This window comes from Rothia mucilaginosa ATCC 25296 (assembly GCF_000175615.1).
In the GTDB taxonomy this organism is placed as follows: Bacteria; Actinomycetota; Actinomycetes; order Actinomycetales; family Micrococcaceae; genus Rothia; species Rothia mucilaginosa.
The window spans coordinates 57,672-100,743 of the sequence record NZ_ACVO01000003.1; the positions used below are offsets into that span (position 1 = coordinate 57,672).

Annotated in this window: 28 protein-coding genes, 1 tRNA gene and 1 CRISPR repeat array; of the genes, 16 read left to right on the forward strand and 13 right to left on the reverse strand. The window is 56.5% G+C overall.

Annotation, left to right across the window (positions count from 1 at the left end; genetic code table 11):
- Window positions 1–176 precede the first annotated feature (176 nt).
- The 3 genes from ROTMU0001_RS00485 to ROTMU0001_RS00495 all read left to right on the forward strand — a co-directional run bounded on the left by ROTMU0001_RS00485 (window position 177) and on the right by ROTMU0001_RS00495 (window position 5,560).
- Window positions 177–1,745, forward strand: a complete 1,569-nt coding sequence (locus ROTMU0001_RS00485) for an S-layer homology domain-containing protein (RefSeq protein ID WP_005507512.1) — start codon at window positions 177–179, stop codon at window positions 1,743–1,745.
- A gap of 275 nt (window positions 1,746–2,020) precedes the next feature.
- Complete coding sequence (locus ROTMU0001_RS00490) at window positions 2,021–3,592, forward strand: hypothetical protein (protein ID WP_005507513.1); 1,572 nt, start codon at window positions 2,021–2,023, stop codon at window positions 3,590–3,592.
- A 339-nt stretch (window positions 3,593–3,931) separates the two neighbouring features.
- Window positions 3,932–5,560: an S-layer homology domain-containing protein gene (locus ROTMU0001_RS00495; protein WP_005507516.1), complete on the forward strand. Its 1,629-nt coding sequence runs from the start codon at window positions 3,932–3,934 to the stop codon at window positions 5,558–5,560.
- Between the two features lie 120 nt (window positions 5,561–5,680).
- Here ROTMU0001_RS00495 and ROTMU0001_RS00500 read toward each other — a convergent pair whose 3' ends face one another.
- Complete coding sequence (locus ROTMU0001_RS00500) at window positions 5,681–6,613, reverse strand: Nif3-like dinuclear metal center hexameric protein (protein WP_005507517.1); 933 nt, start codon at window positions 6,611–6,613, stop codon at window positions 5,681–5,683.
- A 129-nt stretch (window positions 6,614–6,742) separates the two neighbouring features.
- On the opposite strand from ROTMU0001_RS00500, the gene msrA reads away from it, so the two are divergent.
- The 12 genes from msrA to ROTMU0001_RS00555 all read left to right on the forward strand — a co-directional run bounded on the left by msrA (window position 6,743) and on the right by ROTMU0001_RS00555 (window position 16,789).
- Entirely contained in the window at window positions 6,743–7,264 is a 522-nt protein-coding gene (msrA, locus tag ROTMU0001_RS00505; RefSeq protein ID WP_005507518.1) for a peptide-methionine (S)-S-oxide reductase MsrA, read from the forward strand.
- Window positions 7,265–7,466: 202 nt separating this feature from the next.
- On the forward strand, window positions 7,467–8,231 hold the full coding sequence (locus ROTMU0001_RS00510) for a DUF6318 family protein (protein WP_044141713.1): 765 nt from the start codon (window positions 7,467–7,469) through the stop codon (window positions 8,229–8,231).
- Window positions 8,232–8,372: 141 nt separating this feature from the next.
- Window positions 8,373–9,173: a DUF6318 family protein gene (locus tag ROTMU0001_RS00515; RefSeq protein ID WP_005507520.1), complete on the forward strand. Its 801-nt coding sequence runs from the start codon at window positions 8,373–8,375 to the stop codon at window positions 9,171–9,173.
- Window positions 9,174–9,452: 279 nt separating this feature from the next.
- The gene (locus ROTMU0001_RS00520; RefSeq protein ID WP_005507522.1) at window positions 9,453–10,103 is read left to right on the forward strand and encodes a DUF6318 family protein; all 651 of its coding nucleotides are present in this window, start codon (window positions 9,453–9,455) and stop codon (window positions 10,101–10,103) included.
- Window positions 10,075–10,236: a hypothetical protein gene (locus ROTMU0001_RS09170; protein ID WP_245534264.1), complete on the forward strand. Its 162-nt coding sequence runs from the start codon at window positions 10,075–10,077 to the stop codon at window positions 10,234–10,236. The genes ROTMU0001_RS00520 and ROTMU0001_RS09170 overlap by 29 nt, the downstream gene beginning before the upstream one ends.
- Window positions 10,237–10,542: 306 nt before the next feature.
- The gene (locus ROTMU0001_RS00525) at window positions 10,543–11,295 is read left to right on the forward strand and encodes a DUF6318 family protein (protein ID WP_005507524.1); all 753 of its coding nucleotides are present in this window, start codon (window positions 10,543–10,545) and stop codon (window positions 11,293–11,295) included.
- A gap of 250 nt (window positions 11,296–11,545) precedes the next feature.
- Window positions 11,546–12,274 carry a DUF6318 family protein gene (locus ROTMU0001_RS00530; protein ID WP_005507526.1) on the forward strand — a complete coding sequence of 243 codons (729 nt, stop codon included), beginning with the start codon at window positions 11,546–11,548 and terminating at the stop codon, window positions 12,272–12,274.
- 39 nt (window positions 12,275–12,313) lie between these two features.
- Window positions 12,314–13,114: a DUF6318 family protein gene (locus ROTMU0001_RS00535; RefSeq protein WP_005507527.1), complete on the forward strand. Its 801-nt coding sequence runs from the start codon at window positions 12,314–12,316 to the stop codon at window positions 13,112–13,114.
- A 106-nt stretch (window positions 13,115–13,220) separates the two neighbouring features.
- Window positions 13,221–13,988 carry a DUF6318 family protein gene (locus ROTMU0001_RS00540; RefSeq protein ID WP_005507528.1) on the forward strand — a complete coding sequence of 256 codons (768 nt, stop codon included), beginning with the start codon at window positions 13,221–13,223 and terminating at the stop codon, window positions 13,986–13,988.
- 192 nt (window positions 13,989–14,180) lie between these two features.
- Entirely contained in the window at window positions 14,181–14,891 is a 711-nt protein-coding gene (locus ROTMU0001_RS00545; RefSeq protein ID WP_005507529.1) for a DUF6318 family protein, read from the forward strand.
- Between the two features lie 174 nt (window positions 14,892–15,065).
- Entirely contained in the window at window positions 15,066–15,770 is a 705-nt protein-coding gene (locus ROTMU0001_RS00550) for a DUF6318 family protein (RefSeq protein WP_005507530.1), read from the forward strand.
- A gap of 173 nt (window positions 15,771–15,943) precedes the next feature.
- Window positions 15,944–16,789, forward strand: coding sequence for a DUF6318 family protein (locus ROTMU0001_RS00555; RefSeq protein WP_005507531.1), 846 nt, complete (start codon window positions 15,944–15,946; stop codon window positions 16,787–16,789).
- A gap of 166 nt (window positions 16,790–16,955) precedes the next feature.
- On the opposite strand, the gene ROTMU0001_RS00560 is transcribed toward ROTMU0001_RS00555, so the two are convergent.
- The 4 genes from ROTMU0001_RS00560 to ROTMU0001_RS00575 form a co-directional block, all read right to left on the reverse strand.
- Window positions 16,956–17,028 (reverse strand) — tRNA-Glu (locus ROTMU0001_RS00560).
- A gap of 313 nt (window positions 17,029–17,341) precedes the next feature.
- Entirely contained in the window at window positions 17,342–19,534 is a 2,193-nt protein-coding gene (locus ROTMU0001_RS00565) for an LPXTG cell wall anchor domain-containing protein (protein WP_005507532.1), read from the reverse strand.
- 578 nt (window positions 19,535–20,112) lie between these two features.
- The gene (locus ROTMU0001_RS00570) at window positions 20,113–23,190 is read right to left on the reverse strand and encodes a DUF5074 domain-containing protein (RefSeq protein ID WP_005507533.1); all 3,078 of its coding nucleotides are present in this window, start codon (window positions 23,188–23,190) and stop codon (window positions 20,113–20,115) included.
- Window positions 23,191–23,556: 366 nt separating this feature from the next.
- Entirely contained in the window at window positions 23,557–24,636 is a 1,080-nt protein-coding gene (locus ROTMU0001_RS00575; protein ID WP_005507534.1) for an S-layer homology domain-containing protein, read from the reverse strand.
- Window positions 24,637–25,123: 487 nt separating this feature from the next.
- On the opposite strand from ROTMU0001_RS00575, the gene ROTMU0001_RS00580 reads away from it, so the two are divergent.
- Window positions 25,124–25,879, forward strand: coding sequence for a nicotinamide mononucleotide transporter (locus ROTMU0001_RS00580; RefSeq protein WP_005507535.1), 756 nt, complete (start codon window positions 25,124–25,126; stop codon window positions 25,877–25,879).
- 154 nt (window positions 25,880–26,033) lie between these two features.
- Here the strand turns inward: ROTMU0001_RS00580 and ROTMU0001_RS00585 are convergent, their stop codons facing one another.
- From ROTMU0001_RS00585 to zapE, 8 genes are all read right to left on the reverse strand, one after another.
- Window positions 26,034–27,098, reverse strand: coding sequence for a hypothetical protein (locus ROTMU0001_RS00585; RefSeq protein WP_005507536.1), 1,065 nt, complete (start codon window positions 27,096–27,098; stop codon window positions 26,034–26,036).
- On the reverse strand, window positions 27,098–29,971 hold the full coding sequence (cas3g, locus tag ROTMU0001_RS00590) for a type I-G CRISPR-associated helicase/endonuclease Cas3g (protein WP_005507537.1): 2,874 nt from the start codon (window positions 29,969–29,971) through the stop codon (window positions 27,098–27,100). The genes ROTMU0001_RS00585 and cas3g overlap by 1 nt, the downstream gene beginning before the upstream one ends.
- Window positions 29,964–31,553 (reverse strand): type I-G CRISPR-associated protein Csb2, encoded by a 1,590-nt coding sequence (gene csb2 / locus ROTMU0001_RS00595; RefSeq protein ID WP_044141697.1) that lies wholly within the window; start codon window positions 31,551–31,553, stop codon window positions 29,964–29,966. The genes cas3g and csb2 overlap by 8 nt, the downstream gene beginning before the upstream one ends.
- Window position 31,554: 1 nt before the next feature.
- Complete coding sequence (gene cas7g / locus ROTMU0001_RS00600) at window positions 31,555–32,844, reverse strand: type I-G CRISPR-associated RAMP protein Csb1/Cas7g (RefSeq protein ID WP_005507540.1); 1,290 nt, start codon at window positions 32,842–32,844, stop codon at window positions 31,555–31,557.
- Between the two features lie 410 nt (window positions 32,845–33,254).
- Window positions 33,255–33,608, reverse strand: a complete 354-nt coding sequence (locus ROTMU0001_RS00605; protein WP_044141699.1) for a hypothetical protein — start codon at window positions 33,606–33,608, stop codon at window positions 33,255–33,257.
- 472 nt (window positions 33,609–34,080) lie between these two features.
- Window positions 34,081–34,380: a CRISPR-associated endonuclease Cas2 gene (cas2, locus tag ROTMU0001_RS00610; RefSeq protein WP_044141701.1), complete on the reverse strand. Its 300-nt coding sequence runs from the start codon at window positions 34,378–34,380 to the stop codon at window positions 34,081–34,083.
- Complete coding sequence (locus ROTMU0001_RS00615; RefSeq protein ID WP_005507542.1) at window positions 34,380–35,990, reverse strand: CRISPR-associated endonuclease Cas4/Cas1; 1,611 nt, start codon at window positions 35,988–35,990, stop codon at window positions 34,380–34,382. The genes cas2 and ROTMU0001_RS00615 overlap by 1 nt, the downstream gene beginning before the upstream one ends.
- Before the next feature lie 1,934 nt (window positions 35,991–37,924).
- A CRISPR array of direct repeats spans window positions 37,925–40,842; the repeat unit is 36 nt; unit sequence CCCTCAATGAAAGTCCCTCCGAAAAGGAAGGGAAAT.
- A 376-nt stretch (window positions 40,843–41,218) separates the two neighbouring features.
- Window positions 41,219–42,274, reverse strand: a complete 1,056-nt coding sequence (zapE, locus tag ROTMU0001_RS00620; protein ID WP_005507543.1) for a cell division protein ZapE — start codon at window positions 42,272–42,274, stop codon at window positions 41,219–41,221.
- Between the last annotated feature and the right edge of the window lie 798 nt (window positions 42,275–43,072).

Below are 43,072 nucleotides of genomic sequence, written 5' to 3' on the forward strand. Positions count from 1 at the left end.
GAGATTTCTTGCGACTTCTCATTAAGGGTTTGATATGCTGAGGCTACCCCCAAAACCGACGGGGATAATCAACGACTTTCTTATTGGGTCAGCGCAACTTCGACGGTGAAGAATCGGCCGGAAATCATCCTGCAGGAATTGCAAACATCCAATGGGACGTACCCTAAGGATGCTTTATGTCCTCACTTCCGAGTTCTAAGTCTTCATTCCGCCGTGCAACGCAGGGTTGTTGCGCGCTCATGTTGGCTGGCGCGATGGTTCTGCCGATGACTCCGGCGCTGGCTCAGGATACAGTACCGGTCACTAACAATTCTGTCGCTAACGCGCCGGTTGCCAATACCGCTTCCCCGGTTTCTCAGGACGTCACGGATGGCCCGTCTTTCACCATTGATTATGGGGAGGGTGCGGCTTTGTACACCGATAAGTACAACGAAATTACGGTGAGGGGCACCGGCCTCACCAAGGAATGGCGTGAGCAGCACGGCAAGGCAGTCCTTTACATTGCCGCCACAAAAGATCGTCCCGGCAACACTGAGCCTTCAACGTCGGTGCTTTTCTTTAAAGAAGGTTGGCGTTTCCCTATTGCCGATGACGGCACTTTTGAGGCCACCCTGACTATCAAATATGGCGACTTGGCTACTTTCTACGACCCCATCCGTTATGATGCCCCGAATTTCCGCTGGGAAGAGGTGCGTTATGAGATTGGCATCCTTACCGTGGGCGAGGATCAGCCGTGGCCGACCATTGAGGATATTTGGGCTCGTAAGAATGTAGCTATCCACCAGCCGATATATGCCCGTCGCCATCCTAAAATTATCGGGACCCATTGGAGGTACGATGCCCTGAAGGACACCGCGAAAGATCAGGAGGTGATGATTGAGGGTGAGGGTTTCAGCGCGAATGAACTCCCCGGCCGTGAGGGTGTCATGTACACGATTCGAGAGAAGGGCACCGGCACCCCCGTCCTGCTCATGAGCGAGATGGAGCGCTACTACGATCGTGGCAATGGCACACTTCAGCTGTGGGGAAATGCTGTTTACAAAACCATCAAAATTCCCGCGAACACTCTGGATCCGTCTAAGCAGTACGTCCTTGAAGCATGGAGCGACTATGGCTATGTCAGCCAGACGGATAAGACTCTGATTACACCGCTGGTGGGTTTGGCGCCGGAGCACCGCGGTGTCCTTATGGGCCGTCAGGACCTGAAGTTTGAAGGTCTTAAGGAATTCACGAATGTATCTTTACCCAAGCCCAAGTATAAGCACCTCTTCTCAAAGCTTAGCGATGAGGAACAGCAGCAGCGCGCTACTCGCGGTGAGCTAGCTGCGGCACTGTACCTTCAAGCTGGCGCCCCCAAGGTGAACCTCCCTGCAGTCTCCCCGTGGCCGGATGTAAAGACAGACGACCCGAACTACGCTGCGTACATTTGGGTTCGTGAGAAGGGCATCAGCTTCGGCTGGTCTGATGGTAAGTTCCATGCGGATGCAGGTATTTCACGCGCTACTGTTGCGGCGTTCACCTACCGTGCAGCAGGTTCCCCAGCTGTTTCCGGTGTTTCTTCGTTTACGGATGTGAATCCGAGTTCCGCCTTCTACCGTGAGATTTTGTGGTCTGCTCAGCATGGTGTCATTAACCCGCAGAGGGGTATTTTTGAGGCGACCACGATGGTAAATCGTGGTGAGCTGGAGCAGATGATGTTCATTTTTCAGAACCGCACTGACTATGGTGGGCTGGTTCTAGTCTGAGTCATAACCCCGTGCATCCTGAGAGTCTTCTTCTCACCGGGTGCACGGGGTTCAGCTTTTACCGGCTGATTAACCTGTGAAACGCCTCAAAACTTTCAAGCTTCCCTTGAGTGTTCTCTGACATCTACCTGAGGGTTTGATAGGGTGAAAATGTCCCCGCAACCGACGGGGCTTTCAACCACTTTTCTCATAGGGTGTGTGCAGATTCAACGGCGAATTCCCTACCCGCCGTTGAGCCCGCAGAGCCCTGCGAGAAACAACTTTAAGGATGTCTTATGTCCTCGCTTCCGAATTCTAAATATTCTTTCCTCCGCGCCGCTCAGGGTTGCAGCGCGCTGGCGTTGGCTGGTGCTATGGTTCTGCCGTTGGCCCCGGCACTGGCTCAGAATGCAGCTCCTGCCGCTGATGCCGCTGTTGCTGCCGCTACCCCGCAGGTAGCCGACCAGGACGCTGCGGCTACCCCGACCCTTGAGGTTTCCATCCCTGACGGTTACAAGTACGACGGCGTGAACCCCTCCCTCGTCACGACTGAGGGCGGTACCATCCATGTGAAGGGTGCGGGTTACACCAAGGAGTGGCATGCTCAGCACGGTACCGTGGCGCTGTACATTGCCCCCGCGAACTACGCGCCCTCCGGCTACGAGATTCCGACTTCGAAGATGCTGCGCTTCGTGGAGGGTCAGGACTTCACCATTACCGATGACGGCACTTTTGAGGCTGATCTGAAGGTTGAGGCGTACAAGCTTGCTGCCTACTACTTCATCGATGATGACAACTTCCACGACCCGACCGGCGGCACCAAGTACGATGTCCTCTACGAAATTCGCGTGGTTGCTGAACAGAAGGATCAGAAGCCGCTGACCGCTCAGGAGCTGTGGACCAGCAAGAACGTGGTGAGCACCCAGGTGCTGAATACTATGGGCGAGAAGCCGGCGCCGTTCGCACCGCGCCTGGGTTACAACGCTGTGACTGACCCCGCAAAATCACAGGATCTGAACGTTGGTGGCCAGGGGTTTAACGGCGATATTCACTCCGTTAGGGGCGTTCAGCTCGTGGTTCGTGAGAAGGGCTCGAACACCCCGGTTCTGGCAACCAGCGACATTATCGAGTTTGACCACCCCACCCAGTCTTCGGCGTACCGTGATGGCAACCTGAACGGTACCGTGAATCTTCCGGCAAACACTCTGAATGCTTCGAAGAAGTACGTGATTGAGGTCTGGGCTAACGACGGTTACGGCAATAACGGTAAGCTGATCGCTCCGGTCGTGGGCAGGTCCACCAAGGGCCGCGGTACCCTACTCGCATGGCAGGACCTGGACCTGAACGGCACGAACGGTTATAGGGATGCTAACCTGCCCAACGCTCAGGACCCCAATGAGAACGATAACCAGAGCCCTGATCCTTCCGACGAGAAGCTGGAGACCCTCGCTACCCGCGGTGAGCTCGCAGCTGCCCTGTACGTTCAGGCGGGCACCCCCGAGGTGAAGCTGCCTGAGACTTCTCCCTGGCCGGATGTGAAGACCACCGACCCGAACTTCCCCGCGTACGTGTGGGCTCGTCAGAAGGGTATTACCTTCGGCTGGTCGGACGGCAAGTTCCATGCTGATGCAGGCATTTCGAACGCTACCGTTGCGGCGTTCACCTACCGTGCGGCTGGTTCGCCCGCGGTTAAGGGCGACTCCCCGTACAGTGATGTGGCTCCCGGTTCGGCGTTCTACCGTGAGATTCTGTGGGCTCAGCAGAACAAGGTGGTGCTGAACGCTAACGGCGCTTTCGATGCTCAGTACATGGTGACTCATGGTGAGTTGGAGACTCTGATTGAGGCGTTCCAGGCTCGCGCTAAGTAAGGTCGTTTAGACCGCCCGCATCCCCTCGGGTTTTACCTTGAGGGCGCGTGCGGCGCGTCGGATAACTCTCTGGTTCCCCGTGCTCCCGAATGGTTTTCTGTTCGGGAGCACGGGGTTCAGCTTTTAACAGCTACCGCTGTGTGAGATTTCTCGAAACCTTAAAGTACTCCTTGAGTGTTTCCTGACAATCGTTCAACGCTTTGATAGGGTGAGAATATCCCCGAAACCGACGGGGCTTTCAACCACTTTTCTCATAGGGTGTGTGCGGATTCAACGGTGAGCTCCCTACCCACTGCTGAGCCCGCAGAGCCCTGCGAGAAACAACTTTAAGGATGTCTTATGTCCTCACTTCCGAACTCTAAGTCTTCATTCCTCCGCGCGGCTCGGAATTATAGCGCGCTCGCACTGGCGGGCGTGATGATCCTGCCGCTGACCCCGACGTTAGCCCGGGACGCAGCGCCCACCGCAAACGCGCCCGTTGCTAACGCACCGACTGCCAATACCCCCGCCCCTGCAACTCAGGATGTCGCGGATGAGCCGTCTTTCACCGTTGTCTATGAGGATTACTACTACCAGGACGGCCGTGACGTCTTCAAGCAAGAGGGCGACGGCCTGTACACCGGTGAGGACAGTAAAATTACGGTTCTGGGCACCGGCTTCACCAAGGAGTGGCGCAAGCAGCACGGCAAGGTAGTCATCTACATCGCGCCCGAGGAGAACGTCCCCTACAACGCCCATCAGGTGACCGATACCCTCTTGCGGTTTGAAGAGGGCAAGGACTTCACCATTGACGATGATGGCACCTTTGTCGCCCCTCTGAATGTTGAGGCTAATACTTTGCCGAGTTACTACACCCTCACGGAGTATTTCCCGGATATGACTCTGGACAAGGTGCGTTACGAGGTTGGCATCCTCGCCGAGCCCGAGGGCCAGCCGCAGTCAACCGTTCAGGATATCTGGGCTCGCAAGAACGTTGTGACGCATCACGGTCTGAGCACCAATGATTATCACTTCGATACCTTCGCACCTAAGTTGAAATACGACGCTTTGAAGGACCCCACGAAGGATCAGGAGCTGCTGATTCAGGGTCAGGGCTTCGTAGGGAATGACATTCCCGGCGCTGAGGGCATGATGTACGTCATTCGTGAGAAGGGCACGGGTTCCCCCGTCCTGGTTATGAGCGAGATGAAGCATTATGTCCACGGTGATGATGAATACGAGACGGGCCTGGAGGGAGGCTTCGCTTTCGTCAATCTCAAGATTCCCGCGAACACGCTGGATCCGTCCAAGCAGTACGTCATTGAGGCGTGGAGCGACTACGGTTACCCCAGCAAGACGGATAAGACTCTCATCACCCCGATGGTGGGTTTTGCCCCGGAGCACCGCGGCGTTCTTTTGGCGCACCAGGATTTGAAGTTTGAGGGTGTCCAGCGGTTCACGAATGCTTACGTACCCGTAGAGGAACGTATGTACTTTTCGACATCGCTGAACGACGAGGAACAGAAGCAGCCTGCCACCCGCGGTGAGCTGGCTTCCGCCCTTTATGAGATGAAGGGCAGCCCCAAGGTGGACCTTCCTGAAGTCTCTCCGTGGCCGGATGTGAAGACGGACAATCCGAACTACGCCGCCTACATTTGGGCTCGTGAAAAGGGCGTTACTTTCGGCGGACCTGACGGAAAGTTCCACGCGGAGGACGGTCTCACGAATGCAACCGTTGCCGCAATGATTTACCGTGCGTCTGGTTCACCGGAAGTATCAGGTGTTTCGTCATTCCCGGATGTTACGCCGGATTCCGCATTCTATCGTGAGATTCTGTGGGCTACCCAGCAGAATGTTATTACTCCCGAGACCGGCATGTTTGAACCGAATCATGCTGTGACCCGCATTGAGTTGGAGTGGATGTTGTTTTATTACCGGCATCGTGTGATGAACCCTATCACTACCGGTCTATATCGCATTGCTAACTAAGTAGGCCAGGTAACTAAGTAGGCCGGCCGGTTCTAGCCCGGGCACCTCGTCACAACGGACGGGGTGCCCGGGCTCTTACGCGCTGAGGGAATCCGCGCGGATTCTTCTAGAATTCTCGCCCTAGAGTTCCCACGCGGGGGCTGCGGCGGTGCTTGCCGAGTGCGCGTCCTGACCGGTTGCCATGCCGGTGGAGACGGTGAAGTCCCACGGGTCACTGTTGAGTGCAGACAGCTTCGTTTCGATGGTGAAACCGCGCTCAGCGAGCAGGGCGCGCAGGCGGTTTGCCGCCGAACGCAACCACAGCGATTCGCTGGCGGCGTGGGAGCAGTCAATCAGGGCGATGTTGCTGCCGTCAACTCGTGCGGTTTCGCGGAATTCGCTGGCGGGGTGGTGGCGCAGGTCGGCGGTAATGTACACCTGCGCGTCGGTGGCGCGCACAGCGTCAAAGAGGGAGTCACCGGCACCACCGCAGAGGGCGACGCGGCGGATCGGCTGGTCGGCGCGTCCGGCGATGCGCAGGCCACCGGCGGTTGCGGGCAGTGCCGTAGCGAGGCGTTCTGCAAGCTCCTTGAGGGTGATTTCTTCGGGCAGGGTGCCGAGGCGGCCGGTGCCTACTGCGTGTTCCTGTTCGTCGAGTACCTGGGTTTGCGCTTCGGTGAGCGGTTCGCGGTCAATCAGACCGATAGCGTCACAGAGTGCTTCGTTCACGCCTTCAACGGCGGCATCTGCGTTGGTGTGCGCGCCGAGCAGGCCACATCCGCCTTCGATAAGGGTGTGCAGCACATTGCCCTTGTAGTCGCTGTCGGGGATGAACTTTGCGCCGCGTAGCAGTAGCGGGTGGTGGGTGATGAGTAGCTGCGCGCCTTCGGCTACGGCTTCTTCGGCGGTGGCGGTGAGGGCGTCTACTGCGAAGAGGACGGTGCTCACTTTGGCGGCGCCACGTCCGGCGACGAGGCCGGAGGCGTCCCATCCGGCGGCGAGCTGCGGCGGGAAGAGTGTGTGGAAGGCGTCGACGACTTCTGCGAGGGTGGGGGTTTCTAGTTTTTCAGTCATATCTCTATTGTGGCAGGTGGCGCGGCGGGGCAGGTGGCGGTTTACGCCAAAGCCTGCAGTAGCGCAGGAATATTATGCGGTCCTACGGTGTTCTTTAGGTAGTGTGGTTTTATAGTTCAAGGAGGAATCATGACTGATGTTGTTCTTGCCGGCGGCTGTTTCTGGTGCCTGGATGCGGTGTACCGCCAGTTCCGCGGGGTTGAGGCGAGCGTCTGCGGCTACACGGGCGGCGAGACTCCCGACCCTGATTATCGTTCGGTGTGTTCGGGTGCGACCGGTCACCAGGAGGCGCTGAAGCTCAGCTTCGACCCGCAGGTCATCGATTTGGATACGGTGTTGGATATTTTCTTCACGAGCCACGACCCGACCAGCTGGGATCGTCAGGGCGCGGATACCGGTTCGCAGTACCGTTCGGTGCTTTTCTACGCGGATGAGCAGCAGCGTGAGGCGTTTGAGCGTGCGGTGGCGCGTGCTCAGCAGCTGTACTCCTCCCCCATTGTTACGGAGATTAAGCCGCTGGGCGTGTTCTATGAGGCTGAGGAGTATCACCAGAACTATTACGCGTTGAATCCGGCGCAGGGTTATTGTGCGTTTGTGGTGAGCCCGAAGGTGGCTCATGCGCGCCGTAATTTTGCGCATCTGCTCCGTTAGTCGGTGCGTCCGGTTCAGTCGAGGCGTATTACGTTGTTCACCCCGTAGCTGTCTTTTGTTGTGTGGCAGCTACGGGGTGTCTTCGTATGCGCCCGGCTATTTGTTGTTCTCCTGTGCTTTACGGTTGCTATAAGGTGCGCCCGGTATGATGGGGGTGTCGACTCACTCCCCCTTGTCCGTTGACCTCACCGAAAGACTGCTGATGACTAGATCTTCTTCTAAGCCCGTCGCCTTGAGCCGCCGCGCCGTGTTGGGTGCGGGCGGTGTTGGTCTTGCCGCTGTGTTGTCTGCGTGTGCGCGTACGGTGCATCCGCCGGTTGATACTGCCGCCTCTGAGTCAGCGAGCGCGAGCGCCTCTGCTTCGCCGACGTTGCCGTCTGCGAATAAGTCGTATAAGGGTAAGGTCACGTTCGATAACTTTGAGAAGAACGGCGAGTACGTTCCTGCCACGGCTGAGAAGAAGGCGCAGAACGTGCCCAAACCGATCATGCCGGAGAAGGTGCAGGAGCTGAGTATTGACGGTATCTATGCGCTGATTGGCTATTGGATTTCTAGCTTTAATTATTTGGCGTTGACGGGTGATATTGAGCCGATGAAGAAGACGGATCTTAGCACTGACTACACCAAGGAGCTTGAGCCGATGATTAAGCTCTATGAGACGGGGCGCGGCTGGATTTATGACACGAGTGAGCCGATGTCTGTGTACCTGCTGACGGATACCCCCACGCAGATTGAGGGTGACCGTATTCTTTATTTCTGGCGTGCTCGTTCTCTGGTTGATCAGAATGCGAAGAGGCATCTGACGGAGGGCGATAACCGCGATAAGGCCCTTACGGGGGCTGAAGATTCTCAGGGTCAGGCGATGAGGATTGTTGTGGAGTATAAGGAGGGTGCTTGGTTTATGAGCACTCAGAAAGATAAGGATGGTGATAAGAGCACGGAATCTGCGAGCCCCTCGGCATCCTAGTCCACTAATTGCAGCTTTTTAGACCTTTCTTCACAAAAGGATGCAAGTGGAAACGTTTGATATCTATTTGCATACTTTAGGGTATGATGGGGTTGTCAACTCACTCTATTTCCTTTGTTGACTTCCTTTGAAAGGCTGATTATGACGAGCCCTTCCCCCATATCTACCCGTGTGAACCGCCGCGTGGCGCTGGGTGCGACCGCCGCTGGTGCACTTGCCGCGTTGACCGCTTGTGCCAGCGATATTCGTCCACTGGCTGATGGCTCGGCGTCTAACTCTACTTCCGGTTCTGCTAGTGCATCCGCGAGCGCTTCAGCTAGTGCCTCACCCAGTGCCTCGGCTAGCGCTTCGCCTTCTGCTTCTTCCGGCAAGCATTATAAGGGCCTCGTGAAGTTCGATAACTTCGAGAAGAACGGCGAGTACGTTCCGGCGACCGCCACTCATAAGGCGCAGAATGTGCCGAAGCCTCTCGTTCCGGCGAACATGAACGAGCAGAACGTTGACGGTATTTACGCGTTCGTTAGTTATTGGTTGGCGAGTTCCAACTATCTGCTAATGACCGGCGATACTGAGCCGCTGCAGAAGATTGAATCTGCGGATGCGCTGGAGAATTACCGGAATTTGACGGTTGCCTATGAAAATAATGCGGGCTGGCTCTACGGTGCGGATACTCCTATTATTCTTGAGTTGCTTTCTGATTCACCGCAGAAAATTTCCGGTAGCCGAATTCGCTATGACTGGTTGGGATACATGAGTTACAGCGCGGACATGAAGATTCACGCTGAAGGTCAGGGCCCTGATGAACCCTTTATGGAGGATAGCTCGCGGGAACTGACGAAGGTTGGTGTGGAGTACAAGGACGGTAAGTGGATTATGCTCACCGGCGATGAGAGCTCTTCTTCGGCGGCTTCCGATTCTTCTTCGAGTTCTTCTTCTGTCTAAGCACCTATCCTATGGGTAAGGTCTAACGGCTTAAGATAGGCTTCTCTCTCTCTCTCTCTCCCCTCCCCCCCCCGCGGTAATGCACCGTGGGCGGGGGTTTCTTTATGCCGGAACTCGGTGATGCTTTGCTGCGGCATTTAGATTGCTTTGCAGCGGTATTAGGTTGCTTTGTCATCGGCACTCGATGACGGCTACTGCCGGGTATCTGCGTGTTTGCCGGTATGATGGAGGTGTCAATTCACTCAATTTCCTTTGCTGACTTCTTTTGAAAGGCTGATAATGATGAGCCCTTCCCCCGTCTCTGCTGGTGTGAGCCGTCGCGTGGCGTTGGGTGCTACCAGTGCCAGCGTGCTGGCGGCATTGACTGCGTGCGCTAGCGATATCCGTCCGCTTGCTGATAGTTCCCCCTCCGGTGAGGCTTCGGCGAGTGCGTCCGAAAGCGCATCCGCGAGCGCTTCGGCATCGGCTTCGTCTTCCTCTTCTGACAAGTCCTATAAGGGCCTTGTGAAGTTCGATAACTTCGAGAAGAAGGGTGAGTACGTTCCTGCCACGGCTGAGAAGAAGGCACAGAACGTGCCCAAACCTCTCGTTCCGGCGAACATGAACGAACAGAGTGTTGATGGCATGTATGCGTTCATTGGCTACTGGCTGGCGAGCTTCAACTATGTGCTGATGACCGGTGATGCTGAGCCGATGAAGAAGGCTGACCCTGCAGATGTGTATGCGAAGAGCCTGCAGGAATTTACGTTGATGTACGAGAGTGATCTGGGCTGGATGTACGGTGCGGATACCCCGGTTACTATGGAGTTGATTAGTAGTGCACCGCAGAAGCCTTCCGGTAGCGGCACCCGTTACTACTGGCCGGGCTACATGAACTACAGCGCAGATGCGAAGATTCATCGTGAGGGTAAGTCTGACCTACCCTTTTAAGACGGCTTCTAGCCCGAACGGCAAGCTGATGAAGGCTGCTGTGGAGTATAAGGACGGTAAGTGGTTTATGCTTACCGGTAATGAGGGCTCTTCTTCGTCGGCTTCCGCTTCTTCTAGCTCTTCTGCTGCCTAGGTCTTCTGTCTAGACCCCACCATAACGGTTCAGGCATAACAGCTTGAGGTAGGCTTCTCCCCCGCCTGCGGTAATGCACCGTGGGCGGGGGCTTCTTTATGTCGAGACTTTGCCGAAACTCTGCCGGAACTCTGTGGAAATACAGGGAATACTCAGGCGAAAACCCCGCGGATGGCCGGGGTCGGCTGAGAGTGCCTCGGGTACGCTTAACGTATATACATTGACGTACTACATATGGTCTTTACCTGCAGGTTTGAGCCTCGTGCTGACGGCTTTGTGGGTGAAGGATCCGACGAAGGACTTCCGATGACTACTTTCTTCACTCGACGTACCGCTCTGGGTGTTGCTGTTGCGGGTGCACTTTCTGCGTTGACGGCGTGCGCTAGCGATATTCGCCCACTGGCTGGCAGTACCGGCTCGGCTTCTCCGTCGGAGGCGGCGACCACCTCCGAATCTGCGTCTGCATCGGCGTCTCCTTCTGCTTCGGCGCCTGCGAGTGCTTCTGTAGCCTCGGGTCTTCCGTCTTCGGGTAAGTCCTATAAGGGTCCAATGAAGTTTGATAGCTATGAGAAGACCGGTGAGTACGTTCCGGCGAGCGCTACGCAGATGGCTCAGAATATGCCGAAGCCTGTTCCTCCAGCGAATATGAAGGAGCACAGCGTTGATGGTGCGTATGCTTTCTTAAGTTTCTGGCTGGCGAGCTTGAATTACCTCATGATGACGGGTAACCCTGGTCCGATTGAGATCGTTTACCATGATGGTTACGGCTGGGAGAAGTATCCCAGCACGATTAAGCTGTATGCGTCGGGTTTGGGTTGGGTGTACGGTACGGAAACTCCGTATATTGTTGAGCTGCTGACGGATGCGCCTCGTGAGGTGCCGGGTAGCAATAATACTCGCTTTATTTGGGAGGGCTATTCCTACATGGATCCCAAGATGATACGGCATTACAATGGTCAGCCGGAGAAGGCGACGAGTGCTGATGAATCGAAGAAGAAGGTGGCGAGGTTCCGACTGGATTACAAGGACGGCAAGTGGGAGTTGTCTAGCGCCGCATAGTTGCCGTATTGCTGAAGGTTCCCTCGCATGCTGACTTCTCATGATGGAAGACCCCACACCTGGTAAAACGCTGGGTGTGGGGTCTTAATTTTCTGAACATTCGAAGTGGTCTCGGGGCTATGTGGCGGCTCTCGGGTAACCTTAAAGGTGTATACATTGACGTACTGATAGGTCTTTACAGGGCGTCTACGCCTGCTCTGGCGCACGGTGTTTTTATCTGTTCTGTATAGGTTCCAACGAAGGGCTTCCGATGACTACCTTCTTCACTCGACGTACTCTCCTGGGCGTGGGTGCGACCGGTATTCTTGCGGCGCTGACTGCGTGCGCTACTGATATTCGTCCGCTGTCGCAGGGCTCGGGTGGTTCCTCTGGTTCAGCTTCTGGTGCGGCTTCCTCTTCTGCGAGCGCCTCTGCGTCGCCTTCTCCTACCGATGATCACACGCCCGGCTCATACGTGGGCCCGATTAAGTTCAATAACTACGAGCGGAGCGGCACCTACATTCCGGCGAGTGCGGAGGCGCCGGCGCAGAACGTGCCGAAGCCTCTTATCCCGGAGAAGATGAAGGAGAACAGCCCCGAGGGTGCTTACGCTCTGATGGGTTATTGGCTTGCTTCCCAGAATTATCTGATTCTGACCGGCGATGTTGAGCCGCTGATGAAGGCGGATCCTGCGAAGGCTTTTTTGAGGAACTCTAGGACCATGATTAAGCTCTACGAGTCGGGTCTGGGTTGGATTTACGGTTCGGATCAGCCGTACAAGATTGAGATTGCGGAGAATGAGCTTCAGCCGGTTGCTAATAAGCAGGACCGTTATGAATGGCTTGTGACTGTTGCTTATGATCCTGCCGCTAAGTACCACATTGAGGGTGAGCCTGACGCGACTATCGTTGAGGAGGAAAAGACGATTCCTCGCACGACGAAGTTCATCATGGAGTACAAAGAGGGCATGTGGCGCATGCTCTTGGACAATAACAGTTAAATTCCGCTCCTTCTGATACTCACTACTTAAGGATTTCTGATGACGACTTTCCTTTCTCGGCGTGCAGCCCTACTAGCTGCCGGTGCGGGCGCTATTACGATGCTGAGTGCCTGCTCCAGCGATATTCGTCCGTTGGCTGATAGCTCCCCGTCTGCTTCTGGAGAGGCTTCCTCTTCAGCAAGTTCTAGCGCCTCTGCTAGCCCCTCCACTTCTGCTAGCTCATCCTCTGCGGATGGTTCTTCTGAGAAGTCTTATCTGGGGCCGGTAAAGTTCGATAACTATGAGAAGAAGGGTGAGTACGTCCCCGCGGATGAGACGCACAAGGCGCAGAATGTACCCAAGCCCCTCCCTCCGGCGAATATGCATGAGAAAACCATTGATGGCGCATACTCTGCCTTTAGTTTTTGGCTTGCCAGCGTCAACTATCTGGTGCTCACCGGTGACGATGAGCCGTTGAAGCAGGCTGACCCCTCCGGCAGGGATGTGAAGTCTTTCCATGATTACGTGACTTTTTATGAGTCCAATGAGGGGTGGTTTTACGGTTCGGAGCATGCGCTTCAGGCTGAGATGATGACCCCGCAACCTGAGAAGGTATCGGGTAGCGACTCCCTCTACTACTGGCGTATCACGCTGTCCAAGGACTCTAAGGCGATGATGCATGTTGAGGGTAAGGGAAACAGGCCTATGTACCAGAACACTTCCATGGAGCCTGAGCTTTCCGACCTGAAATTGTCGTATCAGGACGGCAAGTGGTTCACTTACCCCACCAAGGTACATGGACAAGGCTCTGCGAGCCCGAGCACCAAAGCATCCGATGAGGCTAACGCTAAGAATGCCTAGAGCATCTTTGCTGAGTCCGTCTTAGGGGCGGGGATTCACCTCGCTTACAGGCGCATAAGATTTATGGCTTAGGCCCATGACCCTACGCACTACTTAAGGATTTTTCATGGCAACTTTTCTTTCTCGACGTGCCGCACTAGCGGCTGCTACCGGTGCCGGTGCGGCTGTAGCGCTGACTGCCTGCGCTAGCGATATCCGCCCGCTGGCTGATAGCTCTTCTTCTCCTTCCGGTGAGGCTTCACCTTCGGCAAGTGCTTCTGAATCTGCGAGCGCATCCGCTTCAGCGTCTGCCGCTGATTCCGGCAAGAAGTCGTATAAGGGCACGGTGAAGCTCGACAAGTACGAGAAGAACGGCGAGTACGTTCCTGCCACGGCTGAAAAGAAGGCACAGAACGTGCCGAAGCCTGTTGTTCCGGAGAAGATGAACGAGGCAACCGTTGAAGGCATGTACCAGTTCCTCAGCTACTGGCTGGCGAGCTTTAATTACATGTTTATGACGGGCGATTACGAGCCGCTCAAGAAGGCTGACCCGTACTCCCACTATGCGAACGAGGGCAGCAATGCTGTTATCATCTACTCTTCCGGCAGGGGCTGGGTATACGACACGGATGCGCCGGTTACCGTTCAGCTTCTGACCGACGCCCCGAAGAAGGTCGCGGGCGGACCCAACCGCTACGATTGGCTCGGACGCATCATCTATGACCCCAACGCGAAGATCCACATTGAGGGTCAGGACCCCGCTCCCCTAGTCGATGGATCCACTAAGAGCGAGGCAACCAACTTCGCGGCGGACTACAAGGACGGCGCGTGGTACATGCTCAGTGATGAGGATGCTGATGCATCCTCTTCCGAGAAGAGCAGCGCTAGCGCCTAAAACCCGCCTCTAAGCGGCTGGTTCTAAAAGTGAGGGAAGCTCCCGTATGCAGTTGAGATTGCATGCGGGGGCTTCCTCTTTACCTACGTGCGGTGGCGATGTTCCCTTATGCGTTCATGAGCGGACTTTGAACATGCGTCAGTTCCTTCGGGTACGCTTAAAAGTACACTGACAAACCGTTTAGGGGTTCTCATGCCTACTTTCGTTACTCGCCGCACCGCCCTGGGCGTTGTTACCGCTGCCGCCCTCGCTTCCCTGACTGCCTGCGCAAATGATATTCGCCCGCTGGAGGACCCGAGCGTAGTTGACCCGATGCGCCCCTACAAGGGTGACTTGAAATTCAATAGCTACAAGTCCACCGGAACCTACCGCCCCGCAAGCACCACGAAGAAGGCGGAGAACCCGCCCATGCCCGTTCCTCCCGAGAACATAAAGTCGAAGACGATCTCGGGCATGTATGCGGCGCTGGGCTACTGGCTCGCAGCCCTGAACTATCTGACGGTTACCGGCGACGCTGCCCCGTTCAAGGACGTGGACCTAGACGGTATCTACGTACAGAAGATGAAGATATACGTAGACTTGTACGCGAAGGATGAGGGGTGGATGTACGGCACCGATACGCCGCTCTTGGCTGAACTGATCGAAGAGACTCCACAGAAGGTTGACGATGAGCAGTACCGTTGGAAGGGTATTGGCCGTAACCATAAGGCCGCCGTTCTCCATTACGTACCGGAGGACAGGGATATTCACATTGCAGATACGAGCGGCAGCTCTGCTAATGATGAGGTCACTTTTGTGTTGAATTATCGGAACAATACGTGGATGGTCACCATTGAGACGAAAAGCTCTTCGACAGCTGCCCCCGACTCCTCGGGCGGAAGCAATTCTGGCCTCAACGTTTAGGATGCAGTGGCATAGACACCGACACCACGTACGCCTAACAAACAGCACTTTTCGTTAGCTAACGCAGTTTTTGTAGTATTTTCCCAGGTTTGATACCCAAGAAATCATAAACATATCCAAATACACTAAGGTACCCTGAAATAGATACACCGATAATCTATTGAAGGGTACCTTATGTCCACCTTCGTGACCCGACGCGCCGCCCTTGGCATCGCCGCCACCGCCGCGCTCGCCTCCTTGACTGCCTGCGCCAGTGATATTCGCCCGCTCAGCGACCAGAGCACGCCCGATACACAGCGCTCCTACAAGGGCGAGCTGAAGTTCAACGGCTACGAATCACGCGGCACCTACATTCCCGCAACCAGCTCGAAAAAGGCGGAGAATCCGCCCAAGCCTGTCCCTCCTGCAGAGATGAAAGCCAAAACGACGGAGGGCATGTACGCCGCCATAAACTACTGGTTGGCTTCTTTCAATTACCTTATGATTACCGGCGACATTGAGCCCTTTAAGGCTGTGGATATAAACCGAAACGATATCTACAAGGCCGAACCTTTCGTCGAATTTTATGAGAAGAACACTGGCTGGGTGTACGGTACTGATGCGCCGTTCTCAGCAGAACTGACCGAGGACGCTCCGCAGAGGGTTGACGAACAGCAGTACCGCTGGCTGGGTGTTGGCCGATATAACAAGGAAGCAAAGATTCACTACACAGATGGCAGGGAACTCACCATGGCCTCATTGAGCAGCGGCCCCGGTGATTATGAGTTCTTCTTTATCTTGGAGTATCAGGATGGCGCCTGGACGGTTCGGAATGAACCAGCCAAACTTACAACAAGCTCACCCAACTCAAGCGCGAGCAGCTCCGGCGCCCCCGTCTAGAACCCCGGCCATATCGTAGTCGTGCGAGAATCTCTGGGTCCCGTGTTTTTCGTCATCTACCGCCGCTTTTACGGCGTTGGAGGCGCACACAACATTGGGCTGGCCGCTCCCCTGCGATATTCTGGAATTAGTTCAATACCGGCACATACGTTATTCACCTCAGAAAGAGCCCCATGTCTACCATGTACACCCGCCGCACCGCCCTGACCGCACTGGGTCTGGGCACCGCCGCGCTTCTTGCCGCATGTTCCTCAAAGTCCTCCGAATCTTCAGCAACCGCGAGCGCATCCGCACCCGAACCTTCGGCATCCGCGAGCGCTACCGCATCCGTCTCCCCCACCGCGGAGGCAACCACCACCATTGAACCCGGCCCCAGCATGAAGGGTGAGGTCGTTCTTGCCGACTACTCCTCCACCGGCACTTTTGAGCCCGGCACCAAGGAGCACAAGGCAGTGAACGTCGCGATTCCCGTGGAGCCGGCGAAGCTGCGTGAGAACAGTGTTGAGGGTCTGCACGCGTTCATTGCGTACTGGCAGGCTACTCTGAACTACCTGCTGCTGACCGGTGACGGTGCACGCTTCACGAACATTGACCACACCGGCGATTACTCGACTGTGGCTGAGTTCTTCCAGAGCATGTACGCTTCGGAGACCGGCTGGGTGATTGGTTCGGAGCGTCCGATGGTTCTGTCGTTGACTGCTGACCGCCCGACTAAGGATACCCGCACCGGCTACTACACTTGGGCAACCGAGATGGTGATTGATGGTGCTGAGGGTGCTGGCGTGTACAGCAAGACCAATGATCGTGTGCAGCCGCTGACTGAGGTGTTCAAGTACCCGGGTAAGCCGGTGGCTGGTCAGATTGTGGCGCATTACCAGGACGGCACTTGGCGTATGGTGCGTCGCGCTCCGGGTACTGCTTCTGCTTCGCCGGTTCCGTCGCTGAGCCCGAGCGCTTCGGCTGAGGGTTCTGCGTCTGCGGAGGCTACCACTGCTTCTGCTGAGGCATCGGCACAGTAGATTCAGATCCCCTTTATACCACTGAGAAGCCACATATGTTTCGAGAAGCCACCATTATGGTTGCTTTTCGAAACACATGTGGCTTTTCGCTTTTATTCTTTCTTGAATAAAGACAGATATAAACAAAAAAGCCTTGATCCCGAAGAATCAAGGCTTTTTCCTAGTGTGACCCCAACCGGATTTGAACCGGTGTTGCCGCCGTGAGAGGGCGGAGTACTAGGCCGCTATACGATGGGGCCGTGAGATTTACATCTCTTTTACCAGGTCTCCCTGGCAACATATATAACTATACAGAGGTTCCCAGAAACAACCAAATCGAAAAGCGGTGAAATGAGTCACATATTTTACACTGAGTGCAAGGCCTAAAAACAGACTCCTCCCCAGCGGTGTAGGCACTCCCCCGACAGCCATCCGGCACCTCCGCAGCGCCCGCCTCCACACCTGCGCCTACCCCGTTCAGGCACCACGGCATCACGGCGTCACAGCATCAAGGGCACAAAAATGCGCCCCGCACAGTGTACGGGGCGCATCCGCTCAAACTAGAGCGAGAAACTATGCCTTACGGCGACGAAGCACCATCACAGCAGCACCAGCAATCAGCGCGAACGCACCGACAGCAGCCAGGCTCAGAACGTTCTGAGCACCAGTCTTAGCCAGCGAGCCCTTGCTCTGAGGCGCAGACTTGGTAGCCGAAGCGCTCACCTGAGCATCGGAGTTAGAGCTCTTAGGCTGAGACTCAGACTTCGCCGAAGAAGAGTTCTTCAGCGGCGCGGTCTTCGCGGTGGTGCCCAGCTGGTCGTTAGCCTCCTCAGCCTTCGACTGTTCACCCTTGGGCTGCTCAGCCGCCGGCTTCTCCGCTACTGCAGCAGACGCGGAAGGCGATGCCGAGGCGTTGGTCGGGAATGCCGGCTCGTCAGCCTCATCGCGGTTATCTGCATTGCCGGCATCCTTCGCATCGTTAACAATCAGCGAAACAGCCGAATCGTAATTGCGGTTGGTAGCCACATCAGAACCAGCGGTGACGGTACCGAGCATGTAGCCCTGGCTGTACTGCATGGTGTTTGCCGGAACACGCAGAGTTGCCTCGAAGGAGTACTTGCCGGTGCGTGCGTTGTAGACAAACGCGCTCGCAGGAACGACAGTGGAGACCTTCTGAATGTTTGCCAGTTCGCTATCGGTCAGTTTGTCGTAACCCATCGACCATTCACCCTCCTTGACGAGGAACAGGCGAATACCTTCTGCCGGGGGCTTCTCAAAGTCATAGCCGGAGACGTGGAAGGTGTAGGGGCGGGTAATGTCGACGGTGCCCTCAGCGAAGTTCAGGGTGGGGTCAATCAGCACTGCGGTAGCCTGCTTCGGGTAGCCCTGGAAGGGAACCTTAGCGGGATTAATAGTCGCGGTGGAGGTGAACTCACCCTCGGAAACCTCGGCGTAGAACTTCACGATGGAGTTCGGAACCAGCTTCTGCTGCGAGGAAGGAACAGTCTTACCGTTACGATCCACGGTCGCCTTGGAGGTGTAGGTGTCGGTCATGGAGCCTTCACCGGTCTTCGAGTTCAGCACGTAGGGCACAGCCGCGGTGGTGTTCGCGATATCCTGCTTGTCCACTGCGATGACGGAGCCGTCCTCGGTGACGGTCAGGTCGTTAGCCTTACCGCCGTTCATCTCAACCTCACCGATTACGCGGTCGGTCTTAGCGTCAAAGATAGCGATCTTGCCGGTACCGAAATCGGTCACGTACACCAGGTCGCGGTCCTCGTCGTTCTCCATGGACAGTGCCTGGGTGCCGAACTTAACGAACTTCTTGAACGCACCGGTGGTCAGATCGTAGACGGAGATACCGGAGTTCACGCCATCCACACCCTGCGAGGAGACGTAAATTTCGTTCTCGGAGTGGTCAATAGTGACGTCAGAGGGGCGAACCTCAACGGAGGAGTTCTCGCCGCGGGTCTGAATAACCTGCTCAGTCTTGAACGTATGGGTGTTGATTACGAAGACCTTGCCGCCGGTGCGCTCGGGCACGTACAGCTTGTCACCGTCAACAGTCATGTTCATGCCAATGTAGCGGGTACCACCGTTGGGGGCGCCTTCCAGCTGCAGCTTGGTGACCTCGAAGGTCTTCATGTCAATTGCGGACACATAGTAGCGGCCGGTCACGAACACCTTACCGGAGTTGTGATCCACCAGCACGGAGCGGGGGTGCTCAATCCAGTTCGGGTCGCTCTCAGGGATACCGTGGTTAGTCCAAATCTGCTCCATGGTGCTCTGGTCGAACACAGACAGGGAGTTGTCGGTGGTGTTAGTAACCCACACGGTACCGGACACGTCATCAACAGTGATGCCATACGCGGAAATGTAGCCAAATTCGCCGTTCTTATCCAGCTCGAAGGGAAGCGCTGCCACTTCTTCAATCTGAAGAGTGTCTGCGTTGACACGAGCAATGGTGGAGGCGAGGTCGCCGCGGGCACCCACGCCGACCATCCAAATCTTGTTGGTCGCCTTAGAGTATGCAACCTGGTACTGGCCGGGCAGACCCTGGGTAATCTGCGCAACGGATGCGGAGGTGTCAACAACGCGGCTCAGCGATGCGGTGGAAGGAACCGAGGCGCTGGAGGAAGCGGTCTGATGTGCGGTATTCGGTGCTGCGAAGGAGGCAGGGATCATGGCTGCGCCGGAGATTGCGAGCGCCAGGGAGCCAACAGCGAGCCCCTTCAGTGCTTTACCCGAGGAGGGAGTGAGGTTCAATGTGTGTCCTTCAAATGTGTAACGGAAGTGCTCACATGCCGCATGCGAATGCTAACGAGACACCCGTGAATATGCGGTGACATATTCGACGGCACGAAAAGCAGAAATGCAGGTAACGCATAAATTTACCTACCTTCTAATCCTCAGTGTTTTCCCAGGAAAATACAAGCAGCGACGTGGGTGTGTTTTGTGTTTTTATGAGTGACCCCCAAATTCGCCTTCAGTATCACGTGAAGGTTGAGGCGATTTCAGGGTTTTTCCTTGCTCTTGCGGGCAAAAACCCTGGTTGCCAGGGGGTATTGCGATGCTTTTATATTTACACATTAATGTAAAAGTTTAGGTGAGGTGCATCTGCGATATTCACCACGGGTTACACATTTTCTCGACATTCAAAACCTATATTTTTACAAGCGCGTGCACATATATAAATATTTACTGTATAAGTTACCCAGAATAACCCCAAGCGGGCACACAAAAGGCGGGTACCCCTCCCCCAGATTCGAAGAATCCGAAAGAGAAAATACCCGCCTTCTCACGCGTTACATCGAGCATTTACGCCCGAAAACTAAACGCTACGCTTATGCCTTGCGGCGGCGCATCACCAGAGCAGCACCCGCAATCAGAGCCACAGAAGCGAAAGCAACCAGCGGCATCACAGCATTAGCACCGGTGTTCGCCAAAGCGCCACGCGAAGAACCAGCATCGCTCTTAGCTACCGAGGAGCCACCGCCCAAATTATCGGAGCCACCTGCAGAGGAGCCACCGTTCTTCACAGCCGAACCGGACTTATCAGCCTTCACAGCATCCGGAGCGGGCTTGGAGTCCTGTACACCGGTCTTAGCGTCAGACTTCGAATCAGACTGAGATGCCTGGTCCTTGGAGGTCTGATCCTTAGCCTCTGCGGTGTTCTCAGACTTAGCGTCAGACTTCTTATCCTCAGGCTTCGGGTCTGCAGGCTTCGGATCTGCAGGCTTCGGATCTGCAGGCTTCGGGTCAGCCGGCTTCGACTCCTCAGCCTTCACACCGGTCACCGTCGGGTAACCCGCAAACTGAAGCGAAGTCGGGGTGATACCCACCGGAGCTGCGCTCGCGTCGGTGTCCTTCACGCCAACCTTGAACTTCAGAATCGAGTTAGCCTTCAGCTGCTGAACCGATGCGGGAACGTCGTTACCCTGGCGATCCTTGGTGGGCAGGGTGGTGTACTCGCTGGCGGTGGTGATTTCGCCGGTGGTGCCGTTGAGCACGTAGGGCAGGGTCACCTTCTCGTCGCGGTCCTTCTTGTCAACAACCAGTACGGAGCCGTCCTTGAGCAGGGTCACGTCGTTCGCGGCTGCGCCGTTCATCTCAACCTCGCCGATGACCTCGTCAGCACGGCCGTCGAAGACAGCCACCTTGCCGGTACCGAAGTCGGTTACGTACACCAGGTCGCGGTCCTCATCGTGCTCCAGAGCGAGCGCCTGGGTGCCGAACTTGACGAACTTCTTGAACTCGCCGGTGGTCAGGTCGTACACGGAAATACCGGAGTTGACGCCCTTCACGCCCTGAGAAGAAACGTAAATCTCATTCAGCGAGTGGTCCACAGCAACGTCGGAGGGGCGAACCTCAACGGTGGAATCCTCACCCTGAGTCTGGATGGTCTTCTCAACCTTGAAGGTCTTGGTGTCCACGACGAAGAGCTTGCCGCCGGTGCGCTCGGGCACGTACAGCTTGCCGCCATCGAGGAACAGGTTCATGCTGATGTAGCGGGTGCCGCCGTCGGGTGCGCCTTCGAGCTGAATCTTCTCAACCTGCTTGGTCTTCAGGTCAATCGCGGAGACGAAGAAGCGGCCGGTCACGAACGCCTTACCGGACTCGTGGTCAACCAAAACGGAGCGGGGGTGCTCAATCCAGTTCGGGTCGTCTTTCTTCACGCCCTCGTTGCTCCAGATGAGCTTGAGGGTCTGCTGGTCGTACACTGCCACGGAGTTGTCGGTGGTGTTGGTAACCCAGACGGTGCCGTCCACGTCATCAACGGTCACGCCGTACGCGGAGGTGTAACCGTACTGGCCCTTGTCGTTCTTCTTCACGGGCAGCTCGGCAAATGCCTCGGTCTTGAGGGTGTCTGCGTCCACGCGTGCCAGGGAGGAAGCGAGGCCGCCGCGTGCACCCACGGTGGGCACGAACAGCTTGTGGTTCTTCTTGGAGTAGCCAACTTGGAACTGGCCGGGCAGACCCTGAATGATGTTCGCAACGCTACCGTTTGCATCCACGGTGCGGTGTGCCTCGGTGGAGGGGGTGGTAGAGTCGGTTGCCTTGGTCTTGGTGGCGGTTGCCGGGTAGCCCTGGAACTCGCGGGTTTCGGGGGTGACCTGCTTGACCTCGGAGTTGTCGCCTGCGGTTGCGGTGACCTTGAACTTCAGGATGGAGTTCGCCTGAATCTCGGAGGTCTTGGCGGGAACTTCGTTGCCCTGCTTGTCCTTAGAAGGCTTGCTGGTGACCTTATCTGAGGTGCTGACGGTGCCGGTGGTGCCGTCGAGGACGTAGGGCACGGTTGCGGTTGCGCCAGCCTGCTTGTCCACAGCGATAACGGAGCCGTTGGGCAGTACGACCAGGTCGTTTGCCTTGCCGCCGTTCATGGCGACCTCGGCAATCAGCTTGTCCGCTGCGCCGCCGTCAATCACGCCGACCTTGCCGGAACCGAAGTCGGTCACGTACACCAGGTCGTTGGCCTCATCGTTATCGAGCGAGAGCGCCTGGGTTCCGAAGGGGATGAACTTCTTGAACTCGTAGGTGGTCGCGTCGTACACGGATACACCGGAGTTCTCGCCCTTCACGCCTTGCGAAGAGACGTAAATTTCGTTCTGCGAGTGGTCAATAGCCACGTCGGAGGGGCGAACATCGCCGTCCTTATCGCCCTTCACAGAGATGGTCTTCTCGACCTTGAAGGTCTTGGTATCGATCACGAAGAGTTTGCCGCCGGTACGTTCGGGCACGTACAGCTTGCCGCCGTCCACCAGAATGTTCATGCTGATGTAGCGGGTACCGCCATCGGGTGCGCCCTCAAGCTGAATCTTCTCAACCTGCTTGGTCTTCAGATCGATAGCCGAGACAAAGAAGCGACCGGTCACGAAAGCCTTACCCGACTCGTGATCGACACGCACCTCGCGGGGGTGCTCAATCCAGTTCGGGTCGTCCTTGCTCAGACCCGCATTGGTCCACAGCTGCTTCATGGTCGCCTGATCGTACACGGCAACGGAGTTATCGCGGGTGCTGGTCACCCACACGGTACCTTCCTCGTCATCGACGGTGATACCGTACGCACCCTCGTAGGAGTAGCCCTTGTCGTTCTTGACGATGGGCAGCTCGGCAACTGCCTCAATCTTCAGGGAGTTTGCGTCAATACGAGCAATCGTAGAAACGTGCTCGTCGCGGTCAGCGGTGCCCGCAACCCAAATCTTGTTGGTCTTCTTGGAGTATGCGACCTGGAACTGGCCGGGCAGGCCCTGGGTGATCTTTGCCATCGCCTTATCGGTGATGGTGCGAGCGTCAGTGCTCTGGCTTGCCGCCGGGGTGGATTCTGCCGCGAACGATGCGGGGATGGTGGCAACGCCGGAAATTGCCAGTGCCAGCGATCCAACGGCGAGGCCCTTGAATGCCTTGCTTGAAGCGAGGTTCATATGTATGTCCTTTTTCGTGGGTGGCGCGTGAAGGTGCGTCTCTCCCCCACCGATGGGTGGTGAGGCGCCGCGTTTTTCCTGCTCTTTGGTATGGGTTTCGTGGGCCCATGAGGAAGGAAACTAGTCTTCACACAGTATTAAGTAAGGCAACCTTTAACTTACCTTCTAGGTAATACTTACTTAGCGCACAGGATTTTGCAAGATTTTAGGCATATATAACGCAAAATTTCATATGCCAGGCACAGCCTGTCACTAAAACTCCCCGAGAAGCGGCAATACGGAGCATGGCAAAACCCCCGCCTCCAGCAAAAGCCAGAAGACGGGGGTTCCACACACCCCAACACACGGTGCCGAGGTGACTAAAAATTAGGAGACATACGAGAAGTCAGTGAACAGCAGGTTCTGCAGCTTGTAACGGCGAATGAAACGAGCCAACTCCGCGCGAGTAGTCGGCGCGGTCGGGTTGAACACACCCGAAGAATCCAGCACGATATCGTTCGCGCCAGCCCACGCAACGTAACGGTGCAGAGTACCGGCACCCAGCACGTCGCGGAAACGAGAACCAGCAGCCTCGTTCATTTCAGTCAGCTGAACCTCCGCGTTGTACTGGAACAGCACAGCCACCAGCTCCTCGTGAGAAACCGGTGCGGTCGGGTCAATCTTGTCGCCACCAGTGAGCGGCTCGGTGATCTTGCGGTCACGAGCCCAGTGCAGCGCATTCGCGGTCGGGCGGCCTGCCGCATCCGCGAAGGGGGCAACCTCAGAGTTTTCGCTCACGCCAGCGTGACCAGCAGCGTGGTTCAGCAGAGCAATAAGCTCCTCACGGGTCACAGGGCGGTCCGGCTCAAACGCGCCAGACTGCGGGTTCGGCATCAGCCACTTCTTCTGGTTCGCCATACGGATATCCTCAGCGAACGGGTGGCTCCCCGGAACATCCTCGAAAGAGGTCTTCAGGATCTTAGTCTCAGCCACGGGGATGCGCGCAGCAATCTGGTGGGCAATCTCCTGACCCCACGGGTCGGAGCAAATATCCAGCTGCAGGGCGTGCTCGACACCCTCACCCTGCATCAGCTCGATGGGGAACTGGTCGCTACCGCTGAAGCTGTCAGCGTCACCGTCAAATTCGGGGGTGAGCGGCCAGGAGCGCAGAGTTTCGAAAGAGTCGTTACGAACGTAGCCGTGGCGTACGGTCAGAGTGGTGCCTTCGGTGAGGAATTCGCGTAGACCGTGTGCAGTGTAGTTGACGGTCATACCGGTTTCAGTGATGGTGGCACGCTGAATGACGAGGCGCGGGCCTTTAGTTTCCTCGGTTGCCGGGGCAATGTTGGTGGGTGCTTCGTCAGCCTGCGCGGCCTGTGCCTGCAGGGTCAGTGCGCCTGCAGCAGCAGCGGCGGAAGCACCCTTTACAAAGAATCGTCGTGAGAGTCGATGGTTAATCAAGGGCATGATTGTCCTATTCAGTTCTTGTTTGAGTTGAGTGAGTTACGGGTGGCAGGACGCGCGGACAGCGGCGTAAACGGTGAGTGAGGCCGATACGTGAGGTTCCCTCCCCTGTGTGCGTGAGTGAGACGCAGTGTACGGGGTGCGGGTGTCTGTCGGGCGGATGCGCGGTGAGTGAGACCGGCACGGTTCCCTGACCCAGTCATCTAGCGTACCTTAAGGTCCCCTTTAAAGCGAAGACGAAACGGCGGTGATTTTACGCCCATTTTCGATGCTCAACGAAATAGGGGCGATATCTGGCAAGGTTTACCGGAAGTTGGTATGGGTTCTTGATGGGGTGATTTTGAATTACCCAATGCCGCGGTGTTCCGAGATGTGGAATATGTGGGTTTCTGAAGTTTTATGTGTGACACGCCGTTTCAAACCCTTTTCAAAGAGTTATAGTTATTGGTACCCTATCACTGTTCCTATATCCTCAACAAAGGAGTTACCCATGGAGGCCAAGGAATTCTCATACGAGAAGGCTCTCCTCTTTTTCGCCAAGTCCAAGTACGCCGACCTTTTCGGCGTAGCACTGGTTATCGCCATCGCAATCGCCTCAGGATACCTGAGCACCAACCTCGCCAAATACGTCGACTGGGGCCCGATTACGGCCTTCATTCCCCTCGGCGTAATCTCCGTGATTAACGTGGGTATTTCAATGATGTCTACCCGCCTGACCGGCCGCCTCTCAAACGTCGGCAACGTGCTCGGCATTATTAACACGGCGCTGTCTGGCGCGATTGACTACATTCTGGGCAACAAGGCAGCAATCATCACCTACCCGGTCACTTTCATCGTGTACACCTTCGCGATTCGTAGGTGGCAGAACTCCGAACGCGGCAAGGCAATGGAACCGCCGACCGGCGCGAAGGGTCAGCTGATTATTGGCGGCATTGTGGCCGGTTCGTTCGCGTTCTCCCTGATTGCGAACTACATTGGCTACGGCGGCAAGACCTCGTTCCTGTTCTGGATCACGACCGTAGTGTTTGGACTGTCCCTGTCAGCAAACATTCTGAACGCGCTCAAGCTCACGATGCAGTGGCAATTCTGGTTCCTGTACAACACCGTGCAGTGCATAAAGGCGCTGACCCAGGGCAACTTCGCGAACGTCGGCAAGTACATCTTCTACATCATCAACAGCGTGGCAGCACTGCTGCTGTGGACCCGAAATGGCACCGCAGCCAAGGGCACCGTGGCGGTGGCGTAAGGGGCGGTTCCCTAGCGCACCAGCTACCGCATATCAACCCAGCGATATGTAGGCACTCATAATAGATAGAGGGAGGGGCCCTCCGGCAATACGACCGGAGGGCCCCTCCCCTGCATTGTGCGGGCATATTTGCCAGCTTTGATAAGCGGCTAGGTTAGCCCAGCGGAATCGCGCTACCCTTCAGAACCTGACGCTCAGGAGCCGAATCACTACCCACCTTCGCGATGGGGAAAGCAACAAACGCCTGAACGCCCTTCTCACGAAGAATCGCCTTCTCATCCGCCAACTCGGACACGAAAATGTCAGAGCTCAAAGAGCCGCGTTCCATCGCCTTACCAACCTCGTCAACCACCCTACGGTAGGGGTGGCTGCGCAGCACGGTTCGCAACCGGGCGGGCGTAACCCTTCCGGAGGATACCGGAAGCACCATGAGCCGCGGGTGCAAAGCGTTGTACGGGTACGCACCGGGGGTCACGCCAATCCGGTGGATCTGGTGAATCACCGGGAAATTCGCAATACCCACCAGTGCACAGAAGGCGAGCGCGGTATCGGTCGGCTGCGGGACGGTGAAACCAGTTCCGGTTCGGGATTCCGGCTTATTATCCAGCGAGTCGTACAGGGTCTGCCCGGTAATGCCGCTGAGCATCGCGGAAGGTTCCCAGGTGGCCAGGTCCGCGCACATCAGGCGCAGGCGGTCCTTGACGAATTCCTGGCCTTTGTTGCGAGTTTTCATCTCCCAGCGGGATGCACCGTGGTCGGGGCGAGGAGCCTTGGCTTCAAAACGCCAGTAGGCAGGTTCGCCCAGGCCAGCAATCCACAGAAGGGACAGCAGGTCGTCACGTTCCATCAGCGCATCCAGATGAGCCTGTCGGGTCTTCTGATGAGAGGCCCAATCGTCCGGGTACTTCTCCGCGTCAATTCCGCGAATACGCGGTGAGAACGGGGAGAAAACAGCGGTTTCCTTACCCGAACCGTAGGACTGGTCGACGTTCACCCAGCTGTCTTCAACGGCCAAGGAAGAAACGTAGGAGTGCACGCACTCGGCAATTTCTTCTTCTGACACGCCTTCAGCATGCATCTGGGCGCGCGGCTGACCTTCCTGAGACCAGCCGACAGTAACGGTTCCGGGGTGCTTCTGCTCAACCATCAGGGACAGCCCGTAGAGGGCAAAATGGGTCAATGCCGAGGTGTAGTCACCGGCAATAGTCAACGTTGCCATTAGTGTCCCTCCCGTGAAATCTGAGCGTCTGCTGCGCGTTCGACGGCCTCAAGGTAGGCAGTAGCGTACGGGCCGTAGGTGCGGCTCGTCTGCTCCATGAGGTTATCCCAGTAGCCGACGTTGAAGAGTCGGGTCGCCTGTTCCTTGAGCGCTTCGTAGTCCGTTCCCTCGGGCAGGTAGCCTTCCTTGAGCAGGAAGCCTGCGTCGTGAGCGAAGGAGAACCGGCCGTGACCGTGACTGCAGCCAATGATGCGCAATACTAGGTCGCGGTGCTCCCCCACCTTTTCGGGCGAGGCGGCAACCATGAGCGCGGACAGCTGCTCGTGACGCCAGCCCCTCGGCAGGGCGCTACGGCTACGGGCGCGGTACGCCTCTGCCACGGAACGGTGGCCGCTCTTGGCGAGCGCCTCCGCTTCCGGGTCTGCACCTAGCATCTGCTGGAAGCGCAGGTCACGTTTACCCTCGTCGTGGTACTTTGCAGCCAGTTCCAGGGCCTCCGAGAATTCCGGCGCCAGGCCGAGGTTCTCGGCAAGCTGACGGGTACGCTCAGCAACGTCGTTCTGGTGGTCGTCCAGAAGAACGGGACCAGCCAACACCAGCTCCTGAGCAATATCGGAACCTTCAACAGACTTTTTCTCGGTCGCATTGGTCACTTTGGCGTACCAAGAGATAACTTCCTGGCCGCCCTCAGCCTCGGTAGAAAGCTCAGAAGCAATCACCTTCTGGCCGTCCGAAGCTTGGCTGTCAAGCAGTTCTGCTGCTTCTTCGGGTGAGAGGCCCAGGTATTTCCTGAAGTGTTCCTCACGGTCCGCGCACTTATCATACACGTAGAGCTCGGCCACGCAGAGCTCATCATCATCGAGGAAGGGCACAGCCTCCAGCTTGTCCTTCGTGGAGGGAAGCTCACGCTGAGTCACGGCAATGCCTTGGTTCGTGAACGGAACACTGCCCGTGTCAAGAAGCAGGACGTCACCGGGGGCCAACGACTGGTTGCTCTCATCGCCGTGGTCAGCGTCCTGCCACAGGGAAATTTCACCCTGACGGTAAAGGAATTTACGCGGCTTCACGCCGTGCTCATCCTGGTAGTCCAGAATCTCCTGGAGAATCTTCAGATTCGCGGGGAAGGTTTCCCGGTCGCTCGGTGCAAAGTAGCTGGTCTTGAGAATCTCCATGGCGGCAGAAGTGTTGCTCGGCAGGTTATCGCGCACGATAACACCACCCATTGCGGTTTCTGCATCCAGGGAGTCGTGCAGCCATAGGTCAAGGTCCGGCTCATCGTAGGGATTCTCGTCGGTACGCGAGAATTCCAGCAGGTCAGACCATTCCGGGCGCTGGTAGAGCAGGCGCTCCGGGGAGGACTGCACCGGCGGGTTCTTCACCATTGCAGCAGGGTTTACCGACGGGTTCTCAGCACCGTTGAGCGCTTCGAGCCATGCATACGCATTGCTCAGGTCGACTGCCCTGTAGGGCGGCGCGTCCTTCTTTACCAAGTCACCGCTCGCAGGCTCAATAACGACGACCTTAGAATCCTTACGGCGACCCAGACGGTTAACACGTCCGAAGCGCTGTGCCAAGGAGGAAGCCGGCGCTAGCTCGGTCACCAGGTCAGCAAAGTCAACATCGATACCGACTTCGAGAGTCTGGGTGGCCACAACAACCTTCACGGACTCATCACCGCGGGTACTGAAGAGGTTAGGGTGGTCCTCCTGCAGATTCTCCAGGTCGTACGGGCGCTTGCGTCCTACGAGAAGCTGAACCTCTTCCTTTCCAAGCACCTTATCCTTGGTGAGTTTCTCCTTGATGGCGATAGCCGTCCGCACATGGTTGACAATACAGCCGACAGTGTGGGCTTCTTCGGAACCTTCGCTCGCCTCACGGTGAGCAAGACGCTCCATAATGGCGTCCACAGCAGCATTCACGGTCGCAGGGTTACCGGGCTTGCCGTCCCACTTATCAATGGGACGAAGCACCAGTTCCTTCTGCGAGTAGACACGGCGGTGCAGCTCTTTATCATTCGGGCTATCGAGAGCCTCAATGTCAACGCCCAGGGTGTTCGATTCGCTGTCCTCAGTTGAAGGGGTAGCGGTCGTCTCGACCACCTGCAGGGTGGGAACGCCCAGGTTGACCTCGCGCTTCTGCAACTCGGCAATACGCTGAGTGGTGTGCAGTAGCTGACGGTTCATGTGAGCCTCGTCGAGCACCATGACGGTGTCCATGGTCAGCAGGGCGGTCTCACGCGGGCGGGCAGCCATGGTGCTACCGTAGCCACGGAAGAGCGCTCGCGAACCGTACATATCCGGGGTTGCGGCGATGATTGCGCAGGCCGAAATGTCGGTGACCGGCAGGTTGCGGTTCGAGAGTTCGCCACGGATGTGACCAGTCTCGAAGGGGGCACGCCCCTGCTTGTCGTTGCGGGTCTGGAAGCTCTGGAGAGCTTCAGCAACCCTACGCAGAATATCGGGCTCACCGGATCCATCAGCGAGCGCGTCCTCCATACATTCGAGAATCTTGTCGGCACGGGTTGCCTGGCTGTCGACCAGCGCACGACGTCCCACGGTCACACAGAGGCGACGGGGAACGCGTGGCGCGGCGCCAACCGCGGCGAGCGCATTCGCGAAGAGGTGGATATCCACCACGGAGGACTTACCGGAGCCGGTCGGCGCGTTAATACGTTCCGGCCATACGCCGTACTCGCAAATGTGGTCGAGTACCTCTTCCTGCCAGCTGAAGGGGTAGTGCTCTCGCTTTTCTTTGGGCGCGTCGTTAGGTGCGGCGCTGTTATGTGCGGCATCAAGCGCAGCATCAAGTGCGGCAAAGAAGGCACCGAATTCTTCACGAGTGATGGAGGGCAACGTGGTAGCGGGGCTAGTCATGCTCTTCCTCCTTCTTGCGGCGGTCATATTCTTCGGTGGGCACGTCGAACGGAACCAGCAGGCCGCCGCCCATGTGGCGGGACTGGCCGATGGCTACGAGGGTCGTGTCCGTTGCCAGGTTGCCGAGGTCTACGATGCCGCGCCACGGCTCTGCGGGCAGAGTACGCGGCAGCTTGTAGGCGTAGGCGGCGGGGTTCTGGGTTACACGGTGGGCTTCCAGAACCTTAGCCTCAGCCTTTTTAGTGACCTGGTCCCTCAAGCTACGAATTCGTTCGCGTGAGGTTTCAGCCTCGGGCGCTTCGAAGCTGTCACGCCACACGTAAGCCATGGAAAGCAGAGCGGCGTCAGCGAAGGTCCATGCCTTCGTCTCAGCCTTCTTCGGGCGGTTGAAAACGCGCGATTCGGGAACGGCCGCGCTGAGGGTACGCCACAGACGCTTGTACCCGGTCTTGGGGGCATCCCAGAAACCCTGTGCGGGCAGGCGCTTCTGGCGAAGCTTCACAGTCAGCCGGGGGAAGTCCTGAGCGTAGAGAGTTTCTACGCTCCTGAGAGCGATACCGAGTTCTACTGCCTCATCGGTCGGGGCGCTTGCCGGAACCAAGACGAGCAGGACTCCCCTAGACTTCACCTCACGACGCAGGTAGTCGGGCAGGTAGCGGGCAGGCAGGTACTGCAGCGCCAGGCTGTTGGCCGGCTTGTGACCCTTGGGGTACCTGCCGGTGATGAGGCTGGGCGCGCCGAATCCTGCGGCAGCAACGAGAGCCTTGTGCAGCAGGGAGCTTGCCTTGACGTACTGTTCGGGCTTCAGCTCTTCACCGTCTACTTCGAGGAGCCACAAGTATTCCCAGGGGCTGGTGGAGGTTTCAGCCTCCACAGGCTGGTACTTGATGGATCCCAGGCCTGCGGTGGGTACCGATGAGGGGCGCATCGTGTCGCTCGCTGCGGTCTTGTCGCCTGCCTTGGTGGGAACCTTGGCGGGGTACGCTTCTGCATGAGCACGCATGAGCGCGTTGATTCGACCGGGTACGGGTACGCGGACGGGCATGCCGCCTGCTTCGAAGGGGCCCGACTTAGTGTCGATGGTGTGGGTGGGTTCCACGTCTCCGGTGTAGAGGGCGGTGAAGCTGCTGGCTTCTCCGAGGGAGGGTACTTCGCCGCAGAGCTGGGTGATGGTTTCCGCGATGTCTGCGGGTACCTTATCGTACTGCCAGCCGATGGTGTCGGATACTGCCCAGCCGTCGGATACGGCGCGACGTTCGGTCTGCCGCCCGTCCTTGGTGGAACGTGCTACCTCGCGGTACATGAATCGGCTCATCTTGTTGGGTGAGCGGTACACGGGGCACATGTCGGGAAGCTGTAGCCCGGTCGGGGGGTTCTCCTCAAGCCACTTGAGGGCCTTGAGAGATTCTTCCGAGGGGGCAAGCCGCCCGTTTTCGATAATTGCGTGAGGTCCCTGCGCGGCCGCGCTGAGGAGCGCGGCCTGCAAGCGGGCAGGGTCGGGGAAGGTGTCGGGGCTTCCGTCCGCCTTGTGGCCCTGGTATACGCCGAGCGGGAACCTCGCGAGAATTCCGAGGTTCGTCATATTATTCAGCGTCCTCCGCAGTGGCGTTCGCGATGATGCTGGAGTTGCCATCGACGTTGAAAGTCTGGCCATTCCAGTCAGCCACGCCAGCCTTCTTGGCGTTCTCGATAGCCTCGAGGAGCAGCTGGTCGGCCTGCTTAACGGTCAGGGGCGCGAAGGTCTTCTTCTGACCGAACCGCTGGTCGAGGGTGACAACGGGTGCGGCGGATTCAATCAGGTCGCAGTTAGCGCGGATGTAGAGTTCACGCTCAGCACGGGCAATAGCGTTGAGGCCGAGCGCAGCAAGGAGTGCACGCGCAGCAATGTTCTTTTTTTCGTCCTGGCCGAAGCGCAGCTGACGCAGGGTGGCGAGGCTCAGAACCCAGGAGCGAATAATGCGGCGGCAGGCTACAGCGCCGGTTTCTTCAAGTACGGGCGGGATGCTACCCAGGCCGAGAGTGGATGCGGAGATGCGGGCGTCAGCCTTGGCCTTCTTAATTTCGTGGCGACGAGCTCCGACATTGCCCGGGCTCAGTTCCGCTTCCTGGTCGTTGATCAAGGATTCCATATCCTTGGGAGCAAGCTTTACACTGGCAGCTACGGCGTCAACGCGGGCGCCGCCACGGCGTGCCTGTCGGTGTTCAGCGCCGGGTTCCTGGTCTGCGAGGACGCCGATGATTTCACCGACGAGGGCGCTGCGCAGGCGGACCTGGTTACTCTTGCGGGTGGAGTCCCATGCGCCGAAGAGGAGCGCTGCGGGGGCGGTTTTGAGCAGTGCGCTCATGTCTGCGGGGGTGCAGTTGCGCAGTGCGCGGTACTGGTCGTTTTCGGTGATGGGCTTATCGTCGACGCGACCGGCGCGGAAGTGGCCGTCGAAGATGCGGTGGGAAAGCTCCATGTCGGTGTATTCTACGGGGCCGTTTTCGGTCTTGTAGGTGACGACGGCGCGGGGAATCTTGACGGCTGCTTCGTCGCCGTACTGGCGGCCCTGCTCGATGGCGGCTTCTGCACGGTTGAGTTCGGACTGCTTGCTGTCGATGAGGACGACCTTCTGAGGCTTGCCCTTGACGGCCTTTTCGGCGTCCTTGGAATCTTCTTCCTTCTTGGGTTCGTCCTGGCCTTCAAGCTTCTCCACGATGTAGCGGGTTTCGTAGGCGAATACGGACTTGGAGCCGTCAACGAACTTGGCGGGTGCTACGGATGCGTGGGGGCCTGCGGCGGGTTCGAGTTCGGTGATGGAGGTGATGACGGAGCCGCCGCCGAGCTCGAGGTTATCGAGGAGATCGGCGAGGGTGATAGTGTTCTGGGACATGGTTGTCTCCTTATATGTTGGGTGCACGTTTGCTTCGATGCGTTGGACGTGCACGTTTACTTGTATAGCTTTAAGCTACTCTGCTTTTTCAAAAGGTGCGCGCGTTTTCGTCACGCCGCTATTTCAAGGACGGTAATACCCCCCTGAATCTGCACTATAACAGCCATACTTTAGGCATTATTCAACACAAATTCAGGGGGTCGATTCTCCTACTCATACTGTGCTTGCTTCATTGTTCAAATGAGATTGGCGTAGCTGGAGGAGGATTTAGCAGGATGCCACATAAACGGTCAGTACTCGGCACGGATTGGAAATCCACTCTGCGTCGCCGATATACTGATTCAAATCGTGTTTTGTGACAGCAAAACATGACTTCCGCTTATTGCGGTATCAAGGTACTTCAAAGCCGCCTACTGCGACTCCGTCGTGGTAGGCGGCTTTTGCGCATCCGCTGACACGTGCACGGTTACATGATTATGAGGGGTGAGAACGGTAATCACCGTTCCACCGTGGCTCACAACCGAGACATGAATATGCGCGGATTCCTCTCCAATGCTCAGAGACGGAGCGCTTGCAGCACCCCCATCACTCAGCATTTCTTCAGAATGTGCCTTTTGAGGAATGCCCATCTCAGGCAGGTGTCCCACACGAGCCAGGATAGGCTTAAATACCATCTCAATCAGCACAAATGCAATAAGATTCACGATCACCCCCGTGGCCATCGGCGTAGCCTGCGAGATGGGATCAATTCCAGTAGTCAGCATTACCGCCAACTTCCTTACCGCCGCTTCATGTTGACCGACTGCACCAGATTTCCCAGGAGTCGGACTGAGGTTCAAGCGACATGATCAGCCTCAGTCGCTCAAACGTACCACATCCCCCTCAAATAGTCAAAATCACGAAAACCCTCGGGCTCCTTGAAAAGATTATTGGAGGTATACATTCCGAGCCCCCCTTCCAGAATTTTTCCGAAGGGGGGGGGACACATCGAAAGCTCTCAAAGGGCCTGAACAGCTTCACTTTGAGAGATGCGTAAGAAAGGTTGCCCCTTGAAAGTATTATTGGAGTCCTCAATGAATACTCTCACCACTACGGGCGCGAGGGACAGATAGGAAGCGCATACTTCGAGGGTTTTGCAACCTCCTCCATTATCCCACCCCCTCGACCAGTCCGCAATCGAACTCGTCATTCCTCCGCTCCCCTGCCGCGCGTCGCTAGCGAATGAGCAGCACGCGGCTAGAGAATGAGCGCATCCGATTCGGTCACCTCGCGCGCCCGGCCAATGTAGCTGAAGGTCGGCTCGTCTAGGCGGGCCAGCAGCCCCAGGTCGCAGAAGAGCACTGAGTCCTCGTCCGGATCAATGAGTTCCTGAACTTCGTCTTTGATGCGCCGCACCTTGGCGGGGGCCGCATCCACAATAAAGACGCTGTACTGAATACGGTCCCCATAACTGAGAATGAGCTTGGCCAGTTTGGCGCGCCGCCGGTCGCTGGGCACGTCGTAAGCGATGAGTGTTCGTCGGGCGTCGTCACGCATTATCGTACGGTCACCCCCGTGTACTCGCGGGTGGTTCCGTTAATTACTCCCAGGAGCATGCGGGCTTGCACCTCAATAGCGCGGCGCCACGTCACCGAATACCCGTAGGTGGGGTGGGTAATCTCCGTGGCCATTCGCTTCTCGAACGCGGCGATGATGGTCTTCCGCCCTTCGGGTGTGAGCCGGTAGCTGCCACCAACCGCGGTGAAGTGTGCCGCTTTGACCTGCTTCCTATTGATAAGAGACACCACCACAGAATCCGCGATGACGGCACGGAACTCTTCCATAAGGTCAAGCGCGAGCGCAGGCTTATTGCGAGAGCTGCTGTGCAGGAACCCGGCATGAGGGTCAAGCCCGCACGTGAGAATCCCACGAATGCATTCTGAGCTGAGCAGCCCGTAGGCGTAGTTCAGCAGAATGTTGATGGGGTCGTTAGCGCCTCTCCCCTGCCGCCCGGCCCAGGTCCAGCCGAGTTCGGTGAGCACGTCTTCTTTGAGCATGGTCGCGAAACTACCGAAGTAGAGCGAGGCGGCTTCACCTTCGATGCCGAGCAGTTCCGGAATTGAGGTAGCCTGCGGTGTGTGCTTCTGAATGTCTCGCATGGTGCGGCATGCGTCTGCGGCGTGGCCGTTGCGGCGCAGCAGGGTCGCTTGGTTTGAGATCTTGCTGGCAATCATGGCGGCCGCTATGGGCAAGTGCCCCTGCGCTGAGAGGACATGCTGTTGCACGCGGGCCAGTCCATTCGGTCCGGTACCGGGTTGCGACCAGCCGTAGACTCGGCCGGTGCTGGAGCACCAGATGATGGTGCAGTTGCGCCACATGAGTTCTCGTAGAAGCGCGGAGGAAACGTCAATGTTTCCGTGGACCACGAGGCTGTGCACGCGTTCGAGGGGTACGCTGCTGATTGTTTCACCGCGGTGTTGCACGATGAGGCGTCCTTGCTGGACGGTCGCTCTTGATCCTTGCGTGGTGAGGTGTGCTACTTGGCTGTCGGGGTTGCTGGCGACGACGCGCGTAATGTTTTCTTTTCCGTGGGATTCGTCGGGTAGACACACGGAGATGTGGGAGCACCAGCTGCAGCGGGGTGAGTCTTCGAGGGGTTGCGGTGCTTTCGGACTATCGATGAGCGCACGGGTAGTGTGTACGTATTCTTCTGCGGTGCGGATGTCTTCGTCTGAGATATCGACGGGCACGGTTTTGTTGTGGTTGGTGAAGTGCACCGCGCATTCACTGACGGTTTCGCCAGCTTCTTCGAGGCAGATTTTCTGAAGGGCAAGTTGTACCCTGTGGGCGGGCGTGACGGATGCGTTGCGGCGTACGGGGGTTGCTTTGTATTCGATGATGCGGGTAGAACCGTCTTCTTGCGGTTCGATGGCGTCGCACCGTCCGGTGAGTCCGAGGCGTGTTGATGAGATGGTGACTGCGCGCTGTTGTGTGCCGCGGGATGTTTTGGGGTCGTCGACTCGTTTGTGGGCGGATTGCCCTTCTTGCATTTGCGAGGTGTCGGTCTTTTCGCCATTGGATTCGATCCATGCGCGGCGGGGGCAGTACACGGTGTGCATGACGAGTGAAATAGGAAGTTCGTCGCCTGCACTGTAGGGGGTAGACATCGGTGTCTCCTTGGTGTGAGCGAATATGGTGGGCAGTCTGCTTTGGCTGCTTGGTTTTGAGGGTAGCACCACGGTGTGGTGTTTTGGCTTATCAGCGAGTTTATGACGCTATTCCGGCGTGTTGAATTTTCTGCTTGGAGGTGTGGAGGAGGCGGGTAGCAGCTGGTGGGTGGGGCTTGCGGCTGGGGTTTTGGTCTGGCTGCTTCCTGCTCAGCCAAAAAGGAAAAGCTCCGTTCCTGGGCTGTGATGGGTCCACGAACGGAGCAGGAATAGGTTAGGGAAAGTCCCTACAAAACTGTAGGGAAGGTTGAGGTGTTTCCCGCGCAAGCTGGGATGAGCCACCCGCCTCAATGAAGGTCCCTACGAAAAAGGTAGGGAAATGGGCGCTTAGCCAAAGATAATCTCTGCGGCCTCTTCGCCTCAATGAAAGCCCTTCCAAGAAGGAAGGGAAATGCACCCTGCCCACGCCGCATCGCTACCCCTTCCAGGCCTCAATGAAAGCCCTTCCAAAAAGGAAGGGAAATCGGATTCTGCGTCATGCTCGCCTCGCGTGGCCCGGTGCCTCAATGAAAGCCCCTCCAAAAAGGAAGGGAAATGATACGCCGAAGCACCGAACCCCGTGACCGGAATGTAGCCTCAATGAAAGCCCCTCCAAGAAGGAAGGGAAATAACCGGTACCACCCAACAGGTCGAACTCGATAATGTCACCTCAATGAAAGCCCCTACAAAACTGTAGGGAAATGGGGTGTGTCTCGGCTGCGCGCGGTTCGCGTGTCGAACCTCAATGAAAGCCCTTCCCAAAAGGAAGGGAAATAATGAAATCTGGTGTGGCAAAGAACCCCTGGAAATCACCTCAATGAAAGTCCCCATTGAGAAACGGAGAAATTTAGCTATGGACTCACCCCCGAGACCTTGCCGGACCTCAATGAAAGTCTACACCTCAAGCTGCAGAACAAACGGCCCCGTGGTCATACGGGGGGGATATTGATCTGTCTTATTGAAAGTCCCCACAAGCTGATGGAAATAGTTTTTCAGATTTCGGGGCGAACGTCTCGGTGAGGCCTTAATGAAAGTCCCTACAAAACTGTAAGGAAATCGGCGATGCATGCCGTTGGTGCGGTCACGTGGTGCCTCAATGAAAGTCTCCGCTTGAAAGCGAAGATAAGATTACCCAGGCGTGAGTTTCAGACACACCCGACGGCCCTCAATGAAAGCCCTTCCAAAAAGGAAGAGAAATCTGAGCGTGGAGCCTTTTATCCCTGAACCTGAACCGCCTCAATGAAAGTCCCTACGAAAAGGTAGAGAAATCTGAATGACCCGCAGGCGGCAATCCGCGCGATGGGCGAGCCTCAATGAAAGTCTCCGCTAGACAGCGAAGAAATCGGCATCAGCGACACAGCCGTTTAAATGGCCGACAAAGCCTCAATGAAAGCACTTCCCAAAAGGAAGGGAAATCCCGAGGACAGCTACTTGCCAATGGTCGGGCCCTCTACGCCTCAATGAAAGTACCTACGAAAAAGTAGGGAAATAGCCAGCGGCGATACTTGCCGTTGGTGCGGCCACGTTGTGCCTTAATGCAAGTCTCTCTCTTATAGAGAGAATATCTCATAATATACACCTGTCTCACTCAGTGCATGAGCCCTCAATGAAAGTCCCTCCGAAAAGGAAGGGAAATACGTGACCGTAGCCGCTCATTCCCGCCGCATTCGGCCGCCTCAATGAAAGTCTCTGCTAGAAAGCGAAGAAATGGAACGACCGCTAGAGGAAGTCCACTCATTAGCCACGAAGCCTCAATGAAAGCCCTCCAAAAAGGAAGGGAAAATCCTTGATAACCGCATCCGCCGGAGCAACTGAGCTTGTGCCTCAATGAAAGTCCCCACAAATCTGTATGGAAATTGACCATCTGTACCCTGAACCCTGTTGGCAATCACGACGCCTCAATGAAAGCCCTTCCCAGAAGGAAGGGAAATGGTTTAGATGTTGATGGAGGTTGTCATCATTGCGCGGCCTCAATGAAAGCCCCTCCAAAAAGGAAGGGAAATCTGCGTTGGCTCGTGAGGGCATGCTCGGCGAATCTGACCCTCAATGAAAGTCCCTCCGAAAAGGAAGGGAAATACCAGTGCAGCAGTGCGCTCCAGCATGGCGCGGCTCCCTCAATGAAAGTCCCTCCGAAAAGGAAGGGAAATTCCCGGGCTGGTTCTGCAATTAGCCGCGGGACTTTTCCCTCAATGAAAGTCCCTCCGAAAAGGAAGGGAAATTTCGTGTGCAGGATGGTTACGCGGTCAACGTCAACCCTCAATGAAAGTCCCTCCGAAAAGGAAGGGAAATACCAGCGGCACGGATGATTACCCCTGGGCGGGCCAGCCCTCAATGAAAGTCCCTCCGAAAAGGAAGGGAAATGGGATTGATTTCGCCCAGGTCATTGGTGTCTACCTAACCCTCAATGAAAGTCCCTCCGAAAAGGAAGGGAAATGCAGGTGGCGCGAATTGCCGAACCTTTACTCACACCCTCAATGAAAGTCCCTCCGAAAAGGAAGGGAAATCTCAACTCGTCGCGAATAAATTTGTTGGGAATGTTCAGCATCCCTCAATGAAAGTCCCTCCGAAAAGGAAGGGAAATTCGAAGACCACTGACCATCAACGCCCTGAACCCTGCCCTCAATGAAAGTCCCTCCGAAAAGGAAGGGAAATCGCGAGCTTCGTGGACCGAAAGGTGAGGGTATTGGCCCTCAATGAAAGTCCCTCCGAAAAGGAAGGGAAATGAAATACTTCACCGCAGAAACTCGCTCATTCGAGATCCCTCAATGAAAGTCCCTCCGAAAAGGAAGGGAAATGCGTCGTGTGGGCTCTGGCAATGCCTCGCCAGCATCCCTCAATGAAAGTCCCTCCGAAAAGGAAGGGAAATAACAGAAGGCAAACCCTAGCCACACCCTTGTATCCGCCCTCAATGAAAGTCCCTCCGAAAAGGAAGGGAAATGCCGTATTTTTGAGCAGCGCGAATAAGCATGCGGCCCTCAATGAAAGTCCCTCCGAAAAGGAAGGGAAATGTGTCCCGGCTGGAGCGGCAGCATCTGAGGCTCACGCCCTCAATGAAAGTCCCTCCGAAAAGGAAGGGAAATGCCTGCTGCGCCGTTTCCTCATGCGCCGGGTCTGGCCCTCAATGAAAGTCCCTCCGAAAAGGAAGGGAAATAGGTTTACTCCATACCTGAAATACGGCGGCATAGTACCCTCAATGAAAGTCCCTCCGAAAAGGAAGGGAAATTCCAGCCCGATACCTTCTCACGCAGCATGTCAAACCCTCAATGAAAGTCCCTCCGAAAAGGAAGGGAAATGGGTGCAAAAAACCAGTACGCGCGATTATACAGCGCCCCCTCAATGAAAGTCCCTCCGAAAAGGAAGGGAAATTTATCCAGCACGCCCTTAACGCCCTTGCGACGTGCTCGCCCTCAATGAAAGTCCCTCCGAAAAGGAAGGGAAATTCCTGTGGCTCTCTCAGAAAACGTTGAGCTGAACACCCTCAATGAAAGTCCCTCCGAAAAGGAAGGGAAATTCTTTGCCAGAGCATCCTGAACTGGAGTGCCACTTCCCTCAATGAAAGTCCCTCCGAAAAGGAAGGGAAATTTACCGGCGGCCTCCGACGCCTTAGCGACCGCGTTACCCTCAATGAAAGTCCCTCCGAAAAGGAAGGGAAATGGACGTGCAAAAACTCCGCCTGTCTACCCGCAAGCCCCTCAATGAAAGTCCCTCCGAAAAGGAAGGGAAATGACGCCGTTTGCTTTGAAGACGTCCGTGGGGAACCCCTCAATGAAAGTCCCTCCGAAAAGGAAGGGAAATTCCCAGGTTCAGTGGAGCTAGCGATTGCATCAAAGCCCTCAATGAAAGTCCCTCCGAAAAGGAAGGGAAATCTTAGCGGCGCCGTATTCCTGCTTGAGGGCGTAGCGGGCCCCTCAATGAAAGTCCCTCCGAAAAGGAAGGGAAATGTTCTTGTGAGAGCAGAAGGCAGGCGATGACGATGCCCTCAATGAAAGTCCCTCCGAAAAGGAAGGGAAATTGGCGCGGCAGCTACCCAGCTTGCGGCACTGTCTGCCCCCTCAATGAAAGTCCCTCCGAAAAGGAAGGGAAATGCATGGCAAAAAGAGTTGGTGTCGGTGCCGACGATGCCCCCTCAATGAAAGTCCCTCCGAAAAGGAAGGGAAATGCGTACCTCGCGGCAATAGAGAATGTGGTTTCTGCACCCTCAATGAAAGTCCCTCCGAAAAGGAAGGGAAATTTCATCGACCCGTCGGTCGGTCGGTCGGTCACACAGGCCCTCAATGAAAGTCCCTCCGAAAAGGAAGGGAAATTCCAGGGCTCCAGGCTGGGAGGGACGCGCCCCCATCGACCCTCAATGAAAGTCCCTCCGAAAAGGAAGGGAAATCCGTCGGTCGGTCGGTCGGTCGGTCGGTCACACAGGCCCTCAATGAAAGTCCCTCCGAAAAGGAAGGGAAATTATTGCCGAATGCTACAGAGAAGGCAACCTCCTCGGCCCCTCAATGAAAGTCCCTCCGAAAAGGAAGGGAAATTCACGACAAATCAGGGCGACGATTTAAGAGTATTTACCCTCAATGAAAGTCCCTCCGAAAAGGAAGGGAAATCTCGCGCCCCCACCCATGCCAAGAGCAAGCACCGCGACCCCTCAATGAAAGTCCCTCCGAAAAGGAAGGGAAATTGGTGACCGGTGATGGTGTGATGACCGGGTATGGCCCTCAATGAAAGTCCCTCCGAAAAGGAAGGGAAATGCTGGCAAACTGCCAGGTTGTAGGCATTTCCGCTACAGCCCTCAATGAAAGTCCCTCCGAAAAGGAAGGGAAATAGCTACCCGAAAATAGCCCGCAACCATGCGGCAGAAACGGGTGCTTCGCGAGAACCTCGCGGAGGCTACACGCAAAATTATACACTCCAACCACATCTACCCCCGCATAACTCCCTGGCAAGGGAAGAAACCATGCGAGCGACACGCCATGTTCCCGTCACGTACCAGGTTCTCGCTCACACAAAGACCCCCGCCGGGTGCTTCCTAAGCGACCCGGCGAGGGTCCTCACGTATGAGAGGGGTTGGCGCGGTTCAGGTAAACCAGACTAACCAAGCTAACCATGCAAACCGGGCGAGCTTCGAGTCTCACGGGACTAGAAAGAACAGCGCATCAAAACCCGAGCCGGCCAAAGCTCGGCCCCGGCGAACAGCGGAACTAGCGCTCCGCCTCCTCACCCAGCATGCCCTCACGAGCCAACGCAGTCAAACGAGACACCGCACGGAAATACTTCTTCTGATAACCACCAGCCAGCATCTCCTCAGTAAACACCTTGTCAAAAGGCACACCCGAAGAAACAATCGGCAAGTCCTTGTCATACAGGCGGTCAGCCAACACCACAAAACGCAACGCCACCGACTGCTCAGTAATCGGGTGAACATCACGCCACGCAATACCATCCAGGCCATCAATCAGCTGACGGTAACGCGACGGGTGCACCTTCGCAAGATGCTCCACCAGGTCAGCGAAGTTATCAACACCAACAGTCTGGCCGCCGAACACTTCCTCAACCTTCGCTTCAAACGCATCATCAGCAACAGGCTCCGGTGCGGCAGGCAGGCCACGGTGACGGAAATCCTCACCATCCACACGGTGCACCTCAAATTGCGAAGCAAGCACCTGAATCTCACGCTTAAAATCCTCAGCCGCAAAACGGCCCTCACCCAGCGCACCAGGCAGCGTGTTCGAGGTCGCCACAAGCTTCACGCCAGCATCCGCCAGCTCACGCATCAGACGAGACATGAGCACAGTATCACCCGGATCATCCAGCTCAAACTCGTCAATACACACCAGCTTATAGCTGCTCAACGCCTCAACCGTTTTACGGAACGTCAACGCACCCACCAGGTTCGTGTACTCCACAAAAGTACCGAACGCCTTCGGGCCGTCCACATAATGCCACAGCGACGCCAACAAGTGAGTCTTACCCACACCAAAACCGCCGTCAAGGTACAGGCCAGCCTTCGTCGAATCCTTCTTCTTGCCACCAAACAGGCGACCAAAGAAACCGGCACCAGCACCGCCACCATTAATCTTGTCGCCAAAATCCTTCAGCTTCTGCACAGCCTCAGCCTGCGACGGCTGATTCGGATCAGGAATGTAGCTATCAAAAGACACTTCACCAAAACGCTCAGAGGGACGGAAACCCGCCAGCAACTCATCAGCAGAAACGCGAGGGATGCGGTCGGTCAAATGTACGGTCGTGGTGGGCACAAAAACTCTTTTCTTCAGTGACGGCGATGTGACTTCCGCTTTAAGTGTAGTACTGTCTAACACCCCGCGTGAGCCGCATGAGTTGCCCGCCACATTACGGGCACGAGGAGGGAGTGGGGGGTGGGATATGCGGGAGGGGCTTCTGAGCTGGAACGCGGAGGGCGGGATTGCGAAGGCCTGGGCGTTTGGGTGAGGAGGCTGAGGTGGAGTGTGTTTTGGGCAGGGTCTGTCTTGGACGGGTGCTCTTGGGTGGGCGCAGCGTTCGATAGGTTAGTGTCTTCGCCGTGGGTTTTAAACCCGCGGAGGAGGCAATAGCCTATCGATATTCCCTAAACCTATCGGCCATTACTCTGCCCCTCTAACTACTCCCCTAGCTTGCTGTTCATTCTTTTGGTCCGCAGCCCTCTCCCCTGGTCTGTTGCGGGGATGCTTTTGCTGGGGAACACTCGCCACTATGTGTAAATTCTTTGCGTGCAGGTACTTATTTGATACATAAAGCATTGAGGTGTTCGTATGGTGATGTTTCGTCGCTGTAGCACCCAAAAGAATACAAACGGCGGCAAACATGCGGTAGGGTGGTAACTGTAGTGTTCCATAACGCATTGATGCGTTTGTTGGGTGCGCTACGGGGCTGTTTCCCTTCCGGTGGTCAGCTTGACCTGCGAATAACGGCCTGACATGCACATATATCACACCGTCACCGATGATAGGAGCGCTTCTTCTATGGATTCGACCATTTTCAACCGCCGTACCCTGTTGGGTAGCGGCGCACTTGTGGGCCTTGGTGCCCTGCTCGCA

Bases quoted from the DNA above. Each gene is read 5' to 3' on its own strand.
- ROTMU0001_RS00485 (WP_005507512.1), top strand. From the start codon at position 177: ATGTCCTCACTTCCGAGTTCTAAGTCTTCATTCCGCCGTGCAACGCAG.
- cas7g (WP_005507540.1), bottom strand. From the start codon at position 32,844: ATGTCCCAGAACACTATCACCCTCGCCGATCTCCTCGATAACCTCGAG.
- ROTMU0001_RS00495 (WP_005507516.1), top strand. From the start codon at position 3,932: ATGTCCTCACTTCCGAACTCTAAGTCTTCATTCCTCCGCGCGGCTCGG.
- ROTMU0001_RS00550 (WP_005507530.1), top strand. From the start codon at position 15,066: ATGTCCACCTTCGTGACCCGACGCGCCGCCCTTGGCATCGCCGCCACC.
- ROTMU0001_RS00580 (WP_005507535.1), top strand. From the start codon at position 25,124: ATGGAGGCCAAGGAATTCTCATACGAGAAGGCTCTCCTCTTTTTCGCC.
- csb2 (WP_044141697.1), bottom strand. From the start codon at position 31,553: ATGACGAACCTCGGAATTCTCGCGAGGTTCCCGCTCGGCGTATACCAG.
- ROTMU0001_RS00540 (WP_005507528.1), top strand. From the start codon at position 13,221: ATGGCAACTTTTCTTTCTCGACGTGCCGCACTAGCGGCTGCTACCGGT.
- ROTMU0001_RS00575 (WP_005507534.1), bottom strand. From the start codon at position 24,636: ATGCCCTTGATTAACCATCGACTCTCACGACGATTCTTTGTAAAGGGT.
- ROTMU0001_RS00570 (WP_005507533.1), bottom strand. From the start codon at position 23,190: ATGAACCTCGCTTCAAGCAAGGCATTCAAGGGCCTCGCCGTTGGATCG.
- ROTMU0001_RS00615 (WP_005507542.1), bottom strand. From the start codon at position 35,990: ATGTCTACCCCCTACAGTGCAGGCGACGAACTTCCTATTTCACTCGTC.
- ROTMU0001_RS00520 (WP_005507522.1), top strand. From the start codon at position 9,453: ATGATGAGCCCTTCCCCCGTCTCTGCTGGTGTGAGCCGTCGCGTGGCG.
- ROTMU0001_RS00510 (WP_044141713.1), top strand. From the start codon at position 7,467: ATGACTAGATCTTCTTCTAAGCCCGTCGCCTTGAGCCGCCGCGCCGTG.
- msrA (WP_005507518.1), top strand. From the start codon at position 6,743: ATGACTGATGTTGTTCTTGCCGGCGGCTGTTTCTGGTGCCTGGATGCG.
- ROTMU0001_RS00530 (WP_005507526.1), top strand. From the start codon at position 11,546: ATGACTACCTTCTTCACTCGACGTACTCTCCTGGGCGTGGGTGCGACC.
- cas3g (WP_005507537.1), bottom strand. From the start codon at position 29,971: ATGACTAGCCCCGCTACCACGTTGCCCTCCATCACTCGTGAAGAATTC.
- ROTMU0001_RS00525 (WP_005507524.1), top strand. From the start codon at position 10,543: ATGACTACTTTCTTCACTCGACGTACCGCTCTGGGTGTTGCTGTTGCG.
- ROTMU0001_RS00490 (WP_005507513.1), top strand. From the start codon at position 2,021: ATGTCCTCGCTTCCGAATTCTAAATATTCTTTCCTCCGCGCCGCTCAG.
- ROTMU0001_RS00585 (WP_005507536.1), bottom strand. From the start codon at position 27,098: ATGGCAACGTTGACTATTGCCGGTGACTACACCTCGGCATTGACCCAT.
- ROTMU0001_RS00500 (WP_005507517.1), bottom strand. From the start codon at position 6,613: ATGACTGAAAAACTAGAAACCCCCACCCTCGCAGAAGTCGTCGACGCC.
- ROTMU0001_RS00515 (WP_005507520.1), top strand. From the start codon at position 8,373: ATGACGAGCCCTTCCCCCATATCTACCCGTGTGAACCGCCGCGTGGCG.
- ROTMU0001_RS00555 (WP_005507531.1), top strand. From the start codon at position 15,944: ATGTCTACCATGTACACCCGCCGCACCGCCCTGACCGCACTGGGTCTG.
- ROTMU0001_RS00605 (WP_044141699.1), bottom strand. From the start codon at position 33,608: ATGCTGACTACTGGAATTGATCCCATCTCGCAGGCTACGCCGATGGCC.
- cas2 (WP_044141701.1), bottom strand. From the start codon at position 34,380: ATGCGTGACGACGCCCGACGAACACTCATCGCTTACGACGTGCCCAGC.
- ROTMU0001_RS00545 (WP_005507529.1), top strand. From the start codon at position 14,181: ATGCCTACTTTCGTTACTCGCCGCACCGCCCTGGGCGTTGTTACCGCT.
- ROTMU0001_RS00535 (WP_005507527.1), top strand. From the start codon at position 12,314: ATGACGACTTTCCTTTCTCGGCGTGCAGCCCTACTAGCTGCCGGTGCG.